Raw genomic sequence first — 56,544 nt, 5'->3', positions numbered from 1 at the left:
TGCGAGTGGTCATAGCTCGGGGCTGGAGGCCTGTGCCCAAAAGCGTTTCGGGATCCTGCCGGCACGGCGCGCCAGATGGCCGGCGGTGACGGCCGCGGCCATCGCGGCGGCCATCGCCGGGGGATCTGCGGCCCGGGTCACCGCGGTGGCCAACAACACCGCGTCACAACCCAATTCCATTGCCAGCGCCGCGTCGCTGGCGGTGCCGATGCCCGCGTCGAGGACCACCGGAACTCCGGCCTGCGCTACGATCATCTCGATATTGTGCGGGTTGGTGATGCCGAGGCCGGTGCCGATCGGTGAGCCCAGCGGCATCACCGCCGCGCAACCGGCGTCCTCGAGGCGGCGGGCCAGCACCGGGTCGTCATTGGTGTACGGCAGCACCACAAACCCGTCGTCGACCAATTGCTCCGCGGCCCTGACCAATTCGATAGCGTCCGGCAGCAGGGTGCGCTCGTCGGCGATCACCTCCAGCTTGACCCAGTTGGTGTCCAGCGCCTCGCGGGCCAGCTGCGCGGTCAGCACCGCCTCGGCGGCACTGCGGCACCCGGCGGTGTTGGGCAGCGGCGTGATACCCAGCCGGTTGAGCAGGTCGAGCAGACCGGTTCCGCCCTCGGCGTCGACCCGGCGGATCGCCACGGTGGTCAGCTCGGTACCCGAGGCGACCAACGCCTCTTCCAGCACCGCCAGATTCGACGCTCCCCCGGTACCCATGATCAGCCGCGACGCGAAACTGCGGTCGCCGATCGTCAGTTTGTCACCCACGTCAACCACCCTGCACCGCCGTCACCACCTCGAGCCGATCACCTTCGGAAAGCATTGTCGCCCAGTCAGATCGAGGAAGCACCGCGCAGTCTAGGGCCACCGCAACGCCGCGGTCCGGGAAACCCAGCGACTGCAGCAGCGCGGCAACGGTGGTCTGCTCGTCGACCTCCACCTGCTGCTCGTTGACGACGACGATCATGCGCTCGCTCCGACCGCAGCGAGTTCGGACATGATCTGCTCGGCCGTCCACGGCGCCAACAGGAATCCCGACCGGCCATGGCCCGCGGCGACCAGGGTCCGCGCGTCCAGGCGTTGCACGATCGGCAGGTTGTCGGGCGTCATCGGCCGCAGTCCCGCCGAGCACTCGGCCAATTCGTACTCACCCAGGGCCGGCAGCACCGCGCACGCGTCGTCCAGCAGGTCACGCACGCCCGACACCACCGGCGCGGTGTCGCGGCCGTGTTCATACTGGGTGGCGCCCACCACCACCCCGTCCGCGCGCGGCACCAGATACACCTGACGACCATGGACCCGTGCGCGAATCACTCTGTGCGGCAACGTCATACAGCCTTTACGCCAGCGCAGCCGTAACACCTCGCCCTTCACCGGGCGCACCGGCAGGCCGGGCCACAACGCGGGAGCGTCGATGCCGTTGGCGATCACCACCGCGTCACCCTCCGCGTCGGACAACCCGGTCACCGGAGCAGCCCAGGCGACGCCGAGTCGCTCACAGTCCACGGTCAGCGCGTCGAGCACTGCGCGGTTGTCCACCGCCAATTCGGTGGGCGCGCGAAAGCCGTGCCGGATGCCTTGTGCCAGCAGGGGTTCGACGTCGCGGACGGCCGACTCCCACACCACCGGGTGTCCTTGCCGCGACAACCAGTCGGCAACGGTATGCAGGTCGGCGACGTCGGCCCGGTCGACGGCCACCACCAGCGACTCGCGGGCGGTGACCACGTCTGACGGCAGCCCGTCCAGGAAACCGCCGTGGTGCCACAGCCGCAGCGACTCCAGCCCGAGCCGCAACAACCGTTCCTCACCGGGCCAGGCTTCGCTGTGCGGGGCGATCATGCCGCCGGCGACCCATGACGCGCCGGGATCGGCGCTGCGATGCACCCGCACCGACCATCCGGCCCGGGCCGCCCGGCGCGCCACCGACAACCCGATGACGCCGCCGCCGATGACGGCCAACGACCCCGCGGGTGTGGGTGCTGACATCCTTGCTCCCTTCGCCGGCATGACCCGGATCAGGTGTGACGGTCAGGACAGGTCCAAGGTGCCCACTCTCAGTCCCGCTCATTACCCGGGACTCCCGTGCCTAACAGGGGTTCTTCTGGGTTCCAAACTAGCGCGCTAGCGTCGCAGTGTGCAGTCCCGTCTGGCTCGTCTGGCTCGTCTGGCTCGTCTAGCCGAGGCGAGGCTCTATTTGTGTACCGACGCCCGTCGGGAGCGCGGCGATCTGGCCGAGTTCGCCGACGCCGCGCTGGCCGGCGGCGTGGACATCATCCAGCTGCGCGACAAGGGCTCGGCCGCCGAACAGCGGTTCGGCCCGTTAGAGGCGCTCGACGAGCTGGCCGCCTGCGAAATCCTCGCCGACGCGGCCCGCCGGCACGGCGCCCTGTTCGCGGTCAACGATCGGGCTGACATCGCCGTGGCCGCCGGCGCCGACGTGCTGCACCTGGGTCAGCGCGACCTGCCGTCGAGCATCGCGCGAGAGATCGTCGGGCCCGACGTGCTGATCGGCAGGTCCACCCACGACCGCGACCAGGTTGCCGCGGCCGCCGTCGGGGATGCCGACTACTTTTGCGTCGGACCGTGCTGGCCCACTCCGACCAAGCCGGGGCGCCCGGCGCCGGGGCTGGACCTGGTGCGGGCCGCCGCCGCAATCGGTGGCGACAAACCGTGGTTCGCGATCGGCGGTATCGACGCGCCGCGGCTGCCCGACGTCGTGGCCGCCGGTGGCCGCCGGATCGTGGTGGTGCGGGCCATCACGGCGGCCGACAACCCGAAGGCGGCCGCCGAACAGCTCAGGTCAGCGCTTCCAGCAACGAGCTGACCCGAGGGCTCAGCTGCGACGGCGCCAGGTCCGCGTCGCCCGGCAGGCACCACACGAACACCCCGTCCTCGATTTCCACCGTGCACGGCAGCCGTCGCCGGCGTTCGTCGCCCCGGCGCAGCGGCACGGTGACCGGGGCGGTGCGCAGCAGCTGCCAGCTGGCGGCGAATCCGGGATGCAGCGGCAGCTCGGTCACATCGTCCTCGGCAACCCAGCGCAGCTCGGCGCTTTCCCGGTTGGGCACGGTGGGCAGCAACTCGTCGGTGTCGGCGACGACCGTCGTATAGGTCCAGGCCGTGCCGCGTGGGTTGGCCGTCACCAGCACCGCCCGCACGGTAAGGCGCTCGGCGGCCAGGCCCGCCTCTTCCCGCGCTTCACGGACCGCGGTCTGCTCCGGAGTCTCATGGCTGTCCCGGGCGCCGCCCGGCAGGCCCCAGGTGCCGCCCTGATGGCTCCACACCGCCCGGTGCTGCAGCAGCACCGCGGGGCTGCCGTCAGGTAACGGGGCCCTAAGTAGCAGCCCGGCCGAGCCGAATCGGCCCCAGAAGTGGGCGCCGTTGTCGGATACCACCCATCCGTCCCCGTCGCCCTGCACCAACTCAGGATATGCACGCGATTAGGGTAATTAGGTCTGCCTCCCCACATCTGTCGGCGCATTCTCTTAGAATTCGCTTATCCGGGTTGGTGACTTCGCCGAACAAGCCGAATAGATATCGAAAGCCGAGGTCGGAGCAGACGTGACGGTTGAGCTGGCGCACCCGTCGACCGAGCCGCTGGGATCGCGGTCGCCCGCTGAACCGGCCCATCCGCGCTGGTGGTTCGTCTCGACGACACCCGGGCGGATCCTGACCATCGGCATCGTGCTGGCAGCTCTGGGCGTGTCCAGCGCGTTCGCCACGTCGACGACGATCAACCACCGTCAGCAGGTGCTGACCACCGTGCTGGAACATACCGAGCCGCTGTCGTTTGCGGCCGGACGGCTCTACACCACGCTGTCGGTGGCCGACGCCGCGGCAGCCACCGCATTCATCGCCCAGGCCGAACCCCGCGCTGTCCGGCTGCGCTACGAGCAGGCCATCACCGACGCGGCGGTGGCGGTAACCCGCGCGTCGAGCGGGCTCACCGATGAGTCGTTGGTGCAATTGCTGGGCCGGATCAACGCCGAACTGGCGGTCTACACCGGCCTCATCGAGATCGCACGCACCAACAACCGGGCGGGTAACCCGGTCGGGTCGTCGTACCTGTCGGAGGCATCGGGGCTGATGCAGTCGACGATCCTGCCCGACGCGCAACAGCTGTACCAGGCGACGTCGGAACGGGTCGACACGGAAACCACCGCATCCACCCAGATCCCGGCGCCGGTGATCCTGGTCGTCACCACCACGGTGGTCTTCGGCGCCTTCTCGCATCGCTGGCTGGCCCGGCGCACCCGCAGACGGATCAATCCCGGTCTTGTCGTCGGTGCGCTCGGTATCCTTGTGATGGTGGTGTGGGTCGGAACCGCATTGACAATCTCTACGGCCGCCAGCCGTAGCGCCAAAGACACGGCGGCGGAGTCGCTCAAGACCGTTACCAACCTGGCGATCACCGCCCAGCAGGCGCGAGCCGACGAGACGCTGTCGCTGATCCGGCGCGGCGACGAGGAGATCCGCAAGCAGTCGTTCTACCAGCGCATCGAGGCCATGCATCACCAGCTCGACGCCTACATGGCTCGCCGCGACGCCGTCGACAAACCGGATCTGCAGGGCGCCGATCAGCTGCTGGTCCGCTGGCAGCAGGCCAACGACCGGATCAACTCCTACATCTCGGTCGGCAACTATCGCGCCGCCATCCAGGTTGCGTTGGGCAAGGGCGAGGACGACGCCACGCCCGCGTTCGACAAGCTCGACGAAGCCTTGACCAAAGCAATGGAGCAAAGCCGTAACCGGCTGCGCAACGACGTCCTCAATGCGCGTCGCGGACTGGCCGGCGCCCAGGTGGGCGGGGTGGTGCTCAGTGTGGGCGCAGCCGTCGCCGTCGCACTCGGACTGTGGCCCAGGCTGAAAGAATATCGGTGATGAAGGGCCTGCCCAGTTTCTCGAGGGCAGCATCGCCTGTCGCGCTCCTGGCCGCCGCGGTCCTGCTCGCCGGTTGCGGCCACTCCGAATCGCTGAAAGTGGAGACGACGCCGACGCTCCCGTATCCCACGCCGGTCGGGATGGAGGTGATGCCGCCCGAGCCGCCGCTACCGCCGGACGCGGCGAGCCAGGACTGCAACCCGACCGCCAGCTTGCGCCCGTTTCGCACCAAAGCCGAGGCCGATGCCGCGGTGGCCAATATCCACGAGCGGGGCCGGTTGATCGTCGGGCTCGACATCGGCAGCAACCTGTTCAGCTTCCGCGACCCGATCACCGGGGACATCACCGGATTTGACGTCGACATCGCCGGGGAGGTGGCGCGTGACATCTTCGGCAGCCCGTCACACGTCGAGTACCGGATCTTGTCGGCCGCGGAGCGCATCACCGCGTTGCAGACTTCCCAGGTCGACGTCGTCGTCAAGACCATGACCATCACCTGTGAGCGACGCAAGCTGGTGAACTTTTCCACCGTCTACCTGGATGCCAACCAGCGCATCCTGGCCCCCCGTGACTCGTCCATCGCGAAGGTGTCGGACCTGTCCGGCAAGCGGGTCTGTGTGGCCAGGGGCACCACGTCGTTGCGCCGTATTCGCGAGATCGCGCCGCCGCCGGTCATCGTGTCGGTGGTGAACTGGGCCGACTGCCTGGTGGCGATGCAGCAGCGGCAGATCGATGCCGTCAGCACCGACGACTCGATTCTGGCCGGGCTGGTGGAAGAAGACCCTTATCTGCACATCGTCGGGCCCGACATGGCCAACCAGCCCTATGGCATCGGGATCAATCTGGACAACACCGGGCTGGTCCGGTTCGTCAACGGGACACTCGAACGGATCCGCACCGACGGCACTTGGAACACGTTGTACCGCAAGTGGTTATCGGTCCTCGGTCCGGCACCGGTGCCACCCCAGCCGAGGTATCTGGATTGATGTCGCCGAAGCCCGCGCACCACGACTCAGCCACCGGCGATCAGGAAGGCCGGCAAGATCTGGCTCCCGGTACGCAGTCGGTCGACGTGCAGACCGGCGCAGCCGCCGGCAGCCGGCCCCCGGCGACTCAGGCGATTTTCCGTCCCGATTTCGACGATGACGACGACGACGACTTGTCCATCTCGCTGCGCGCCATGGACACCCAGCCGCAGGAGCGAATGTCGGCTGCGACGCGGGCACTGCCGCCGGTCAGGAAGCTCGGCGGCGGCCTGGTGGAGATTCCGCGGGTACCGGATATCGATCCGCTCAAGGCCCTGATGACCGACCCGGTGGTTCCCGAGTCGAAGCGGTTCTGCTGGAACTGTGGACGCCCGGTCGGTCGCAGCGGCGCGGAGGGCACGGGCGCCTCGGAGGGCTGGTGCCCGTACTGCGGCAGTCCGTACTCGTTTTTGCCGCAACTGAGCCCAGGCGACATCATCGCTGGTCAGTACGAGGTCAAGGGCTGCATCGCGCACGGTGGAATGGGCTGGGTGTATCTGGCCCTCGACCACAATGTCAACGACCGTCCGGTGGTGCTCAAAGGCCTGGTGCACTCCGGGGACGCCGAGGCGCAGGCGATCGCGATGGCGGAACGGAAGTTCCTCGCCGAAGTGGTGCACCCGTCGATCGTGCAGATCTTCAACTTCGTCGAGCACACCGACCGGCAGGGGGATCCGGTCGGCTACATCGTCATGGAGTACATCGGCGGGCAGTCGCTGCGGCGCGGCCGCGGCGAAAAACTGCCGGTCGCCGAGGCGATCGCCTACATCCTGGAAATCCTGCCGGCACTGAGTTATCTGCATTCGATCGGCCTGGTCTACAACGACTTGAAGCCGGAAAACATCATGCTCACCGAGGAGCAGCTCAAGCTGATCGATCTGGGTGCGGTGTCGCGGATCAACTCGTTCGGATATCTCTACGGCACTCCCGGCTTCCAGGCGCCCGAGATCGTGCGGACCGGTCCGACCGTGGCCACCGACATCTACACCGTGGGGCGCACCCTGGCAGCGCTCACACTGAACCTGCCCACCCGCAACGGGCGATACGCCGACGGGCTGCCCGACGACGACCCGGTGCTGGACAGGTACGACTCCTTCGGCCGGTTGCTGCGCCGCGCCATCGACCCCGATCCGCGACGGCGGTTCGCCAACACAGACGAGATGTCGGCGCAGTTGACGGGCGTGTTGCGGGAGGTGGTCGCCGCCGACACCGGGGTGCCCCGGCCCGGGCTGTCGACCATCTTCAGTCCCAGCCGGTCCACCTTCGGCGTGGACCTGCTGGTCGCGCATACCGACGTGTACCTGGACGGCCAGGTCCATGCGGAGAAACTGACCGCCAAGGAGATCGTGACCGCGCTGCAGGTACCGCTGGTCGACCCGACCGACGTCGCGGCCCCGGTCCTGCAGGCCACAGTGCTCTCCCAGCCGGTGCAGACCCTGGACTCACTGCGTGCTGCCCGCCACGGCGCCCTGGACGCGGAAGGTGTCGACCTTTCCGAATCGGTCGAACTGCCGCTGATGGAGGTCCGGGCGCTGCTGGACCTCGGTGATGTCGCCAAGGCCACCCGCAAACTCGACGACCTCGCCGAGCGGGTGGGCTGGCGCTGGCGGCTGATCTGGTACAAGGCTGTCGCCGAGTTGCTCACCGGCGACTACGACTCTGCCATCAAACATTTCACCGAGGTGCTGGACACCTTCCCCGGCGAACTCGCACCCAAACTGGCGCTGGCCGCGACCGCGGAGCTGGCCGGTTACACCGACGAGCACAACTTCTACCAGACGGTGTGGCAGACCAACGACGGCGTGATATCGGCGGCGTTCGGTCTGGCCAGAGCCCTTTCGGCTAAGGGTGATCGAGCCGGCGCGGTGCGCACCCTCGACGAAGTGCCGCCCAGCTCAAGGCATTTCACCACCGCCCGGCTGACCAGCGCGGTGACGTTGCTGTCGGGACGGTCGCGCAGCGAAATCACCGAGGATCAGATCCGCGACGCGGCTCGACGAGTGGAGTCGCTGCCACCCACCGAACCGCGCGTGCTGCAGATCCGCGCTTTGGTGCTCGGCGGCGCGATGGACTGGCTGCAGGACAACCAGGCAAGTACTAACCACATACTGGGGTTTCCGTTCACCGATCACGGGCTGCGGCTCGGCGTCGAGGCGGCGTTGCGCAGCCTGGCGCGTATCGCGCCCACGCAGCGGCATCGCTACACCTTGGTGGACATGGCCAACAACGTGCGTCCCACCAGCACGTTCTAGGTTTGCTTGGGGTGCTTCGGCGGCTTGGGTGCTGGACCGGCGTCCGTGCTGGTGTTTCAGTGAGCGGCTACTGCCTCAACATCGGGCTGGGAACTCGAGCGTGCGTCTGTGGCGTCGAGCGTGCGTCTATGGCGTCGAGCGTGCGTCTGTGGCGCAAGAATCGCCCTGATACCGCCCAGGATGCACCGTCGACGCCATGGGCGCACACTGGAAACCCTTACCGCACAACCGAATCCGCTTCGCCATCACCGCGCCTCACCGCACAACCGAACTGCGCTCCGCCACCGCCGCCCGTACCCGGCGCAGGATGTCCGCGGGTCGATCCTCGGCCACCACCCGGATGATGATCCACCCCAACTGCTCGAGCAGCTCGACGCGTCGAATGTCCTTGACATACTGCTGGCGGTCTCGTTGATGATGGTCGCCGTCGTATTCGACGGCGACCATATAGTCCTCCCAGCCGAGGTCGAGGTAGGCAAACGGCATGCCATCGGCTCCCGCTACCGGTATCTGCGTGCGCGGTCGCGGGAATCCCGCATCGATCAGCAGTAGCCGCAGATAGCTTTCCCTCGGTGATTGTGCACCGGGGTCAACGAGCTCCAACGCCGTCTCCAGCTGCCGCAGTCCGCGCGCCCCGGGATGGCGGCCGGCGACGTGCAGCACATCGTCCACCGTGAAACCCGTCGCCCGAGCCAGTGCGTCCAGCCGGACGACGGCCGAGCGGACCGCTCCCCGCCGGCCGATGTCGAAGGCGGTGCGCTCGGGTGTGGTGACCGCGCGCCCGTCAACAGTCTGCATTTCGCCGTCGCCCAGCACGTCGCGGCGCGTGAGCACACCACGCGGCGGCCGGGACTTGACACAAATCAGCTCCACGGGGAAGTCGTCGGGAATCCACCTGGCCCCGTGCACCGCCGCGGCCGCCGCACCCGCAATCACCGCCGAACCGCGCGACCACAGCCAAGCAGCCGCAATCCGCTGCTCGAAAGACAACTGCACCCGTCGCGAAAGGTAGACATTCGGTAGCACTGCCCGGTACTGCGTGCGAAGTTGATGCCGCGTCAAGGCTCCTGACGCCAACAGCGCGCTGCCGAGGAATGGTGCCTGCGAATCCCACATGCCGCAGAGGATGGCACGTCGACCGCCAACAGTGATTCCGCACATCCACAGGTTTGAAAAGCATGAACCGCGCGATCTTGGAGCCAGCCGGCGGCCCACACGGCACACATAGCGAAAACACAGCTTCACCCGTCACAGTTGGAGCATGGCCGGGCAATCCGCGCGGTGGATCACCACGGCCCGAGTCCTGCGCCGGGCCGGGTTCGGGGCAAGCGGCCCCGAGGTGGACGCGGTGGCCGGTCAAGACTGGCCCGCCTACCTCGACGCTGCCCTGGCCGCCGACCCCGACGCGGACCCGGGCGCGCGAGAAACCCCGATGCCGGAACTGGCCACGCCGCGGCCGCCGGGCAAAAGGGCAACACCGGCGGCTCGCGAAGAGTTCACCCGCGAGCTTGCCGAGCAGCAGGCCGAGTTGTCCGGATGGTGGCTGCGCCGCATGGTCGCCGTCCGGCAGCCGCTACGCGAGAAGCTGACCCTGTTGTGGCACAACCACTTTGCAACCTCGGCGCGAAAAGTCCGGGCCCCGGCATATCTGGCAGCGCAAAACCAGAAGCTGCGCACGCTGGCACTGGGCGACTTCCGCACGCTGGCCTACGCCATGCTCACCGACGCCGCGATGCTGCGCTGGCTGGACGGGCAGAGCAATACCGCCAGGGCCGCCAACGAAAACCTGGCCCGGGAATTCATGGAACTGTTCGCGCTGGGCCACGGCAACGGCTACACCGAGGACGACGTGCGAGCCGGCGCCCGCGCGCTGACCGGGTGGGTGATCGGCGCCGACGGTCGGACGTCGATGCTGCCCCGGCGTCACGACTTCACCCCCACGACGCTGTTCGGGATCACCGGCCATTTCGATGCCGCCGGGTTCTGCGACGCGGTGCTGGCCCAGCCGAAGTCCGCGCGGTACGTCGGGGGGCGGCTGTGGCAACAGTTGGCCTCCGACGACCCGCCGTCCCCAGCGGTGCTCGACCGACTGGTCAGCGCCTACGGCACCACGCGCGACTTGCGCGCCCTGACCCGGGCCATACTCACCGACGACGAGTTCACCGGTAGTCGCGCGACGGTCGTCACCACCCCGGTCGAATGGCTGGTGGGCATGATCCGGTCGCTTCGAGTCCCCGTCGACAACCACCTCAAGCTGATCGAGGCGACACTCAAAGCACTGGGACAACGGCCGTTCTTCCCCCCGGACGTCGCCGGCTGGCCGCGGGGCCAGGTGTGGCTGTCCACCGCGTCCGCCGCGACTCGCCTGCGCGTCGCCCAGCACCTGGCGAACAGGGCCGACCTGTCGACCGTCGAAAACACCGCGGCGCAAGACCGCATCGAGGCCGTCGGCTATCTGATCGGCGTGGGCGCGTGGACCGACCGCAGCGCCCGCGCGCTCGGGCCGCTGGTGCGCCGCCCACCCCAGCTGGTCGCCGCCGCGGTCAACACACCGGAATACCTGACGTCATGATCACCCGCCGCAGGTTCTTGATCGCCAGCGCCGGCGCCGGCGCGGCCGGTCTGCTCTCCGGAGCGGTGGCGGTCAGCTGGCGCGATCTGCAGCACGCGGCCTACGACCGGCCGTTGCCCGACGACGCCGGCGTGCTGGTCATCGTCACGCTCTACGGCGGCAACGACGGGATCAACACCGTAATTCCCTACGCCGACAACGCATACCACGATGCCCGTCCCGAACTAGCTTACGCTGCAAGCGACGTCGTGCAGCTGGACGCGCAGCTGGGACTCAATCCGGGATTGCGGGGTCTGGCGCAACTATGGCAGCAGCGGCAGCTCGCGATCGTGCGCGGCGTCGGCTATCCAAAGCCCGACCACAGCCACTTCCGGTCCATGGACATTTGGCAGAGCGCATCGCCGGCCGAACCGGTCTCGTCGGGCTGGATCGGTCGCTGGCTCGACGCCACCGGAGATGATCCGCTGCGCGCGGTCAACATCGGTGCCGTCCTGCCCCCGCTGGCGGTGGGCGAAAAGCACACCGCCGCAGCGCTTTCGACCGCCGCGGCGGAGAAAGCCGCGGATAGGTTCGACGCGACGATGCAGGCGCTGAGCGCGACAGATCCGAACGACACCCCGGCGATGGCGGCGGTTTCCAGAGCCTATCGCGACGCGCGCACCACCGACGCGGCGTTCGCGTCCATCAAGCCGGAAAGCGCCCACAATTCGCTGGCCACCCAGCTGAACATGGTGGCCGCCGCGATCAAGGCCCGGGTGCCCACGCGCGTCTACACCGTGCAGCTCGGCGGATTCGACACTCACGCCGACGAACGCGACACCCAGCAGCGGCTCTTGCAGACGTTCGACGAGGCCGTCACCGCGTTCCTGCGCGACATGGCCGGTGATCGCTGCGGCCGCAACGTCGTCGTCCTGGCGTATTCGGAGTTCGGCCGCCGAGTCGCCGCCAACGCTTCCCAGGGCACCGATCACGGCACGGCCGGGCCGGTCTTCGTCGCGGGGGTACCGGTCAACGGCGGCTACTACGGCGACGAGCCCGGTCTCACCGACCTCGACCACGGAGACCTCAAGGCCACCACCGACTTTCGCGACATCTACTACGAGCTGCTGGTACACACCCTCGGCGCCGACCCGACACCGTCAGTCGGAACCGGGCGGACGAGCCTCGGCTTCCTGTAAGCAGTCCCGGGCGATCGCCAATTCCTCGTTGGTCGGGATCACCAGTACCGCGATCGGCGAGCCGTCCGTCGAGATCTGCCGGGCCCCGCCCGCCGAAGCGGCGTTGCGCCCCGCGTCGAGTTCGATGCCCAGCTCAGCCATTCCGGCGAGCGCGTCCCGGCGCACCGAGCTGTCGTGCTCGCCGATCCCCGCGGTGAACGTCAGCACGTCGGTGTGTCTCAGCACCGCCAGGTAAGCACCGATGTACTTGCGCAACCGGTGGATGAATACATCGTAGGCCAATCGCGCTGCACGGTCGCCTTTTTCGATCATCTGGCGCAGCCGGCGGAAATCGCGCTCACCGGCCAGTCCCAACATCCCCGACCGGTGGTTGAGCATCGACTCGATCTCGTCCACACCCATGTTCGCGTTGCGCCACAAGTACCACATGATGCTGGGATCCACATCACCGCTGCGGGTACCCATCACCAAACCCTCCAGCGGAGTCAGGCCCATGGAGGTGTCTACCGGTCGCCCGGCGGCGATCGCCGACGCCGACGCACCGTTACCCAGGTGCAGCACAATCTGATTCAGGGATTCCAGCGGCCGGCCCAGGAAGGCGGCCGCGCGCTCGCTGACGTAGCGGTGCGAGGTGCCGTGAAATCCGTAGCGGCGGATCTGCCACGTCTGGGCCAGGTCCCGGTCGATCGCATAGGTAGCCGCTTCGGCGGGCAGGTCATGGAAAAACGCCGTGTCGAACACCGCGACATGCGGGACGTCGGCCAGCATGGTGCGCGCCACCTTGATGCACAGCACCGCGGGCGGGTTGTGCAGCGGCGCCAACGCCGACAACTCCTCGAGCCGGGCTACCACCGCATCGTCGAGCACTGTCGGCCGGTGAAAGTCCCTGCCGCCGTGCACCACCCGGTGTCCGACCGCCACCAGGCCACAGGTCCGCACGTCAATGCCGTCCTCGGACAGCATGTCGAACGCCCGATGCAGCGCTGTGTCGTGGTCGGGCACCGAGGACGACGATTCGCCAATCCGCTCGATATTGCCGGCCGCCCGTGAAATGCCGGACACCGGATCGATCAACTGAAACTTCAGCGACGACGAGCCGGAATTGAGCACCAGCACCAACCGGTTAAGGGCCATCGTCGATCCCCTGCGCCTGAATTGCGGTAATGGCAACCGTGTTGACGATGTCCTCGATCAGCGCCCCGCGTGACAGGTCGTTCACCGGCTTGCGCAGGCCCTGAAGCACCGGGCCGATCGCGATGGCTCCCGCCGAACGCTGCACCGCCTTGTAGGTGTTGTTGCCGGTGTTGAGGTCGGGAAAGATCAACACCGTCGCCCGGCCGGCCACCGGCGAGTCATGCATCTTGGCGGCTGCGACCGCGGGGTCGACGGCGGCGTCGTATTGGATGGGCCCCTCGACCAACAGCTGCGGCTCCCGTGAGCGAACCAACTCCGTTGCCGTCCTGACCTTTTCAACGTCGGCCCCGGCCCCTGAGGCACCGGTGGAGTAGGACAGCATAGCCACCCGCGGTTCGATGCCGAACTGCGCGGCGGTGCGAGCCGAGCAGATGGCGATATCGGCCAGCTGCTCGGGCGTCGGGTTCGGCACGATCGCGCAGTCACCATAGGCCAGCACCCGATCGGGCAGGCACATCAGAAAGATGCTGGACACCGTGGAGATGCCCGGGGCCGTTCTGATGATCTCCAGCGCCGGGCGCACGGTGTGCGCCGTGGTGTGAGCGGCTCCGGACACCATGCCGTCGACATGGGAGTTGTAAACCAGCATGGTGCCGAAATACGATACGTCACAAATGATTTCACGGGCCAGCTCAGCGGTGATGCCGTGCGACTTCCGCAACTCGGCGTATTGCTCGGCGAAGTGGTCGCACAGCGGGCTGGTGCGCGGGTCGAGTACCTCGGCCTGACCCAGATCCACACCGAGTTCGGCGGCGCGCAGCCGGATCTGAGCCTCCTCGCCGAGGATCGTCAGGTCGGCGATGCCGCGCTGCAGCAGGCGGCCGGCGGATTTGAGGATGCGGTCGTCGTCACCTTCGGGAAGCACGATGTGTTTGCGATCCGACCGGGCCCGCTGCTGCAGACCATAGGTGAACATCTGCGGTGTGGTGATGGTCGGGATCGGGATGGCAAGGTGGGTCATCAAATCGGCGGCATCGACGTGGCGGTCCATCAGCTCCAGCGCGGTGTCGATCTTGCGCTGCGAGGTTGCGGTGAGCCGGCCGCGAGCCGCCGCGGCGGCGCTGGCCGTCTCGTAGGTACCCAGCGTGGTGGCGATGATCGGCAACCTCAGCCGCAGCCCCGACACCAGCGCCGCGATCGACGGATGCAGGTCGAACCCACCGTTGAGCACGATGCACGACAGCGACGGAAAGCCTTCGGCCGCATGGGCGCTGGCGACCGCGAGCACCACGTCCGAACGATCGCCCGGGGTGATCACCGCCATGCCGTCGCGCAGCCGCTCCAGCACGTGGTCGGCGGTCATCCCGGCCACCAGCACGTCCATCACCTCGCGACTGCGCAGCGGCGTCTCACCGCTGATCGCGGTCCCATTGACCGCCTTCTCCAACTCGGCCACCGTCGGCGCCGACAGCAGCGGCTCTTCGGGCAGCACATAGCTGGGCGGGCCGACACCCCGCAGCGCTTCGCCCACCGCCGCCAGCTCCGCCGGGTCGCAGCGGTTGGCCACCACCGCCGCGGTGTGCGCGTGGTGGGCCGACAACTCGGCCAGACACACCCCGACGACGCTGAGCACCTGGTCGGCGGTGCGCCCCCTGGCGCTGACCGCCAACAGCACCGGCACACCGAGATTGACCGCGATCCGGGCGTTGACCGACAGTTCGGTGGGGGTGGCGACGTCGGTGTAGTCGCTGCCGACGATCACCACCGCGTCGCAGTTGTGCGCCATCGCGTGATACGCCGCGACGATGTCGGTGATCGCGGTGTCGGTGTCGGCGTGCAGGTATTGGTAGGTCACGCCCACGCATTGCTCGTAGGGCAGGCCCGCGGTGGTGTGCTCCAGCAGCAGTTCCAGGAGGTAGTCGCGCGCACCGGCTGTTCGGGTAAGTGGCCGGAACACACCGACTCTGGCGACCGTCGCGGTCAACCGGTGCAGAATCCCCAGCGCGATCGTCGCCTTACCGGACGCAGGTTCGGGCGCAGCGATGTAAATCGCGGTGGTACCAAGGGAGCTGGAGGACACCTGCCGTTCAGCCCAGCCGTCGCAGCCGGGGCGCCAGGTCCGTTTCGAACAGCTGCAGGAACCGGCGCTGGTCGTGCCCGGGCGCGTGGAACACCAGGTGGTTGAGGCCCCACGTCACGTACTGGCCCACCTTCTCGACGGCCTCGTCCGGGTCGGAGGCCACGATCCAGCGCTTGGCGATCTGCTCGATCGGCAGGGCATCGGCGGCCTTCTCCATCTCGATCGGGTCGTCGATGCTGTGCTTCTGCTCGGCGGTCAGCGACAGCGGCGCCCAGAACCGGGTGTTCTGCAAGGCCAGCTCGGGGTCTGGGTCGTAGGAGATCTTGATTTCGATCATCTTGTCGATGTCGTCGGCGTCGCGGTTGGCCGCGGCCGCCCCGTCCAAGACGCCCGGAATCAGCTTTTCGGTGTAGAGCTCTTCGCCCTTGCCCGACGTGCAGATGAAACCGTCGCCGGCGCGTCCGGCGTATTTGGCCACCGCCGGACCGCCGGCGGCGATGTAGACCGGCACGCCGCCCTCGGGCACGTCGTAGATCGAAGCACCCTTGAGCCGGTAGTACTCGCCGTCGAAATCCACCCGGTCGCCGCGCCATAGTTCACGCATCAGCCGCACCGATTCGCGCAGCCGGGCGAACCGTTCCTTGACCTCCGGCCAGACCCCCTCGTATCCGGTGGCGATCTCGTTCAGCGCCTCGCCGGTGCCCACACCGAGGAAGACCCGCCCCGGGTACAGGCAGCCCATGGTGGCGAAGGCCTGCGCGATGACCGCGGGGTTGTAGCGGAAGGTCGGCGTGAGCACCGAAGTGCCCAGAAACAGCCGTTGAGTGCGTTCGCCGACCGCGGTCATCCAGGACAACGAGAACGGCGCGTGCCCGCCCTTGTGGCGCCACGGCTGGAAATGGTCACTGACCGTGGCGCTGTCCATGCCGTGTGCTTCTGCGGCGACGGCAAGCTCGACGAGCTCGCGGGGGGCGAATTGCTCAGCCGATGCCTTGTATCCGAGTTTGAGTTCAGCCACTCGTTCTTTCTACTCCTGCACCCGAGGAGCCGGTGTTGGCGCCGCACCGAAACCAGGTGTGAGCGCTGCGGCCGAATAGCGACCAGATTAGCCTCGATTGCGGCCCTGTAACGGCCCAGCGCCGGGTCTGGCCGTGGCGAAAATCGGTTGTTGACGCTCAAACGCGTTGCAGCCGTTAAGCTGACCGCGGTTATCGGGCTGGCAATGCCTTGATGTAGGAGAAGACATGGCCCACCAGCTGAAGACGGAGCTTGTTCAGGTTACCGACAAGGTTCACCTCGCCCATGGGCACGCGGTCAACTGGGTGCTGGTGACCGACGACACCGGGGTGATGTTGATCGACGCGGGTTATCCCGGCGATCGCGAGGAGGTGCTGGGGTCGCTGCGCCTGCTGGGCTATCAGCCCGGGGATGTGCGCGCAATTCTGCTGACCCACGCGCACATCGACCACTTGGGCACCGCGATCTGGTTCGCCCGCGAGCATCACACCCCGGTGTACTGCCATGCCGACGAGGTCGGGCACGCCAAGCGCGAGTACCTGGAGCAGGTGTCGATACTCGATATCGCACTGCGCATCTGGCGCCCCCGCTGGGCGGTGTGGACCGTTCATGTGGTGCGCAACGGCGGACTGGTCCGTGATGGCATTCCGACGACACGGCCATTGACCGCCGAGGTGGCCGCGGGGCTGCCGGGCCAACCGATGGCGATCTTCACTCCCGGACACACCAACGGGCATTGCTCGTATCTGGTCGACGGCGTACTGGCCAGCGGCGACGCCCTGATCACCGGCCATCCCCTGCTGCGTCGCGGCGGGCCGCAGCTGCTGCCGGCGGTGTTCAGCTACAGCCAGCAGAACTGCATCCGCAGCCTGTCGGCGCTGGCGCTGCTAGAAACCGAGATCCTGGCGCCCGGCCACGGTGAGCTGTGGCGCGGCCCGATCCGCGCGGCCACCGACGAGGCCCTGCAGCGAGCGGCAGCGTCCGCCCGCTGATCAGGGCTGAGCGGCTCACTCCGCCATGTCGCCCGCCGCGAACCAGACGCTCTCGCAGGACATTTCCACGTCGCAAAACAATTGCTCATAAGTCACTTCCCTCACCTCCTTCCCGATTCAAGGACGACGCGGTTTTCAGCGTCGCTTCGCCAGCAACCACCGGGTCGAATTCGGCGCGGCGGTCATCAGGGTGAGCCCGGCCGCCGTCAGCTCGTCCCGCACGGTTGCCGGGCTGACGCGCTGCAGCACCAGCGACTGGTGCCATCGCCGGCCATCGGCCGTCAAGGTGAACTCACCCGTGACGATGCCGCCGGCGTTGGAGTGGATCGTCAGGGTCGCTTCTGCTCCGTCGAAAGCCAAGGTCTTGGTCCAGCCCTGCTGCCGGGACGCCAACATCGAGGGCGGCACCCATTCGATGATGGCCTGGCCGGTCGGCGCGAGGTGGTGCGCAACCGTTGCCAGCATCGATCTGCGCGGCTGGGCGTCCGGGTAGTTGATCAGATTGGAGACCAGCAGCACGGCATCGAACTTCTCGGCCAGCCGGACGTCCTCGATGCGGGCCTGAATCACTCGGGCGCGGCGGATGTGCGCGAGCATCTCGGGCGAGTCGTCGACGGCCGTGACCCGGTGACCGAGCGCGGCCAGAGCGTCGGCGATACGCCCGGTGCCGGCGCCCAGCTCCAGCACCGAACTGCTGGGTGCCAGCAGCGACCGAATGCGCTCGATTTCGCCCAGTGACGGCATCCGCCGGTAGATTTCGACCGCGCTGCCGTCCTGTGTCACCACACTGACACCGGGTATCGTTGCGCTGCTTAACATTTAGGTAACTTTCCGTCAGGTCGTGCATATTGTCAACCCTGGTTGTCGATGTACTATAACGCCATGGCGGCGCCGGCAATCGCCGCGTTTGCGGAATCCTTACACCCGCGAACCCGGCCCCAGGCCCAGATGCGCACGCAGCGTCGCACCGGCGTACTCGGTGCGGAACACGCCGCGCTCCTGCAACAGCGGCACCACCCAATCGACGAATTCGTCCAGTCCGTGCGGTGTCAGATGCGGCACCAGGATGAACCCGTCACAGGCGTCGGCCTGGACGTAGCGGTCGATTTCGTCGGCAATGCGCGCGGGACTGCCGACAAACTGCTGGCGGCTGGTGACGGCGATGACCAGTTCCCGGATCGAGAGGTTCTCCGCGAAGGCCTTATCCCGGTACCGCCGTGCCAGCGCAACGGAATCCACGTGGCGAACGCGGCCCTGGCTGATGGCGCCGTCGGCGATCGGCTCCACATCGGGCAACGGGCCATCGGGGTCGTAGTCCGACAGGTCACGGCCCCACACCTGCTCGAGCATCGCGATCGCGGTGGCGCCGCTGACCTGTTGCCGGCGGATGTGTCGCGCCTTGTCCTGCGCCTCGGCATCGGTGTCCGCGATGACGACGGTCGCCGCCGGAAACACCTTGAGCTGGTTGGGGTCCCGGCCGTAGGAGCGGGCCCGGCCCTTCATGTCTGCGTAGTAGCGCTGACCGTCGTGCAGGGACGTGTGCAGGGTGAACACGGCGTCGGCATGGCGGGCTGCGAATGCCCGTCCCTGCGCGGAGTCGCCGGCTTGCAGCAGCACCGGATCCCCCTGCGGTCCCGCCGGAAGGGTGGCGAAACCGCCCACCTCGAAGTGGCTGCTCGAGTATTCGACGCGGCGGATTCGGTCCGGGTCGAGGTAGACGCCGCTCTCGACGTCAGCCGGCACCGCGCCGGGTGCCCAGCTGTCCCAGAACTTTCGGGCGACGGCGAGGAACTCCTCGGCCCGCGCGTATCGGTCGGCATGGTCGAGAAAGCCGCCGCGGCGAAAGTTGGCGCCGGTGAACGCGTCCGACGAGGTGACGATGTTCCAGCCGGCCCGGCCGTCGGACAGGTGGTCGAGCGTGGCGAATTGCCTTGCCACTTCGAATGGTTCGTTGAACGTGGTGTTGATGGTCCCGGTCAGGCCGATCCGGTCGGTGACGGCGGACAGCGCCGCCAGCACGGTGAAAGTGTCCGGCCGGCCTACCACGTCCAGGTCGTAGATCCGGCCCCGGTGCTCCCGTAACCGCAGCCCCTCGGCCAGGAAGAAGAAGTCGAACAGACCACGTTCGGCGGTGCGGGCCAGGTGCACGAAGGAGTCGAATTCGATCTGGCTGCCGGCACTCGGATCGGTCCACACCGTGGTGTTGTTCACCCCCGGGAAGTGGGCCGCGAGGTGAATGGACTTGCGGTTCATGAGGTTAGCCCCCAATGCCGCGCGATCAATTCATGCGAGCGCAGCCGATCCCGGTGCCGGTGCGTCACCGAGGTGATGACGAGTTCGTCGGCGCCGGTGATCCGTTGCAGTGCGCGCAACCGCTGCGCGACCTGGTCCGGGTTTCCGACGAATTGCGTTGCCAGCCGGTCGATGACCACGGCGCGCTGCTGGTCGGTCAGCGGAGCGCAATCGGCCGGGTCGGGATAGGGGATAGCCCCGCCGCCCGCCCGGATGGAGTACACCCAGTGGCCGTAACTGGATGCCAGCCGCTGGGCGGTGTCGGAGTCGTCGGCGACCACGACGTCCGCCGACACCACGACATAGGGCCGCGGCAGATACGCCGACGGCACGAAGGCGGCGCGGTAGGCGTCGACGGCGTCCAGCGCGGTGGCCGGGGTGAGGTGATAGCTGGCCACAAACGGCAATCCCAACGCACCCGCCAACGCGGCACTGCGCCCCTTGCTGCTGCCGAAGATCCATGGGGTCAGCGCGGCCCCTTCGCCGGGCACCGCGTGCACGTCGAAGCCGTCCACCCGATAGCCGCCGGCCAGCATGGCGATGATGTCGCCGACCTGCTCGGCGACGTCGGGTGCGACCGCCTCGGGCTGCTGCAGGATCGCCATGGTGGCTTGCACCCGGCCGCTTGCCAGCAGGGTGCGCAGGTCGAACGGCGGCGGAATCACCACACCGTCGACCTCGCGCCATTGCGCCGGCGGTCGCGGTACCCGAGGTTTGGCCGGGTCCCGCGGCGTGACGCCGCGTCGCTGCGCGGACCGGCCCAGGCCCAGATCGATGCGACCGGGATAGAAAGCGTCGAGCATGCCGAAGCTCTCGACCACCGCGGCAGCGGTGGTGTGGCTGAGCTGGACCGCGGCCGACCCTACCCGAATCCGGTTGGTGGCCGCGGCAATTTGACCGATCAGCACCGCCGGTGCGGCGCTGGCGACCGCGACGAAGTGATGCTCGGCGACCCAGAACCGGCGATAGCCCCAGCGCTCGGCGTGCTGAGCCAGCTCGACGGTGTTGCGCAGCGCCGTCGCCGCGTCGCTGCCGGCGCTGATCGGCGACAGGTCCAAGACCGACAGCGGGATCACCGGCTCACCGCCGCATATCGGTTGGGTGCGGCCGGCAGGCCGAGTCGCTGGCGCAGCGTCTCGGTGTCGCGATAACGCGTCCGGAACCGGCCGGCACGCTGCAGCAGCGGCACCACTTCGTCGACGATCACCGGAAGATCGAAAGCGTTCACCGCGGGCCGCAGCCGCGCACCGTCAACGCCGTGGCGCTGCCAATGCAGCAGCAGCTCAACCAAATCCGATGCGTCGCCCGTCCAGACGAGTGCGTCGGAGCGGAAGTCGCCGGCATCGTGGAAGCAAACCACCACGTCGGCAAACACTTTCAGCTGCCCGCCGGCGGCGCGCACGTCGTCGAGGATGCTCGGCAGCGATTGGTCGGTCGGCGTGATGAAGACGATATCTGCTGCGGCGGCCGCGAATTCATAGACGGGCACCGCGTGCGCCAGCGCGGCCACCACCGGCTGACCCTGCGGCGGCCGCGGGGTTATCGACGGCCCCTTGACCGCGAAGTACTTTCCGGCGAAGTCGACGTAATGCAATTTGTCCCGGTCGATGTAGCGCCCGGTGGCCGCGTCGCGGATCACCGCGTCGTCTTCCCAGCTGTCCCAGAGCCGGCGCACCACCTCGACGTAATCCCGGGCTTCGTCGAACAATTCGGCGGGGTTCACCGAGCGGCGGCCGAACAGGGCCGCCTCGTGGGTGGTGGCACTGACCCTGGGCTGCCAGCCGGCCCGGCCGTGCGACACAAAGTCAAGCGTGGCAATGGCTTTCGAAACGTGGAAGGGCTCGGTGTGGGTGATCGTGGCCACCGGGACCAGACCGATGTGCCGGGTCACGGGCGCGACGCGGGCCGCGACCAGCACGGCGTCGGCGCGGCCGGCCAGCCGCCGCGGATCGATTCGCTCGCGGCGGCCCGGCTGTGGCATCAACGTGTCGTCGATGGTCAGAAAGTCGAGCAGGCCGCGTTCGGCGGTGACCGCCACGTCGGCCCAGTAACCGCCGCTGAGCACCGACCGGGAGTCGACCGCCGCGGTTGTCCGCCAGGCTTGCGGGTGCCAGCCGTACCCGTCCAGCGCGACCGCCAGATGCAGCAGATCCGTCATGTCAGCCCTACACCCGTGTCGCGGTGACATACCTGGGGGTGATCGCCACGTCTCGGGGCCGCACACTCCAGTGGCCCGGCATTCCCATCGCGGCGAACAGCTCGACGACGTCGCGTTCCACCGTCTTCCAGCCATTGGATGCCAACCATTCCGGCAGATAACGGTATTCACCCGGATACGTCAGCGCGGCCAGGTCCACGTCCAGGCCGAACCTTCGCCAGCGGTCGACGAAAGCCCGTCCCGCCTTCTGCTGTAACGGTGTCCAGGTGGGCATGTGATCGGCGGCGAACCGGCTGCCGACCGCGCTCACCGCGGTGAGGTCGTTCAGCAACCGCTGCTGCCCGCCGGGCGGTAGGTAGCCCACGAGCAGGTTCTCGGCAATCCACACCGTGGGCTGGTCCGCGTCGAAACCGACCCGCCACAAGGCCGCGAGCCAATCCTGACGAAGGTCGATGCCGACCGCACGGCGGTGCGCGGTCGGCTTGACGCCCAGCCCGTGCAACAAGCCAGTCTTGAATTCGATCACCCGGGGCTGGTCTATCTCGTACACCGTCGTTCCCGGCGGCCACCACAGCCGATACGGCCGGGCGTCCAGGCCCGACCCCAGGATCACCGCCTGACGAATCCCCGCCCGGCCCGCCTCGGCAAGGAAACCGTCGAGGAACCGGGTGTGCGTCACCAGAATGTCGATGAGTCCGGCCGTTGTCCGGTTGTCGGCCGAGTCGGCTTGGTTGTCCTGGTCGGCCTCGCCCAGATCTCCGTCGATAATCCGGGTGAAGTACGGCACTCCCGCGGCGCGAACCAACGGTTCGGCGAATGGGTCGTTGAGCAACCCGGCGCCGGCGGCGACGGCCCTGGCGGTGGCGCCGAAGGTGGCGGTCACCCCGACGCCGGTGGCCGGATCCCAGTCGTCGTCATCGGTGCGTACCATCGCGCCTCACCTTGCTGCGCCTCGTCGCGCCTCGTCAAGCCTCGTCAAGCATCGTCACCGGCGGCGCAGCAGCAGCCCGGCGGCCGCACGCCAACCGAGCAACAACACCCCGGTGACCGACGAGGCGACCACGACGAAACTCACCGCCACACCGGCCGAACTGGCCTTGCGCAACACCATGCCGACCGCGACGGTGCCGATCCACACCGTCACCCCGGTGGGTATCACGCTGGTGGGCCGTCGCCAACCACGCGACACCAGCCATCCCGCAAGGGTCCCGCTGAGGAACGGCCATGCCGTCGTCGCGACGCCGCCGACACTGATGCCCTCGGCATGGCTGCGGCGCCCGAGAGCGCAGAAGATCAGGACGGCGACCACGTCGGTGGCCAACGAGCTCAGCCAGCAGAGCCTGTGCGGCGGTTGCATGCAGCGAGATTACCGGGCCGGGCAGGATGGGGTTCATGAGCACTGACACACCGCCCGCCTTCGACCGCTACGACCCGCTCGGGCTGGACGCGTCGCTGTCCCCCGACGAGCTCGCGGTGCGCGACACCGTCCGCCAATTCTGCGCCGAGCACGTGACACCGTTCGTCACCGAGTGGTTCGAGGACGGCGACCTGCCGGTGGCCCGCGAACTGGCCAAGCAGTTCGGCCAACTCGGCCTGCTGGGAATGCATTTGCACGGCTACGGATGTGGGGGCTCGTCGGCGGTCCACTACGGCCTGGCCTGCCTGGAGCTGGAAGCCGCCGATTCCGGCATCCGGTCGCTGGTGTCGGTACAGGGTTCGCTGGCGATGTTCGCGATCTGGCACCACGGCTCCGAGGAGCAGAAGCAGCAATGGCTGCCCGGCATGGCGGCCGGTGAGCTGGTCGGCTGCTTCGGGCTGACCGAACCCGACGCCGGGTCCGACCCGGCCGCCATGAAGACGCGGGCCCGACGTGATGGCTCGGATTGGCTGCTCGACGGGCGAAAGATGTGGATCACCAACGGTTCGGTCGCTGACGTGGCGATCGTATGGGCCGGCACCGACGAGGGGATCCGCGGCTTTGTCGTGCCCACCGACGCCCCGGGCTTTGCCGCCAACACCATTCACCACAAGCTCTCGCTGCGGGCGTCGATCACCAGCGAGTTGGTGCTCGACAGCGTCCGGTTGCCCGCAGAAGCGATGCTGCCCAACGCTATTGGACTCCGGGCGCCGCTGGCGTGCCTGTCCGAGGCGCGTTACGGAATCGCCTGGGGCGCAATGGGCGCGGCGCGCTCGGCGTGGCAGTCCGCGCTGGACTATTCGATGCAGCGCACCCAATTCGGTCGTCCCATCGCCGGATTCCAGTTGACTCAGGCGAAGCTCGTCGACATGGCCGTGGAACTGCACAAGGGCCAGCTGCTCGCGCTGCACCTCGGACGGGTCAAAGACCGTGTCGGCCTGCGTCCCGAACAGGTCAGTTTCGGCAAGCTCAATAACACCCGCGAAGCGATCGAGATCTGCCGGACCGCGCGGACGATCCTGGGCGGCAACGGAATATCGCTGGAGTACCCGGTGATCAGGCACATGGTCAACCTGGAATCGGTGCTGACCTACGAGGGCACCCCCGAGATGCACCAGCTGGTCCTCGGCCAGGCCTTCACCGGCCTGGCGGCATTCCGCTGACCCGGCGCCGGCGGGCCCTGTTGTCGAATCTAGCCCACCCGTGGCGCCGGGACAGGAGATGATGGGCTTATGTCACACCGGATCGTCATCGCCGTCGCTGTGTTCGGACTGTCCGTGAGCGCCCTGGCGGTATCCTCCACGGCCGCCGCCGATCCCACCGTCACCCTGCCGCCGATGACCTCGACCGGCAGCGGACCGAACATCGGTGGCGGCGGCGCAGCGCCGGGCGTTTCGCAGCAATTGACCGGTCTCACCAACCCGAACGTCCAAGAGGTCGACGGTTCGGACGCGGCGCAGTTCATCACCGCGGCCGCCGCGGTGACCGACCCGCAGCTGGCCGCCCCCTTCGTGCTGTTACGCCGCGTGCTGGCCTGCCAGAGCAACGGCGCGGGATCGGGCTCCCCGTTCGCGGCACGCGCCTACCGACGCGCCGACGGGCAATGGGGAGGCGCGATGTTGGTCACGGCCAAGAGCACCACTCCCAACGTCGACGCGTTGGTCAGCTGCGTCAAGACCAATTGGCGCCGGTCGACGGCGGGCGGCGAAAACGCCATGTGCAACAACGGCTGGACCACCCCAACCGACGGCGATCTGCGGCGCACCGAGGTCTACTACATCTTGCTCGCCGGCACGGCCGCGGATTTCTGCACCGCACTCAACGCCAGATACGCGGACAACGCAAGCGGCTGGCCGTGAGCTAGATTTCGTCGCCCGGTCCGTCGTGACACACCGGACCCGGCGGGCTCATCCGCCGAACAGCGGGCGCGGCATCACCGTGGGGGCCGCCCCGGCCCGCGACGTCGCGCTGTTCAGGCCGCTCCCGCCACCGCGGCCGGGCATTCCGGCAACAGGCAACCCACCCAACAGGTTTCCGCTCCCAGCTGACTGGGCCACCGGAACAGCGGCGGCGCCGCTGAACGGCGCGGCCGCGGGGCTGGCCGTCATCGCGGCCGAGGCCCAACTCGGCGGCACCGACAACGGTCCCAGCGACGCGGCCTTGCCCACTTCGGCCGCGATGGCCGAGGGTATGCCCGCCGTGAACAGCCCTGCCGCCGGCGCCGCCGCTCCGACACCGGACAGTGCCGAGCCCAGGGTCGCGGCTTCGCTCGCCACCACGGTGGTAGACGAGCCAAGAAGCTTTGCCACCGAGCTCACCGAGGACATTGCCGACATCGTCGAACTCATCGTCGAGGCGGCCGCACTGGCGGGCGACGTCAACGAGGACAGCAGGCTCAGGCATTCCGCGAAGGTCCACCCGGAGGTCGACGCCGCGACCGGCTGTGCAAGTTGCTGCAACGCCAGGGGCACCGTCGAGACAGCGCTGAGCGTCGCGGCGTTGACCGCCTTCCCGGCGGCCGCGGCCTGGTCGGCCAGCCCGGCCGGATTCGTCATCTCGGGGGGCGGCGCGAAACCCGTCAAGGTCGACGCCGCGGCCGCAGCACCGGCATAGCCATACATGGCGGCGGCATCTTGGGCCCACATCTCCCCGTATTCGGCTTCCACGGCCGCGATCGCGGGAGTGTTGACACCCAGCACGTTGGTCGCGCTCAGCAGCATCAGCAAGGCACGGTTGGCCGCGATCACCGGTAGCGGCACAACAGCCGCGCGCGCCGTTTCGAAGGCGCTCGCGGCCGCCCGCGCCTGAACAGCGCTCTGCCGGGCGAGGTCCGCGGTCGCTGTCAGCCACGCCAGGTAGGGCCCCATCGCCGTCGCCATCGCCACCGCTGCCTGGCCTATCCAGGTTTGGCCGGTGACGGCCGCGATGGTCGCGGCGCAGGAATTCGCCGCGCAGTAGAGCTCGTCGGCTACCGCTTCCCACGCCGCCGCAGCAAGCAGCAGCGACCCCGCTCCCGGACCGGCGTACATTCTTGCCGAAGTGACTTCGGGCGGCAAAGCACCGAAATCCATTTCTCTTGACCTCCAACTCAATTGGCCCTACGCGCATTGTGATGAACATCAGATGCGCTGCCGCTCAGCAGCTTTGACTCCTGAGGCGCCGGCGAAAACACCGATCGCAACGAGGACGCCCGCCGAAGACAGACCAATTGTCGGTTTTCAGCCGAGCCGTGAACGGGGTGCGGCGACTCGACTGGTCAGCGACGCGCTACGCAGAGCCGGGTCAAGAGCACCCGACCGGAGATGACGCAAGGCGGCGTGGCAGGTGGACTGCGCCCACCGAACACCATCGGGTCAACGAGCAGACCAACGAGACCGACCACCGTGAGCACGGCGACGACACCCAAGACCGGCGCGACTGACTGCGGCAGTACGGCCGTCGCCAGCTTGCCGGGACACGGCGATGCCGCAGCGTCGGAACGCTGCGCGTGCTGCCCGTCGACCACCAACTGAGCGGTCGGCGTCGCGAGCGTCGCGGGGCGCGACTGTGATAGGTGGGCCGGGGCAAAATCCCATCGCGGCAGCCCGCAATGACCGCCTGCCACCCCGAGCAGCAACGCGGCCAGAGCCGCGATGAGCGCAGCGCGGCCAAGCAGCCTCGAGGCAGCGCCCGCCTGCCGGATGTCCACGGCGGCAGCATATACCCCCCTCCCGTATATTGCAACCGTTGTGCCGTTCTCCAGAAAGGCACCGCCATTAGTCCCGACCGCACCCAACCGATAACGTCACTAGACGAACGAGACTGGCCGGCAATAAGTTTGATTCCTAACACGACCGGAAGCCAGACCGCAGCTAGTGCTCGACGCACCGTTGGGACCGGAAACAATCGACGTCAGCCCGGGCGAAGTCGTACGGTGTACATGCGCCGCAGTGACCCCGGGAACTGCCGCGGAATGACGAAAACCGAAGGAGGACCATGACGCCCCCACCCAGCGAAGGCCCGTCCGTCGGCAGGCGCCATCACGTCGTCATCATCGGCAGCGGTTTCGGCGGGCTGACCGCGGCCAAGGCACTCAAGCGGGCCGACGTCGACGTCACCCTCATCTCCAAGACGACCACCCACTTGTTCCAGCCGCTGCTGTACCAAGTGGCCACCGGAATCCTGTCCGAGGGTGACATCGCCCCGACCACCAGGCTGATCCTGCGCAACCAAAAGAACGTGCGGGTATTGCTGGGTGAGATCATCGACATGGACCTGAACGCGAAAACGGTCACGTCGAAATTGATGGACATGGAGACCGTCACGCCGTTCGACAGTCTCATCGTGGCCGCCGGTGCGCAGCAGTCCTATTTCGGCAACGACGATTTCGCCATCTTCGCGCCCGGCATGAAGACCATCGACGATGCCCTGGAGCTGCGTGGCCGCATCCTCGGCGCGTTCGAGGCCGCCGAAGTGGCCACCGACCATGCCGAGCGCGAACGCCGGCTGACCTTCGTCGTTGTCGGGGCCGGGCCCACCGGTGTGGAGCTCGCCGGGGAGATTGTCCAACTCGCCGAGCGCACCCTAGCCGGAGCGTTTCGCACCATTACGCCCAGCGAGTGCCGGGTAATCCTGATCGACGCCGCACCCGCGGTACTGCCGCCGATGGGCCCCAAGTTGGGTCTCAAGGCGCAACGAAAGCTCGAGAAGATGGACGTCGAAATCCAGCTGAACGCGATGGTGACCGCCGTGGATTACAAGGGCATCACGGTCCGGGACAAAGACGGCACCGAGCGCCGCATCGACTGCGCGTGCAAGGTGTGGGCGGCCGGCGTGCAGGCGAGCCCGCTGGGCAAGATGGTGGCCGAACAGTCCGAGGGAACCGAAATCGACCGCGCCGGAAGGGTGATCGTGGAGCCCGACCTCACCGTCAAGGGGCATCCGTACGTCTTCGTGGTCGGTGATTTGATGGCGGTGCCCGGAGTGCCGGGGATGGCCCAGGGCGCGATCCAGGGGGCGCGATATGCGACCACGATCATCAAGCACGCGGTGAAGGGCCACGACGACGCGGCCAACCGCAAGCCCTTCCACTATGTCAACAAGGGCAGCATGGCGCTCATCTCGCATTTCAGCGCCGTCACCAAGATCGGCAAGATCGAGTTCGCCGGCTTCTTCGCCTGGCTGGCGTGGCTGCTGCTGCATCTGCTGTACCTGGTGGGCCACCGCAACCGCATTGCCGCCGCGTACTCCTGGGGGCTTGCCTTCCTGGGCCGCACCCGCGGCCAGATGGCCATCACCAGCCAGATGGTCTACGCCAGGCTCGCGATGCGCTATGTCCAGGCGCACGCCGAACAAGGCGCGCTGGCCGCCGCCGAGCAGGCCGAAAAAGCCGAACAGCGAGCGGTCGGTTAGGTTGCGACTAAGCCGGCGAAGCCTAAACGGGGTCAGGTTTTCATTCTGCGCTGAGAGCGACGAAATCGCACTCAGCAGCGCTCTGGCCGCAGAGTGGACGCACTGGATGCAGGCTCGCTCGTCGAGCACACTCCATGACCCAACAACGTGACCGCCCCGATTAGCTCAACGCCCGATCCAGATCGGCGATCAGGTCGTCGGTGCCTTCCAGGCCGACCGAGATGCGGACCACGCCGTCACCCAGGCCGATCGCGGCGCGGCCCTCCGGGCCCATCGCCCGGTGCGTCGTGGTAGCCGGATGCGTGACAAGCGATTTCGCGTCCCCGAGGTTATTGGAGATATCGATCAGCGCGAGCTTGTCGAGCACCTCGAACGCCCGTTGCTTGGCCGCACTCTCCGGAGCGTCCAGCGCAAAGGTGACGACGGTCCCACCGCCGGACATTTGCCGCTTGGCCAGGTCGTACTGCGGATGTGACGGCAAAAACGGGTAGCGCACCCAACTCACCGCGGGATGGGCTTCCAGGAACGCTGCGATCCGCAGCGCCGAGGAATTGCTGTACTCCACCCGAACTGCAAGTGTCTCAAGGCCTTTCAGCAGCACCCAGGCATTGAAGGCGCTCATCGCCGGTCCGGTGTGGCGCATCAGCTTCTGCACCGGGCCGTCGATGTACTCCTTGTCACCGAGGATGGCGCCGCCGAGCACCCGGCCTTGGCCGTCGATGTGCTTGGTGCCCGAGTACACCACCACATCGACCCCGAGCGGAAAGCCCTGCTGCAGCAATGGCGTGGCAAAAACATTGTCCAGCACCACTTTTGCACCAGCGGCATGTGCCAGCTCGGTCACCGCGGCGATGTCCACCAGCGACTGCATGGGATTGGCCGGCGTCTCGAAGAACACCGCCTGGGTAGGCTTGGCGGCCAGCGCCTGCTCCCACTGCGACAGGTCGTCGCCGTCGACGAAAACCGTCTCCACTCCCCAGCGCGGCAGGATCTCGTTGCACACCACAAAACACGATCCGAACAAGCTGCGCGCGGCCACCAATCGATCACCGGCCGCCAACAGCGCGCCCAGCGAGGTGAACACCGCCGCCATGCCGCTGGCGGTGGCGAACGCCGCCGGCGCTCCCTCGATCAGCCGCAGCCGCTCCTCGAACATCGACACCGTCGGGTTGCCGTAGCGGGAGTACACGAAGTGGTCCAGCTCGCCGCTGAACGACTGCTCGGCCGTCGCCGCCGACTCGTAGACATAGCCGGACGTCAGATACATCGCCTCGGCGGTCTCGTCGAACCCCGAGCGCAGCAGCCCGCCGCGCACGCCGATGGTGGCCTGGCCGACACCGTCGGGCAGCGGCTTGGGCGTGCGGACCGAACCCTCGCCGGTCAACCCCGCCACCCCCGTCACCGGATCACCCCTGCCTCCAGGGCAATCCGATTGCCCGCCAACCGACTACACCACGATGACCCTCGGCGTCGAGGTGCCCTTCGAAGCCGTCCAGCACGTTGTAGGCCGGCGTGATCCCGGCGCGGGTTGCGGCTTCGGCGGCGCCAATGGAGCGATGACCGGAGCGGCATAGGAAAACGACCGGCCGTTCGCCCGAACCTTCCGCGGGCGCGATCACATCCTGTAATTCGGCGACGAAGTTCGGGTTGCGCGCTCCGTCGACGGTGTTCCACTCAATGTAGACGACGTCGCGGCCAAGGCTGGACAGGTCGGGTACACCGACGAAATGCCACTCGGCGGCGGTCCGCACGTCCACCAACACAGCCTCAGGGTGGTCGCTGAGCGTTTTCCATGCTTCGAGTGGCGTTAAATCTCCCGCGTAGCTCACTTGCCCGAGTCTCGCATACTGAGCCGATCGGCGACGTCTCGGGCGCGGCCGCGCGCGGTCCCCACGTCGGGCGCGGTAGCCAGCGCCACACCGAGCCTGCGTGGCACCCCGGCGTGCGCACTGGTAAACACCCGGACATCGCTTTCCGGGACGCTCAGCGCGGCCGTCAGCGTCTCGGCACTGGGTGCCACGCCGGCAGCGGCCCGGCCCGGCCCGATCACCCGGGCAGCGCCCGGCGACACCATCAAGGTGTCCACCCCAAGGCCCATGACCGCCCGGGCCTGCAGCTCGAAGGCGGAAAGCCGCTGGCTGCGCAGGGTCACCCAGGCGCTGTCGCCCGGCCACGCGGTGACGTCGGCGAAGTACACCTCGTCGCCGTTGACCATCAATTCGACGCCGAAGACACCCCGTCCGCCGAGCGCCTTCACGATGCGGGCGGCTATCGACCTGGCCGCGTCGTGTGCGGCGGTACTCAGCTGTTGCGGTTGCCAGGATTCCAGGTCCCGATCACCTCGGTCGTCTGCGCCGCGATAACCGACCGGCGCGCAGAAGGTGATTTCCGGTCCCGCCGGCCCGTCGGTGCACACCACGATCAGGGTGACCAGCACCTGGATATCGACCACCGTCTCGGCCCACACCCTGGGGTGTGCGCCCACGACCTCATCGCCGGCCGCGAGGCGCCAGGCGCGCTCGATCTCGTCGGACCCGCGGACCACCGATCGCTCCCGCCCGCTCACCTTGGCGACGGGTTTGACCATCAGCGGGTAGCCGGCGTGAGCGGCCACCGCCTGCAGTTCGGCAAGCGATCCGACGAACCAGAACGGCGCGGTAGGCAGGCCGAGTTCGTCGGCGGCCAGCTTGCGCAGGCCTTCCCGGTCACGGGTCAGCCGGACACTGCGGGCGCTGGGCACCAGCTCGGTGTGCCAACCGTCAGCCGGAGGCTGCCGGGCTTGGCCGGCTTGGAGAGCATCGAGCGCGTCGGCGCTGACCGCATCGGTGAGCGTCACCACGAAGTCCGGATGCAGCCGGGCGAAGAGGGCCCCCAGCTCGTCGGCATCGGTCATGGAGACGACCAGCGCCTGGTCGGCGACGCGGTGCGCGGGCGCATCGGGGCGTTCGTCGGCAGCGATCACCTCTGCGCCGAAGCCTTGTAACGCAACTGTCAGCTCCCGGCTCGGCTCGCCAGAGCCCAGCAACAACACCCGCGGCCTGCCATCGGGCTCGGCCGCAGCCGGCTGACCGGTTGCGGCGGGCGACACCTCCAGGGCCGTCGTCGCGTCGTCCCGAGCCGCGCCGTCGCTTGCGGCCGGCCGTTCGTCCTTACCGGTGAGCTCATCCCGTCCCTCGGTCAAGCCGTCAGTCACCAGCTCACCCTCTCCATCGGTAGTGGTCCTGCTGCCCAAGGCTCAAGGATAGGGGCGCTGGCGCGGGCACCGAACCCGGCGGCACCAGCGGGACCCGCGGCAACGCAATTACCCGCCGTAACCGTGGGCTCGATAAGAGAAAGGCGCTTCTGCGCTCATTTGTCGAGTTTTTGTGTAACCCTGCTCACAGCCCGGTGTTTGCCTGGCCCATGAGCACGTGGGTCCGGAGAGCGGCGGGCGGTCACTCGCGCCATCCGAAATAGAAGGCCCTTCGCGGACCGCGCAATTCCGTCAAGGAGAAAGTCCATGCCTTTCGTGATGACACAGCCGGCCGTGGATGCGGCCGGCGGGGCGACCAACGCCGGCGCCGCGGACCCTGGAGGAGCGCGCCGATGACCCCGGGAACCATCGGAATGGACTTTGCGGCGCTGCCGCCGGAAATCAATTCCGCCAGGATGTACGCCGGACCCGGTGCAGCTCCACTGCTGCACGCGGCGACGGCCTGGGGGCGGCTGGCCAACGAGCTCAATGCGACGGCCGCGTCCTACTCGGCGGTGATTTCCGGGCTCGCCGGTGAGGAGTGGCAAGGCCCCTCGGCGCTGTCCATGGCGGCCGCGGCTGCTCCCTACGTGGCGTGGATGAGGGCTACTGCCGCTCAGGCCGAGCAGGCCGCGGCTCAGGCCATCGCCGCGGCCAACGCCTACGAATCCGCGTATGCGGCGACGGTGCCCCCGGGGGAGATCGCGGCCAACCGCGGCACCATGATCTCGCTGGCGCGGACGAACATCTTCGGACAGAACACGCCGGCGATCGCCGCCAGTGAAGCCGATTACAGCGAAATGTGGGCTCAGGACATCGTCGCCATGGACGGTTACGCCGGCAGCTCGGCGGCCGCGTCGGAGTTGCCGCCGTTTACCGCCCCGCCGCAAACCACGACCGGGATCGAACCTGCGGCCGACGCCACCGGCGCCCAGACGGCGATCACGGCCGCCCCGGCCGCGGCATTGACGACCGCCGCGTTGCCAACGGCCCAGTCGGTCGGATTGCCGACGCCGCTGGGCGAGCTCGATCTGCTGGTGGCCGCAGCGGTGATCGTCGCGGCCGGCAGCTGGGGGCTGCAGGCGGCGCAGCTGATCGAAATCTATCGCCACGACGAGGTCGACGAATGGGAGAAGGATCCGGGCGCCAAGGGAGCCGACGACGGTGCCGACGGCGGCTCGCCTGATGTCCTTGGCCCCAGCCGCGGAAGGACCAACCCCGTCCCACTGCCGGGGCGGGTATTCACCCCGCCCCAGCCGCCGGTCACCGCGCTGTCCGGCTACTCGGCCAGTATCGGCGGGCTTTCGGTGCCACAGGGCTGGATGCTTCCCCCGGCAGTGCGCCAAGTCGCTGCGATGTTCCCCGGCACCACACCGATGTTCATGACAGGTAGTTCGGACGACGGGTATGCCGGCATGGCGGCGGCGGGTTTGGCCGGGACCAGCCTGGCGGGCCTGGCGGCCCGGGGCAGCGCCTCCTCGTCGACCCCGGCCGCGGCCGCACCGGCAGCGGGCGGCGGGGCCGCGGCGGCCAGCAGACCAGCGGCGAACGCGCCCTCGATCCCGGCGGCCGCCGGCACGAACATCCCGGGCTTGCCGTCCGGTTTACCGCCCGGCGTGGTAGCCAACCTGGCCGCGACGCTGGCGGCGATCCCGGGGGCGACCATCATCGTGGTGCCTCCCAACCCCAGCCAAAGCCAGTAGCTCCCTAGGGCTGGCCGGGAAGCAGCCGCACCATCAGGCCGGTGCCCTCGGCCAACGTCGCCTCGCCGGAATCGCGCGCGTCGACCAATTCCGCGGACACGAACGCCTTGCGGCCCTCGGTACGCGTCACTCGTCCCCGGATGACCAGCGGCGTATCGATCGGGGTGATCTTGCGGTAGTCGACGTGCAGGAAGGCCGTCCGGCTGATCGGCCGCCCGGCCGCATGCGACACCATGCCGAACATGTGGTCGAACAGCAACGGCAGCACGCCACCGTGCACCGCGTGGTTGCCGCCGACATGAAACCGGCTGAACGAACCCGTCATTTCCACACCGTCGGGCCGGTAGCGGGTCAACGTCCACGGCGGCAGCAACAGGCTGCCCATGCCGGGCAGATCGGGGGTTCGCCCGGCCGGCCCCTTTCCTTCCTCCGCCTGGAACGGGCCCAGCAGCTCGACTAGCGCGGCGGCGCGCGCGGCGGCCTCGTCCCACACGTCGTCACCCGGGTCTGCCGACACCGCCAGGTCCTGCAACCGGCGCATCGTCGTCACGAAACGGCGGAAGCCCGCGCCGGGGCTGGCCGGACCGTATTCCGGAAAGCCGCCGTGGTGCTGGTATTCGGGATCTTCTTCTTCGGGGCATCCGTCTGAACCCAGCGAGGAATAGTGCGTCACGGGCGGGCCGCCAGGACGTCGCGGCGTACGACGGTCTGATCCCGGCCGGGACCCACACCGATGCACGAAACCGGTGCTCCGGCAAGCTCTTCCAGGCGCAGCACGTAGTCACGGGCCTTGGCGGGCAGGTCGTCGAAGTCGCGCGCGGCGGAGATGTCTTCCCACCATCCCGGCAGCTCCTGGTAGACCGGCTCGGCACGGCACAGATCGCTCTGGGTCATCGGCATCTCGTCGGTGTGCTTTCCGTCGATCCGATAGCCGACACACACCGGCACCGTTTCCAGGCTGGACAGCACGTCGAGTTTGGTCAGGAAGAAGTCGGTGATGCCGTTGACCCGGGTGGCGTAGCGCGCGACGACGGCGTCGAACCAGCCACAGCGCCGGCGCCGGCCGGTGGTCACCCCGAATTCGCCGCCAGTCTTGGACAGGTATTCACCGTTCTCGTCGAATAGCTCGGTGGGGAACGGACCCGAACCCACCCGGGTGGTGTAGGCCTTGAGGATGCCCAGTACCGTCCGAATTCGGGTGGGGCCGATGCCCGAGCCCACGGCCGCCCCGCCCGCGGTCGGGTTCGACGAGGTCACATAGGGGTAGGTGCCGTGGTCGACGTCGAGCAGCGTGCCCTGGGAGCCTTCCAGCAACACCGTTTGGCCGGCATCGAGCGCATTGTTGAGCAGTAGCCGGGTGTCGGCGATGCGATGGCGGAAGCCGTCGGCCTGCTCCAGCAGCGACTCGACCACCTGCTCCGGCTCCAGGGCCTTGCGGTTGTAGATCTTGACCAGCACCTGGTTCTTGAACTCGAGTGCGGCCTGGACCTTGTGGGCCAGCTGCTCGGGGTTGAGCACATCGGCGACCCGGATCCCCATGCGGGCCACCTTGTCCTGGTAGCAGGGGCCGATGCCGCGGCCGGTGGTGCCGATCTTCTTGCTGCCCATGTAGCGCTCGGTCACCTTGTCGATGGCCACGTGGTAGGGCATGAGCAGATGCGCGTCGGCCGAGATCAGCAGCTTGGAGGTGTCGACCCCGCGCTCTTCCAGGCCGTGCAGCTCGTCAAGCAGGACCCCGGGGTCGATCACCACGCCGTTGCCGATGACGTTGGTGACGCCGGGGGTCAGCACGCCCGACGGGATGAGGTGCAACGCGAAGTTCTCGCCGGTCGGCAGCACGACCGTGTGCCCGGCATTGTTGCCGCCCTGGTAACGCACCACCCACTGCACCCGCCCCCCGAGCAGATCGGTGGCTTTACCCTTGCCCTCGTCGCCCCACTGGGCGCCGATCAAGACGATTGCCGGCATGACGCGCTCCCACCTGCTCTCGCGGGTTGTGCCCGCCTATTGTGGTCCAGCCGGTGACTTACCCTACCCAGCGGTTTGCGAGGAACCATGCATAACGGGGCGAAACCGCCCAGCACCGCGGTATTGGTGTTCGGTGATCGGCCGGTGCCTGCCACGTTGACCGGCCTGCCGACGCATCGACCCGACGACGTCGACACCGCAGTGCGCGCCTGCCGGCGGCTCGTCGTGGTCGGCGATGACGCCGACCTTGCCGGCGTGCTGACCCGGCTGCTGCGCGTCGACCGGCTCGACATCGAGGTCGGCTACGCGCCGCGGCGGCGCACCAGGGCCTGCCGGGTGTACCGGTTGCCGGCCGGGCGCCGTGCGGCGCGGCGGGCGCGGCGGGGAACGGCGCATCGGGTGCCGCTGATCCGGGACGAGACCGGGACGGTGATCGTCGGCCGCGCCCGTTGGCGACCTGTTGATCCGGCGCAGTTGATCCACGGCGAGGCGGTGGTCGACGACACCGTGTTGTTCGACGGCGATGTCGCCGGGGTGTTGATCGAGCCGTCCCCAGAGCTGCCGGGCCTGCGGGCCGCCCTGGACACCGGACCGTGGCGCCGCTGGGTCAGCGGACGCGCCGCTCAGCTGGGCACCACCGGTGCCCGCGTGGTGCGCGACGGTGTCGCGGCACCCCGATCGGTGCGAAGATCCGCGTTCTACCGCCACGTCGAAGGCTGGCTGCTCGTCCGGTAGTTTTCGACCGGTGAAAGAGACGGGCCTGCACGAGTCGGTGCGACCCAGCCCGATATTTCTGGGCCTGGTCGCACTGACGGCCATGGGCGGGGCGCTGGCGTGGCTGGCCGGGGCCAGTGTGCGGCCGTTGGCTTATGCCGGGGTGTTCATCTTCGTGATCGCCGGCTGGTTGGTCTCGCTGTGCCTGCACGAGTTCGGACATGCGTTCACCGCCTGGCGATTCGGCGACCACGACGCCGCGGTGCGCGGCTACCTGACGCTGGACCCGCGGCGCTACAGCCATCCGGCCATGTCGCTGCTGCTGCCGATGGTGTTCATCGCGTTGGGTGGCATCGGCCTGCCGGGCGCGGCGGTCTACCTGCGGACCTGGTTTATGACGCCGACCCGTCGCAGTCTGGTCAGCCTGGCCGGGCCGGCGGCCAATCTGGCGCTGGCGATCCTGCTGCTGACCGCAACCCGGTTGCTCTACGACGAGCACCACTGGGTGCTGTGGGCCGGGGTGGCGTTCCTGGGCTTCTTGCAGATCATGGCGCTGGTGCTGAACCTGCTGCCGATCCCGGGCCTGGACGGTTACGACGCTTTGGAGCCGCACCTGAGTCCGGAGACGCAGCGGGCGCTGGCGCCGGCCAAACAGTTCGGCATCTTCATCCTGCTGTTCGTGCTGCTGGCGCCGGTGTTGAACCAGTGGCTGTTCGGGCTGGTGGGCTGGCTCTTTGACTTCTCCGGTGTGCCGCACGTGCTCGCGGGGGCCGGCAATTCGCTGACCCGCTTCTGGGGCCGCTGGATCTGACCCCGTTGCAATATATGCATGAGTGTGCATATATTGATGGCTATGGGTGCCGGTCACAATCACAGTCACACGACTACAGCGGCGAGCGCCTCTCGGATGATCCCCCGGATGGTCATCGCCGCGGCCATCCTGGCGGCGTTCTTCGTGGTGGAACTGACCACGGCGCTGCTGATCAACTCGATCGCGCTGCTGGCCGACGCCGGACACATGCTCACCGACGTCGTCGCCGTGTTCATGGGGCTGGCCGCCGTCGTGCTCGCCAGGCGCGGCAGCTCGTCACCGGATCGCACCTACGGCTGGCATCGAGCCGAGGTGTTCACCGCGGTAGCCAACGCGGTGCTGCTGATTGGGGTCGCGCTGTTCATCCTCTACGAAGCGGTGGACCGGCTTCGCGAGGCTCCCGCGGTGCCCGGGATGCCGATGATCGTGGTGGCGCTGGCGGGCCTGGTCGCAAACTTCGTCGTGGCGATGCTGCTGCGGTCCCATTCCGAGGGCAGTCTTGCGGTCAAGGGCGCCTACATGGAAGTCGTGGCCGATACCGTCGGCAGCTTCGGCGTGTTGATCGCCGGCGTGGTCACCGTCACGACGCGCTGGCCCTATGCCGACGTGGTGGTCGCCGTGCTGGTCGCATCGTGGGTAGCGCCGAGGGCGCTGTCGCTGGCCCGCGCGGCATTGCGCATCCTTTCCGAGTCGTCACCCAGCCACATCGACGTGGCCGAGCTTCGGTCGGCGCTGGGCTCCGTGGACGGTGTGACGGACGTGCATGACCTGCACGTGTGGACACTTTCGCCGGGCAAGGACATGGTCACCGCACACCTGACCAGCGGCGGCGAATTGACCACCGTGCTGCGGGACGCGCGCGCGCTGCTCTACGCCCGGGGGCTGAAGCACGCCACTGTTCAGGTAGAGCTTCCCGAGGATGCCGGACACTGCGCTGCCAACCTGTAACCATGACCGATCGCCTGATCCGGCCGCTGCGTGAAGCCCAGACAGTTACGTCATCGACGACCTGCGTTGACCAACCCGGTCAGAGGCCCAGCGCCGGGCGCGCCGCGGGGTCGCAGTCGTCCAGCAGGTCCAGGCACCGGTCGTACTCGTCGGTTTCCCCAATGGCGTCGGCGGCTCGCGCCAGCGCCGCCACGCAGCGCAGAAAGCCTCGATTGGGCTGGTGTGCATATGGCACCGGACCGAAGCCCTTCCAGCCGTTGCGGCGCAACCGGTCCAGGCCCCGGTGGTAGCCGGTACGGGCGTAGGCGTAGGCGGTGATGGCCTTGTCGTCGCCGAGCGCCTCCTCGGCCAGCGCCGCCCAGGCCACCGACGCCGACGGATGTGCGGCGGCGACGATACCCGGGTTTTCTCCGGCAAGCAGCTCGGCCTCGGCGTCACCGTCGCCGGGAAGCAGGATCGGATCAGGTCCCAGAAGATCACCCATCGGCGTCATGACCCCTATTCTGCAACTTTGCGCATCCGCCCTCATCGCGCCGGTGGTCATTTTCCAAGCACCCCGCCCCACCTCGGCGATCAGGCGAATCGGGGGTCGAATCGCTAAGCTCCGAACTACCCACTCGACAGCGGGAGGACAACAGCGCTTATGCCCAACGCACCCGAACCCGACCGCGGCGACACCGAAACCGGGGGCCAGTCGGCCGGCAATGAAGGCGCCGCAGGCACCGAGGGCCAGCCGCTGATCCCCGACGACGCCGAAACCGAGACCGTGGTGATCTCCACATCCGACCCGGAGCACAACCCGGGATCGGCGGACGCGGACCTGCCGCGGGAACGCCGCTTTACCGCGCCGGGCTTCGACGCGAAGGAGACCCAGGTCATCGCCACTTCGCCCGAGCCGGCCACCGAGGTGTTCCACACCCCCCCGACACCGCCCGGTCCCCCGCCCCCGATTGGTGTACCACCGAAAGCCGCTATGCCACAGTCGATTCCGCCTCGCGGCGGCAAGCCGCCATTGAGACAACGCAATTGGGGTTGGGTGCTGGCGATTGTCGTGATCGTGTTAGCGGTGGCGGCCATCGCCATCCTGGGCACGGTGCTGTTCACCCGCGGCAAGCATTCGAAGGTGTCGCAGGAAGACCAGGTGCGGCAGACCATTCAGAGCTTCGACGTGGCAATCCAGACCGGCGACCTGACCACGCTGCGCAGTATCACCTGCGGCACCACCCGCGACGGCTACGTGGACTACGACGAACGCTCCTGGAGCGAAACCTATCGACGGGTCTCGGCCGCCAAGCAGTATCCGGTGATTGCCAGTATCGACCAGGTGGTCGTCAACGGTCAGCACGCGGAAGCCAATGTCACCACGTTCATGGCCTACGACCCGCAGGTCCGCTCGACGCGCAGCCTCGACCTGCAGTTCCGCGACGACCAGTGGAAAATCTGCCAGTCCCCGAGCAATTAGCGTGCGATCTCCCGCGCGAGCAGTCACAGAATCGCACGCCGCGTAGCGGATTTGTGCGAGTCTATGACTGCTCGCGGGGTCGAACTCACCCCGAGCCGAGCGACTTGCCGGCGCAGTGCAGGTCGTTGCAGGCCTCGATCACCCGCTCGGTCATCGAAGCCTCGGCCTTCTTGAGGTAGCTGCGCGGGTCGTAGACCTTCTTAACCCCCACTTCGCCATCGACCTTGAGCACGCCGTCGTAGTTGGTGAACATGTGACCGGCGATCGGGCGGGTGAACGCGTACTGGGTGTCGGTGTCGACGTTCATCTTCACGACGCCGTAGCGCAGCGCTTCCTCGATCTCGGACTTCAGCGAGCCGGACCCGCCGTGGAAGACGAAATCGAACGGCTTGGCGCCCTCAGACAACCCGAGCTTGGCCGCCGCCACCTTCTGTCCCTGGGCCAGGATGTCGGGACGTAGCTTCACATTGCCGGGCTTGTAGACGCCGTGCACGTTGCCGAACGTCGCGGCCAGCAGGTACTTGCCGTGTTCACCGGCGCCGAGCGCGTCGATGGTTTTCTCGAAGTCGTCCGGGGTGGTGTAGAGCTTGTCGTTGATCTCGTTGGCGACGCCGTCCTCTTCGCCGCCCACCACGCCGATCTCGATCTCGAGGATGATCTTGGCGGCCGCCGCCGCTTTGAGCAGCTCCTGGGCGATCACCAGGTTCTCGTCGATCGGCACCGCGGAGCCGTCCCACATGTGCGATCCGAACAGCGGATTGCCGCCCTTACTCACCCGCTCCGACGACAGAGCCAGCAGCGGCCGCACGTAGCTGTCGAGTTTGTCCTTGGGGCAATGATCGGTGTGCAGCGCGACATTGATCGGGTATTTTGCCGCGACGACGTGGGCGAACTCGGCCAGCGCAACCGCGCCGGTCACCATGTCCTTGACGCCGAGGCCGGAGCCGAACTCCGCTCCCCCGGTGGAGAACTGGATGATGCCGTCGCTGCCGGCGTCGGCGAAGCCTTTGAGCGCGGCGTTGACGGTCTCCGACGACGTGCAGTTGATGGCCGGGAAGGCGTACGCGTTCTCCTTGGCACGTCCCAGCATCTCGGCGTAGACCTCGGGCGTGGCTATGGGCATGAACTTCCTCCTCGAAGAATGCTGGGTCTCATCAGTATTGCAACTCACCGGTTTGTGTCCAGGCCGGTGGGTCCGGCCCGGTATGTTGGGACATCGTGAGCACCGCCGTGACGGCCCTGCCGGACATCCTCGACCCGATGTACTGGTTGGGTGCCGACGGCGTTTTCGGATCTGCCGTGCTGCCCGGGATCTTGATCATCGTCTTCATCGAGACCGGCCTGCTGTTTCCGCTGCTTCCGGGGGAATCGCTGCTGTTCCCCGGCGGACTGTTGGCCGCCAGTGCCAACCCGCCGGTCACCATCGGAGTGCTCGCCCCGGCGGTAGCCCTGGTGGCGGTGCTCGGCGATCAGAACGCGTACTTCATCGGCCGCCGGATCGGGCCGGCACTGTTCAAGAAGGAAGATTCGCGGTTCTTCAAGAAGCACTATGTGACCGAGTCGCATGCATTCTTCGAAAAATACGGGCCCTGGACGATCATCCTGGCCCGCTTCGCGCCGTTCGTGCGCACCTTCGTCCCGGTGGTCGCCGGCGTGTCTTACATGCGCTATCCGGTATTTCTCGCGTTCGACATCGTTGGCGGCATCGCCTGGGGTGCGGGTGCGACGCTGGCCGGCTATTTCCTGGGCAATGTGCCGTTCGTGCACCACAACTTGGAAAAGATCATCCTGGGCATTCTGTTCATCTCGCTGCTGCCGGTGATGACGGCGGCATGGCGTACCTACCGGTCACGGCGACGGGACAAAAACGAGGCCGCGCTACCCGAGTGAGCCGACGACGGCGACGCTGTGGGCGGCCTCCATCAGCATCCAGCCCGACAGCTGTACCGACAGGTCGCGCTCGGGAATCTCGGAGCTGTTCACCGCTCCCGCGACGAACTGCGCCTGCTGTCCGCCCGCGGTGGGCAATTCGGCGTCACGGTCCCAGAACGCCCCGAATACCGGCAACCCGTCCACCGTCTGCCGGTAGTCCCACGCTGATTTTGCCGAGGACAGCACTATCTTGGCCGCGGTGCGGCGAGCCGCGACGTCGTCGGCGGAGTCGGCCGGCAACGTGGTGGCCACCAGCGCCAGGTAGCGAGCGGTGATACCGGCGAACAGGCCGCCGTCGCCGCCGCCGGCGCCGCGGAGCACGCCCGCCGGCGCCATGTGCTCGTCCACGGCCGCGACCAGCCGCTGCACCCGGGCGAAGTGACGCTGGTCGCCGGTGCGGGCCGCCAATTCGGTCTCCAGGCCGAGTACCACGCCCTGGCAGTAGGTGTACTGGGCACGGACCAACGATCCCGCTTTGATGCCGTCGAACACCAGCTGCGTCTTCGGGTCGATCAGCGTGCGGTCGATCCAGTCGGCCATCTGCTGGGCCCGCTGCAGCCAGTCGTCATAGCGGGCCAGGAAGATCCCGGCCGGGCCGTTTGCGGGGGCGTTGAAGAACTGGTCCTGCTTGCGCCACGGGATGCCGCCGCCGTCCTCGGGTGCCCATGCCTTGACGAACTGGTCGGCCAGCTTCGGCAGCGCACGTTTGCGTTCGACACCGGCGATCCGGGCGGCACGTTCCAGGGCCAGCGCCAGCCACGCCATGTCGTCGTAATAGCTGTTGGTCCAGGAGAAGTTGTTGCGCAGCCGATGCGAGCGGACCTGCCGGTTGATGCTGGTGTGCCGCTGCGGCTGTGGGTCCCGCAGCTGCGCATCGAGCAGGCAATCCAGCAGATGCGCCTGCCACCAGTAGTGCCAGGTGCCGAACAGTCGGTCTTTGCGGGCCGCCGGCCAGGCCACCACGCCCAGCTGCGTCCCCGGCATCGCCCAAAGCCGTCTGAGGTGCCGCTGGGTGACGGCGGCTTCGGAGGTGGCGGCCCGGTTGGCCCAGAGCTGGTCCATGCCTGCCGACCCTATCGAGTGCCGGCGAGCCCGAACAGCTGACGCAGCCCGGCCAGTGAGTGCGCGGACAGAAAAAGATCGCAATAGGGCAGCGCCACCGCCATCGAACCGGTCAGCGGCCGAAACTCCGCCGCCGCGGCGCGCGGGTTGAGCCAGATCAGCAGCTCGGCGCGGCGACGCACCCGGGCCAGCGCGTGGTCCAGCACGTCGGGAGGATCGCTGTCCCAGCCGTCGGAGGCGATGATGACCACCGCGCCGCGCAGCGCATTGCCGTAGGGCGGGGCCAACAGGGCGCCGACGCTGCGGCCGATGAACGTGCCGCCGTAGCGGTCGGTCACCTTGGCGTTGGCCCGTTGCAGCGCGACCTCGGCCGAGCGGTGCGACAACACCGCGGTGAGCCGGGTCAGGGACGTGGAGAAGGCGAACACCTCGGGCCGGATTCCCGCCTGGCGCAACGCCGCGGCTCGCATCAAATGCAGATAGATCGCGGCGTAGGGCTGCATCGACCGGCTCACGTCGCAGACCAGCACAATCCGCCGGGGTCGGCGGCGCGGCCTGCTTCGCGCCAGCAGCATCGCCTCCCAGCCGGTCGACCGCGACGCGTTGATGGTCGCGCGCAGATCGATGCGCTTGCCGTGCCGGCTGGACTCCAACCGCAGGCTGCGCCGACGCGGCCAGCGTCGCACCGCGGTCTCCAGCCACTCCCCGAGGAGCCTGAGGTCGTCGGGATCGAACCGGTCGAAGGGTTCGTCGGTCAGGGCAGCGATGCGGCTGGGCAGGTACTCGGGCAGGTGGACACTGGGGCCGGGGGCGCCGGTCCCGTCGGGGCTGGTCCGGGTGGCCCACGGCAGCGTGTCGGCGCCACCGCCGGCGCGGTGCACGGTCCCGGCCGCGGGGGCACGGGGGGCGGCAAGCGGCAGCGACGGCGCGCGCGGTCCGACGACAGCGGCGTCGATGGCGCCGAAAACCGCGGTAAACACCGCATCGAAAGCGACCAGATCTTCCATCCGGTTCACCAGGGTCACCCGGGCGGCCCAGTACAGCGTCGCCGCGGTGTGCGGCACCAGCTGTCGCAGCGCCTGCACGAAACTTGCCGGGCCGCTTGCGGATACGTGCACCCCGGCGCTGCGCAGCCGCGCCACCATCGCGGCCGCGAACGCCGCCAGATCGACGCCCCGCAACAACGGCGTGCCGATGGGCGTGTTCATCAGATCAGTGTCGCCGGCGCAGCACCCACAGCAGCACCAGCACAGCCGTCACCGCCAGCGCCGCCGCAGCGTATTTCTTCAGCCGGTCGGCGCCGGCGAGCTCCAGCAGGTCGATCGGGGCGGTTTCGGCGGCGGCGCTGGCTGCCGAGCGCGCGGGCGCGGCCGGCAGCTCAGCACCGGTCGCGGTTGCCGGACCCGCCGCCGCGAGTTCGGCTTCTAGCGAATCGACGAACTGGCTCAGCAACTTCTCCGAAACCTGCTGCAGCATTCCGCTGCCGAACTGCGCCAGCTTGCCGACGATCTTCAGGTCGGTGTCGACGATCACCTGGGTACGCTCGCCGGCCTCGTGCAGCCGGGCGGTGACGGTGGCGGCGGCGTTGCCGGTGCCCCGGGCTTCCTTGCCTCTGGCGTCGATCACCGCGCGGTGCTGGTCGCGGTCCTGCTCGACGAAATGCACTCGGCCGCTGAATTCGCTGGTGACCGGACCCACCTTGACCTTGACCTTGCCGAGGTAGTCGTCGCCGTCGTGGCCGGTCAGTTGCGCCCCGGGCATCAGCGGGATCACCTTCTCGAGGTCGCACAGCACGTCCCAGGCCTGTTCGATCGGAGCGCTGACGCTGAACTCGTTGGCGATCTTCATGCTGCGGGTCCTCTCATGTCCGGCTGCACTCGGTGAAAGCGGTGTACGCGTCGCGAATCAGCGTACGGTCGTCGGGTGTCTTGGCCAGCGCCCCCAGGCTGGCGAGCGCCACCGCAACCGATTCGTCCTGCAGGTCGGCGACGCCGAGCGACACCAGGGCGGCGACCCAGTCGATGGTCTCGGCCACGCCCGGCGGCTTGTCCAGGTCGAGATCGCGTGTGCGGCAGACGAATTGGGTGGCGTGCTGGATCAGCGGCGCGGTGGCCCCGGGCACCGTCCGGCGGACGATCGCGGCGGCGCGGGCTGGCTCCGGGTAGTCGATCCAGTGGTACAGGCAGCGTCGTCGCAGGGCGTCGTGCAGGTCGCGGCTGCGGTTGGAGGTGAGCACCGCGACCGGCGGCCGCTCGGCGACGAAGGTGCCCAACTCCGGGACGGTGACGGCGGATTCGCCGAGGAATTCCAGCAGCAGCGCCTCGAATTCGTCGTCGGCACGGTCGATTTCGTCGATCAGCAGCACCGGCGGGGTCGGGCCGCGATGGCGGACGCAGCGCAGGATGGGCCGGTCCACCAGGTAGGCCTCGGTGTAGAGGTCCGCCTCCTGAATACCGGCGCCCTGCGCTTCGGCGAGCCGGATGGCGAGCAGCTGACGTTGGTAGTTCCAGTCGTACAGCGCCTCGCTCGCGGTCAGCCCCTCATAACACTGCAGCCGGACCAGGGTGGTATCCAACACGACGGCAAGGGTTTTGGCGGCTGTCGTCTTGCCAACGCCCGGCTCGCCCTCCAGCAGCAGCGGTCTGCCGAGGGTGACCGCCAGATAGATCGCCGAGGCGGTCCCGGTGTCGAGCAGGTAGTCGTGCGCGTCGAACCGGTGGACGACGTCGTCGGGGTCGGTGAACATCACGATGTCACCAGCCGCTGGTAGTCGTCCCAGGTGTCCACGTCGAGCGGCACCGGACCGTCGACCGTGAGCTCGCGCACCTGGTGCCGGCCCGACTCCATCAGCTTCCACACCCCCTTGTCGCCGTGCAATTGCGCCAGCTCACCGAAGAGGGTGCGGCTCAGCCAGAATGGATGTCCGATACCGTCGGCATAGCGGCACACCATGATTTCGGCCGCCGGTCCTCGTGTCGCCAGCTGCCGCAGCGTCGCGGGGTCCACGCCCGGCTGGTCGCCCAGCATCAGCACGATGCCGGCGGCCTGCGGATCCACCCGTTGCAACGCCACCCGCAGCGACGCCGAACACCCGGCCCCGTGGTCGTCGACGACCACCACGTCGACCCCGGCCAGCGGCACCGTGTCACGCACCTTCTCGGCGGCACCGCCCAAGGTGACGATCAGCTGATCGAATCCGGCACGGCGAGCGACCTCCATGGTCGCCCCCAGCAGCGTCGTATCCCGGTACGGCAGTAGCTGTTTGGGGGTGCCCAGCCGTTGGGAACTGCCGGCGGCCAGCACGACACCAGTGACCGTCATCCGACCGGCCGGTTTGCGAAGGCGGTGCGGCATCCCGAACCGCAGAACCAGTAGTCGGTGCCCTCTCGCTGCAGGTGCTCGGTCGTGGGTCCGACGGTCACCGTCATGCCGCATACCGGGTCGACCGCCTCCGGCGCGGTTGCGCTGGTTGCGGGCACACGCACATTGCCCGTGCGCAGGGCGGCGATAAGCTCGGCGGCGATCGACACCGCGATCTCCGCCGGGGTCTTGGCGCCGATCGGCAATCCGACCGGGGTGTGGATGCGGGCCCGCTCGCCCTCGGACAGGTCCAGCGAGCTCAGGATCGAGGCGCCACGGACCTTGCTGGCCACCAGGCCGATATACCCGACACCGTTATCCAGTGCGGCACGGATGATTTCGGCCTCCGGACCGCCGTGGCTGGCGATCACTAGGCCAGTCGGCACTGCGGTGGCGGCAACCGGCTCGGTGTCGCGTCGCGCGTCGTAGCCAAGCACGCCACACAGCTGGATCAGCGCGTCGGCGATCGGCGTGGCACCGTAGACCCGGATCAGCGGCGCCGGCAACTGCGGGGTCAAGAATACTTCCAGCGCCCCACCGGACAGGCACGGGTTGACCACCACGCAGGCGCCGGGCGCTTCCGGGAAATGCACGTCGCCGTCGGGAAGCACCCGCAGCAGCACGCTTTCTCCGGCCTGCAGTGCGCCCAGCGCCGCCTTACGGACCGAGTTCTGCGCGCACTGGCCGCCGACGAAGCCTTCAATTGTGCCGTCCGCCAACAGTATTGCCTCATCACCCGGATAGGCGGAGGCGGGCGGCTGGGCCCGCACCACGGTCGCGTGCACGAACGGTGTTCGTGCCGCCAGTAGTTGCTGAGCCCGTTCGCTGATGGTGATCATGGTCTAGATCGGTGGCCTCGCCCGGCCCTGCATGGCCTCCCACACCCGCGACGGTGTCAACGGCATGTCGGCGTGCCGAACCCCGTACGGCGCCAACGCATCCACCACCGCGTTCACCACCGCCGGCGGGGATCCGACGGTAGCCGACTCGCCGATGCCCTTGGCGCCGATCGGGTGATGCGGTGACGGCGTGACCGTGTGGCCGGTCTCCAGGTGCGGCACCTCGAGCGCGGTCGGGATCAGGTAGTCCATCAGCGAGCCGCCCAGGCAGTTGCCGTCCTCGTCGAAGGCGATCATCTCCATCAGCGCCATCCCGATTCCGTCGACGACACCGCCGTGCACCTGGCCCTCGATGATCATCGGGTTGATCCGGGTGCCGCAGTCATCCACGGCCAGGAAGCGGCGCACCTTGACCACGCCGGTGCCCGGATCGACGTCCACCACACAGAAATACGCGCCGTAGGGGTAGGTCAGATTCGACGGGTTGTAGCACACCTCGGCGTCCAGCCCGCCCTCGATGCCGTCGGGCAGATCACCGGCGCCGTGGGCACGCATCGCGATATCTTGGATGGTCACCGACGCCGACGGGTCACCTTTGACGTGGAACTTGCCCTTCTCCCATTCCAGGTCTGCCACCGAGACTTCCAGCATGCCGGCGGCGATGATCTTGGCCTTGTCGCGCACCTTACGCGCCACCAGAGCAGCAGCCCCGCCGGATACCGGGGTCGAGCGGCTGCCGTAGGTGCCCAGCCCGAATGGGGTCTGGTCGGTGTCGCCGTGCACCACCTCGATATCGTCGGGCGGGATGCCCAGCTCTTCGGCGACGATCTGCGCGAACGTCGTCTCGTGACCCTGGCCCTGCGACTGAACGGAAAGCCGCACAACGGCTTTGCCGGTTGGATGCACCCGCAGCTCGCAGCCGTCGGCCATACCGAGGCCGAGGATGTCCATGTCTTTGCGAGGCCCGGCGCCCACCGCCTCGGTGAAGAACGACATGCCGATGCCCATCAGCTCGCCTTGCTGCCTTCGGCGCCGTTGTTCCTCGCGTAACGCGTCGTAGCCGATCATGTCCATGCCCTTGCGCATGGTGGCCTCGTAGTCACCCGAGTCGTACACCCAGCCCGTCTTGGTGGTGTACGGGAATTGCTCGGGCTTCAACAGGTTTCGCAGCCGCAGCTGCGCCGGGTCCAGCTTCAGCTCGAAGGCCAGACAGTCCACTAGCCGCTCGACGAAGTACACCGCCTCGGTGATCCGGAAGGAGCACGCATAGGCCACCCCGCCGGGCGCCTTGTTGGTGTAGACCGCCGTCATGTGGCAGTAGGCGGCGTCCAGGTCGTAGCTGCCGGTGAACACCCCGAAGAAGCCGGCCGGGTACTTCGTCGGCGCCGCCTGACCGTTGAACGCACCGTGGTCGGCCAGCACGTTGCTGCGCAGGGCCAGGATTTTGCCGTCCTTGGTGGCCGCGATCTCGCCGACCATGATGTAGTCGCGCGCGAAGCTGGTGGAGGTCAGGTTCTCGCTGCGGTCCTCCATCCACTTGACCGGCTTGCCCAGCACCAGCGAGCCGACGATCGCGCACACATAGCCGGGGTAGATCGGCACCTTGTTGCCGAAGCCGCCGCCGATGTCGGGCGAGATGACCCGGATCTTGTGTTCGGGCAGGCCGGCAACCAATGCGTACAGCGTGCGGTGGGCGTGCGGGGCCTGCGAGGTGGTCCACAGTGTCAGCTTTCCGCTGACCGGATCCAAATCAGCTACCGCACCACAGGTTTCCATCGGCGCGGGGTGTACCCGCGGATAGACCATCTCCTGCTTGACCACCACATCCGCCTTGGCGAACACCGCATCGGTGGCGGCCGCGTCGCCGGTCTCCCAGTCGAAGATGTGGTTGTCTTTCTTGCCTTCCAGGTCGGTGCGGATCACCGGCGCGGCCGGGTCGAGCGCCTTGCGGACGTCCACGACAGGATCGAGCGGGTCGTACTCGACGTCGATGAGCTCCAGCGCATCGCGGGCCGAATACCGGTCTTCGGCAACGACGAACGCCACCTCTTGGCCCTGGAAGCGCACCTTGTCGGTGGCCAGTACGGCCTGCACGTCGTTGGCCAGTGTCGGCATCCAGGCCAGGCCCTTCTCCGCCAGGTCGGCGCCGGTCACCACCGCCTTGACCTTCGGATGGGCCAGGGCCGCAGTGGTGTCGATGCGCACGATGCGGGCATGCGCGTACGGTGAGCGCAGGATCGCCAGGTGCAGCATGCCGGGCAGCGTGACGTCGTCGACGTAGGTGCCGCGGCCCCGGATGAAACGGGGATCTTCCTTGCGCAGCATCCGGCCGTGGCCGCACGGCTTTTGGTCGTTGTCGGCGGTGTCTTCCGGTGAGGGCGGCCTTGATTCGATGGTGGTCATGACGTGGCCTCCGCGGAACTGTGCTGAGCGGCCCATTGGATGGACCGCACGATTGTCGTGTATCCGGTGCACCGGCAGATCTGCCCGGAGATGGCCTCCCGGATGGTCTGCTCGTCGGGATTGGGGTCGCGGTCCAACAGCGCCCGGGCGGTGATCATCATGCCTGGTGTGCAGAAGCCGCATTGCAATCCGTGGCAGCGCATGAATCCTTCTTGCACCGGGTCGAGCTGGCCATCGACGGCCAGTCCTTCTACGGTCCTGACACTGTGGCCGGATGCCATGACGGCCAGCATCGTGCACGACTTCACCGGCACGCCGTCGACGTCGACCACACAGGTTCCGCAGTTGCTGGTGTCGCAGCCCCAGTGAGTTCCGGTGAGCCCCAACTGATCCCGCAGGAAGTGCACCAGCAGCATCCGGGGTTCGAACTCGGCGGTGACCTGTTCGCCGTTGACGGTCATGGTTACCTGCATGGCTAGTTCCCTTCCGGCTCGGGGATGTTACGCACCCGTTCGGTCGCGGTGCGCAGCGTGCGGATGGTTAATTCGGAAGCCAGGTGCCGCTTGTACTCGGCGGTGCCGCGAATATCGGTCACCGGTTCGCAGGCCTGGCTTGCTCGCCGGCCCGCCTCGGCGAAGGTTTCTTCGGTGGCCGGTCGGCCCACCAGTGCCTGGGCAAGCTCGGCGAGCGCTGTCCTATTCGGATTCACCGCGGTGAGACCCACCCGGACGGCGGCGATGGTGTCGCCGTCGAGCGTGATCGACGCACCGGCCGCGGTAACGGCCCAATCACCAACCCGCCGTTCGACTTTCGCATAGGCGCTGGAAGTGTTGTGCCGCACCGGGATACGTACCTCGACCAGGATCTCGTTGTGCGCCACCGAGGTCTCGTACGGCCCGACCGTGAAGTCGTCGATTGCTATCTCACGCTCGCCCGACGGCCCCCGCGCCAGGCACACGGCGTCCAGCACCATGCACACCGTCGACAGGTCCTCGGCCGGATCGGCCTGACACAGCGAACCGCCCAGGGTACCGCGGTTGCGGACCACCGGGTCGGCGATCACGCGTTCGGCATCGCGAAAGATCGGGCACACCGCCGCCAGCGTGTCCGACTCCAGGATCTCGCGGTGCCGGGTCATGGCGCCGATGCGCACCAGGGTCGGATCGGTGATCACGTATCCGAGTTCGGGCACCAGGTCGTTGATGTCGACCAGATATTCCGGGTTGGCGATACGCAGCTTCATCATCGGCAGCAGGCTGTGGCCGCCGGCGACCACTCGCGCCCCCTCCCCCAACCGATCCAGTAATCCGATGGCGTGGTCGACGCTGGTCGCACGCTCGTATTCGAAGGGCCCAGGTACTTGCATGCGCCCAGTGTCAGCCGTTGCTCAACGAGCGTCAATATCGACTTAAGTGATCGCTGAACTCGCCTTCTACCTGCGCGTCATGGTGGATCCGCCCGTCGGTCTCGGCCAACGGGCGCCCGCGGCCGCCCCACCGCCGGGCGATGATGTCGGCGGCGATCGACACCGCCGTCTCCTCGGGCGTACGGGCGCCGAGATCCAGTCCGATCGGGCTGGACAACCGGCCCAGTTCGGCGTCGGTCAGCCCGACCGCCCGCAGCCGCCGCAACCGGTCGTCGTGCGTCCGGCGCGACCCCATCGCCCCGACGTACCCGACGCGGGGCAGCCGCAGTGCCACCTCGAGCACCGGCACGTCGAACTTCGGATCGTGGGTGAGCACGCAGATCACCGTGCGCTCGTCGACGGCGCCCGCCTCGGCCTGAGCGGCCAGGTAGCGGTGCGGCCACTCGACGACGACCTCGTCGGCCGTCGGAAAGCGCACCGACGTGGCAAAGACGGCGCGAGCGTCGCAGACGGTGACCCGGTAGCCCAGGAACGATCCCTGGCGCGCCAGGGCAGCGGCGAAGTCGATCGCTCCGAAGACCAGCATCCGCGGACGCGGCGCGAAGCTGGACACGAAGACCTCCATGCCTTCGCCCCGGCGTTGCCCGTCGGGGCCGTACTCGAGAATTTCGTTGCGCCCCAGCGCAAGCAGGCCGCGCGCGTCGTCGGTGACCGCAGCGTCAGCACGCCCGGAACCGAGCGATCCGGCGATCGCGTCGGGGTGCACGACGAGGCGCCGGCCCACCCAGCGGGTGTCCGGGTGGGTGATCACGGTCGCGATCGCGACCGGCCGATGGGCGGCGATGTCCCCGGCCACCGCGCCGAGTTCGGGAAACGTTGACTGCGAGACGGATTCGACGAAGACGTCGATGATGCCGCCACAGGTCAGACCCACCGCGAAGGCGTCATCGTCGCTGACACCGTACCGTTCTAGCCGGGGTGCGCCGCCGTGTACCACCTCGGTGGCGAGTTCGTAGACGGCACCTTCGACGCAACCACCCGACACCGACCCGCTCACCGAACCGTCGGGCGCCACCACCATCGCCGCACCCGGGGGCCGGGGCGCGGACCGCAACGTCCGCACCACCGTCGCCAACCCCGCGGTATCACCGGCGCGCCAGATCGACAGCAGCTCGGCAAGCACGTCACGCACCCCCTTAAACTAAGCCAGAAGTAGGCTCTTTCCATGACTCCGGCTCAACTTCGGGCCTATTCGGCGGTGGTGCGGCTGGGCTCGGTGCGGGCGGCCGCCGCAGAGCTCGGCCTCTCCGATGCCGGGGTCTCCATGCACATCGCGGCGTTGCGCAAGGAGCTCGACGACCAACTGTTCACCAGGACCGGTGCCGGGTTGGCGTTCACCCCCGGCGGGCTGCGGCTGGCCAGCCGGGCCGTGGAAATTCTGGGGCTGCAGCAACAAACGGCGATCGAGGTCACCGAGGCCGCCCACGGCCGCCGGCTGCTGCGCATCGCCGCGTCCAGCACCTTCGCCGAGCACGCGGCACCGGGCCTGATCGAGCTGTTCTCGTCTCGAGCCGACGACCTGTCCGTTGAGTTGAGCGTGCATCCGACGAGCCGATTCCGCGACCTGATTCTGTCGCGCGCGGTTGACATCGCCATCGGCCCGGCCAGCGAAAGTTCGTTTGGTGCCGACGGCTCGCTGTTTGTGCGACCCTTTCTGAAGTATCAGATCATCACCGTCGTGGCACCTAACAGCCCACTGGCCGTTGGTATTCCGACGCCAGCGTGGTTGCGCCAGCAGCAGTGGATGCTCGGCCCCTCGGCGGGCGGCGTGGACGGAGAGATCGCAACCATGTTGCGGGACTTGGCGATTCCAGAATCACACCAGCGAATCTTTCAAAGCGACGCCGCCGCCCTCGAGGAGATCCGGCGAGTCGGTGGTGTCACGCTGACCATCGGCTTCGCGGTCGCCAAGGACCTGGCCGCCGGACGGCTGGTACACGTGACCGGTCCGGGCCTGGATAGATCCGGCGAGTGGTGCGCCTCGACGTTGGCACCCTCGGCCCGGCAGCCCGCGGTGTCCGAACTGGTCCGGTTCATCACCACCCCGCGGTGCACCCAGGCGATGATCCGCGGCAGCGGGGTCGGTGTGGCGCGGTTCCGCCCGAAGGTCCACGTCACCTTGTGGAGTTAGCTATACGCTTTACCCCCATGAGCGTGTACAAGGTGATCGACATCATCGGGACCAGCCCTACCTCCTGGGAGCAGGCCGCGGCGGAGGCGGTGCAGCGGGCGCGGGAAAGCGTCGACGACATCCGGGTGGCCCGAGTCATCGAGCAGGACATGTCGGTGGACTCGAGCGGCAAGATCACCTTCCGGATCAAGCTCGAGATCTCGTTCAAGCTGAGGCCGGCCAAACCGCGCGATTAAACAGCATCCGAGCCGTTGCGCCGTCGGGCCGTTGCGCGTCTGGCTTCGACTGTGCGCGTGTGGCTTTGAGTGTGCATCCACGGCTTTGACTGTGTACTCAAGGCTGAGGATTCGCTGCGGCGCCGCCCCAGCCGCACGCTCGACGCCACCACCGCACACTCGACGCCACCACCGCACACTCGATTCACCAAGCCCGCGACAGGTCGGCGTGCTGCCTGATCCACGCGTGCATCGCGATCCCCGCGGCCACGCCGGCGTTGATGCTGCGGGTCGAGCCGAACTGAGCAATCGACACCGTGATCGACGCGCCGGCGCGGGCGGCGTCGGTGATGCCGGGTCCTTCCTGACCGAACACCAGCAAGCACTCCCGCGGCAGCGTCGTCTCCTCCAGCCGCGCCGCCCCGGGGACGTTGTCGACGGCGACTACCGTCAGCCCAGCGCCAGTCGCGAACTCCATCAACTCGGCGGTGCTGTCGTGGTGGCGCAACCGCTGATAGCGGTCGGTCACCATGGCGCCACGGCGGTTCCAGCGCCGACGACCGACGATGTGCACCGTGTCCACCGCGAACGCGTTGGCGGTGCGTACCACCGAACCGATGTTGGCGTCGTGACCGAAGTTCTCGATCGCCACATGCAGCGGATGACGGCGAGTATCGATGTCGGCGACGATCGCCTCCCGGGTCCAATACCGATAGGCGTCGACGACATTGCGGCTATCACCGTCGCGCAACAACTCTGGGTCATACCGCAGGTCGTCGGGCAAATCACCCACCCAGGGACCGACGCCGCCGGCCGGCACCGCCCATTCGGTGGGCCCCGCTTCGTTCATCGCGACGTCCACACCGCGGCGTGAGTGCCCACGATCGCCACCGTCGCATACAGCAGCGCCTGGTTGATTTCACCCTGGGTGCACAGCGACGCGTCGACGTGTACGGCGTCGCGGGACGCGTCCGGCAGGATCAGCACCGATGCCCCATAGGCCGCGCACGCCGGGCTCAATCCGCGCCCGGGCAGCGTCGGCGCGGCAAGCAGCATCATCGGCCCGCCGCGGGCTGCGGAGTCGTCGCGATAGCGGGTCGCCAGCGCGTCGGCGGCCAACCCCAGCAGCATGTAGCCGTTGCCGGTGAATGCCGCTGGGTCCCCGAGCTGGGTCTTGGTCACCGGCGTACCGTCGGCGCGCCAGGCCGACAGGCTGGTGGTCTTGACCACCAGGCCGGTGTCGTTCTGATTGGTCGGCAACATGCCCACCGGGAATGCGGCCGGGTAAGCGGCCGCGGTATTGGCGATCCGATCATGGGGCGAATAGATATACACACCGCGCACCGCGCTGCGGTCGGTCAGCGGGCCCAGACAGACCGTGCCGGTGAGCCGGTCCGGCGGCGCCGACAACGGCTTGGCGATGTCACGCACCTTGGTCATCGCGTCGTCGCAGCTGCCGAGGCCGGTCGACTCCAGCGGATGGGCCAGGGCGCCGTAGAGGCCGTAGCGAATGTCCTCGGGTTTGGCGTGCGGCGCACGGGGGTCGCTCGGCGAAGCATCGACGTCGACCAGCACGTAGTCACCGGACCAGCGCAGATTCGACACCGCCATGTTCCACCCCAGCACCGGCAGCGATTCGCCCAGCCGGGCGCTCTGAGCGCCATAGATGCGATCGGGTCTCGAATCGGAGCACGCCATCAAGGCCGCCACGCAGGACAACGCCACGATCAGCGCAACCAGAACACGCACCGCCGCCGGCCTAGCCCAGCCCCAGATCGGCAAGCCCCAGCACGCTGCGGTACGGCAGACCTGCGGCCTCGATGGCCTCGGCGGCACCGGTGTCGCGGTCGACGACAACGGCCACGCCGACCACCTCGCCTCCGGCGTCTTGGACGGCGTGCACCGCGGTCAGCGCCGAGTTGCCGGTGGTGCTGGTGTCCTCGACCACCAGGACCCGCTGGCCGGACACCTCGGAACCCTCGATAAGTCGTTGCAGGCCATGGGTTTTCGCCGACTTGCGGACGACGAACGCGTCGATCGGGCGGCCGGGCGCGTGCATGATGGCGGTCGCCACCGGGTCGGCGCCGAGCGTCAGGCCGCCGACGAGCGCATAGTCCCAGTCGGCGGTGAGTTCGCGCATCAGCCTGCCGATCAATGCCGACGCCCGGTGATGCAGGGTGGCGCGGCGCAGGTCGACGTAGTAGTCGGCCTGTTTGCCCGACGACAGCGTGACGCGCCCGTGCACCACCGACAACCCGCGCACCAGCTCGGCGAGCTCGCCGCGGTCAGCTTCGGCCACTGCCGCCGCCGACACGCTTTACTGCCGCCCTGACCAGGCCCCGCGGCATCAGCCGCCCGGCCGAGACAATCGCCTTGTAGTGCAGGCCCGGGACGCTGATCACCTTGCCGCGGGTGACATCGGCCAGACTCTGACTGACCACGTCGTCGACCTCGAGCCACATGAACGACGGGAGGTTGGCCATGTCGATGCCGGCCCGGGCGTGGAATTCGGTGTGCACGTAGCCCGGGCATACGGCGTGCACACTGACGCCGGTGCCCTGCAGCCCGTTGGCCAACCCCTCGCTGAACGAGATCACCCAGGCTTTGGACGCCGAGTAGGTCGATCCGCGACCGGATAGCAGACCGGCGACGCTGGCGATGTTGATGACGGCGCCGGCGCCGGCTTCGAGCATGGCCGGTAACGCGGCCCGGGTCAGTTGCATCACCGCCGTCACGTTGACGTCGAGTTGCGCCTGCAGCAGGGCGGGATCGGTCGTCCAGAATTCCCCGGAGGTGCCCAGACCGGCATTGTTGACCAACACCCGGACGCCCCGGGAGAGCCGTTCGGCGACCTTGGCTCTGTCGGCCGCGTCGGCCAGGTCCGCGGGCAGGATCTCGACACCGCCGGCCTGCGCTTCCAACTCGCCGGCCAATTGCTGCAACCGGTCGACATCACGGGCGACGAGAACCAGGTCGTAGCCGTCACGCGCGTAGCGTCGCGCATAGCCGGAGCCAATCCCGGAAGTCGGACCTGTGATCAGCGCGACGGGCCGTGGCATGAGCGACAGTGTACTGACCGGCCGCCGGCCCTCGGGGCCCTGCTATCAGTGCTGGAAGTTGCTGGCTTGCCGGCCGTTACGACCGGCCGGCGGCGGACGCCGAACGCCTTCGGGACGACCTTCTTCACGACGTACCGGCTCGGCCACCCGCCGCGCCGGATCGGGTATCAGCCCGGCGGCCGGGTCGACCTGAGCGCGCCGGGGTGGCAGTTCTGCCTGACGCGCGGATGCCAGCGGACGCCCCGGTGCTGCGTTGCGCGCTGGTTCTGCGCTCTCTGCAGAGGTCTCGTCCTGCGGCAGCGGCGGCAACACCCGCAACAGGTCGTTGAACTGGCGCACGGTGCGCAGTCCCTCGTCCCACTGGGTGCGGGTGCTGGAGATCGGCATGCTGACCAACGTCCAGTTCTGCTCGTTCCACATGATCTCGGCGCAGTCGGGTGCGGTGTGCGCGAAGGTGACCATGCGCCGATCGCAGGCCCGCCGGGCCGCGTCGAGATTGGTGGAATAGACCATCCGCGGCCCGATGGCGCCGAGCAACCAGATGTCGCTTTCCCGTGGTTCCTTGAGTCCCTTGAGCCGCAGGTCCACCACGACGTTGGTGCCCACCTTGCGGTGCAGGGCGATCACCGTGGCGACTTCCTCGAGATCGAAAATGTAGACGGCCTCGCCGCGGATCTGACCCAGCACGACGTTCTTGGCCGGGACATCACCGACCGTCGACATCACACCGCGCTTCCAGCGATGCAGGATTTCGGTCGACTCGCGCTCGTAGTCGAAGCCGTGCGATCGCGCCCACGACCTACGACGTCGGCTGCGCCCGCGTTGTCGATCGACGTCGACGTACAGCAACACCACCGCACCGACGAAACACAGCGCGGACAGCGTGAACCAAA

57 protein-coding genes (2 of these 57 cut by a window edge) are annotated in these 56,544 nt (G+C 68.0%); 18 read left to right on the top strand and 39 right to left on the bottom strand.

Annotation, left to right across the window (positions count from 1 at the left end; genetic code table 11):
• The 4 genes in view from B4U45_RS17315 to thiO are tightly spaced (at most 1 nt apart) and all read right to left on the bottom strand, a layout consistent with a single transcriptional unit that may run on beyond the window.
• Positions 1-13 carry the 5' portion of an SGNH/GDSL hydrolase family protein gene (locus B4U45_RS17315; protein ID WP_075546285.1) on the bottom strand. Its footprint begins 767 nt before the window's first position, so only the first 13 of its 780 coding nucleotides appear in the window; it begins with the start codon at positions 11-13; its stop codon lies off the left edge, out of view.
• On the bottom strand, positions 10-765 hold the full coding sequence (thiG, locus tag B4U45_RS17310; RefSeq protein ID WP_075546286.1) for a thiazole synthase: 756 nt from the start codon (positions 763-765) through the stop codon (positions 10-12). Before thiG ends, B4U45_RS17315 begins: the two co-directional genes overlap by 4 nt.
• A 1-nt stretch (position 766) precedes the next feature.
• The gene (thiS, locus tag B4U45_RS17305; protein WP_075546287.1) at positions 767-964 is read right to left on the bottom strand and encodes a sulfur carrier protein ThiS; all 198 of its coding nucleotides are present in this window, start codon (positions 962-964) and stop codon (positions 767-769) included.
• A complete protein-coding gene (gene thiO, locus B4U45_RS17300; protein WP_075546288.1) occupies positions 961-1,983 on the bottom strand; it encodes a glycine oxidase ThiO in 1,023 nt (340 codons plus the stop codon). The genes thiS and thiO overlap by 4 nt, the downstream gene beginning before the upstream one ends.
• Positions 1,984-2,161: 178 nt before the next feature.
• On the opposite strand from thiO, the gene thiE reads away from it, so the two are divergent.
• On the top strand, positions 2,162-2,821 hold the full coding sequence (gene thiE, locus B4U45_RS17295) for a thiamine phosphate synthase (protein ID WP_089025117.1): 660 nt from the start codon (positions 2,162-2,164) through the stop codon (positions 2,819-2,821).
• On the opposite strand, the gene B4U45_RS17290 is transcribed toward thiE, so the two are convergent.
• Positions 2,793-3,416: an NUDIX hydrolase gene (locus tag B4U45_RS17290; protein WP_075546289.1), complete on the bottom strand. Its 624-nt coding sequence runs from the start codon at positions 3,414-3,416 to the stop codon at positions 2,793-2,795. The two genes, thiE and B4U45_RS17290, sit on opposite strands and share 29 nt — an antisense overlap.
• Positions 3,417-3,558: 142 nt before the next feature.
• Between B4U45_RS17290 and glnX the strand changes: the two genes are divergently transcribed.
• Genes glnX through B4U45_RS17275 form a run of 3 tightly spaced genes read left to right on the top strand, consistent with a single transcriptional unit; the run spans position 3,559 to position 8,155 of the window.
• Positions 3,559-4,878, top strand: a complete 1,320-nt coding sequence (glnX, locus tag B4U45_RS17285) for a protein kinase G-activating protein GlnX (RefSeq protein ID WP_075546290.1) — start codon at positions 3,559-3,561, stop codon at positions 4,876-4,878.
• Entirely contained in the window at positions 4,878-5,864 is a 987-nt protein-coding gene (locus tag B4U45_RS17280) for a glutamate ABC transporter substrate-binding protein (protein ID WP_075546291.1), read from the top strand. The genes glnX and B4U45_RS17280 overlap by 1 nt, the downstream gene beginning before the upstream one ends.
• Positions 5,864-8,155 carry a serine/threonine-protein kinase PknG gene (locus B4U45_RS17275; protein ID WP_099184535.1) on the top strand — a complete coding sequence of 764 codons (2,292 nt, stop codon included), beginning with the start codon at positions 5,864-5,866 and terminating at the stop codon, positions 8,153-8,155. The genes B4U45_RS17280 and B4U45_RS17275 overlap by 1 nt, the downstream gene beginning before the upstream one ends.
• 255 nt (positions 8,156-8,410) lie before the next feature.
• Here B4U45_RS17275 and B4U45_RS17270 read toward each other — a convergent pair whose 3' ends face one another.
• A complete protein-coding gene (locus tag B4U45_RS17270) occupies positions 8,411-9,271 on the bottom strand; it encodes an endonuclease domain-containing protein (protein WP_075546293.1) in 861 nt (286 codons plus the stop codon).
• A gap of 145 nt (positions 9,272-9,416) precedes the next feature.
• Here B4U45_RS17270 and B4U45_RS17265 point away from each other — a divergent pair, with 145 nt between their 5' ends.
• A complete protein-coding gene (locus B4U45_RS17265; RefSeq protein ID WP_075546294.1) occupies positions 9,417-10,727 on the top strand; it encodes a DUF1800 domain-containing protein in 1,311 nt (436 codons plus the stop codon).
• Positions 10,724-11,905, top strand: a complete 1,182-nt coding sequence (locus tag B4U45_RS17260; RefSeq protein ID WP_075546295.1) for a DUF1501 domain-containing protein — start codon at positions 10,724-10,726, stop codon at positions 11,903-11,905. The genes B4U45_RS17265 and B4U45_RS17260 overlap by 4 nt, the downstream gene beginning before the upstream one ends.
• Here the strand turns inward: B4U45_RS17260 and B4U45_RS17255 are convergent.
• From B4U45_RS17255 to fgd, 3 genes are read right to left on the bottom strand one after another with little or no spacing between them, the layout of a single operon-like run.
• Entirely contained in the window at positions 11,867-13,039 is a 1,173-nt protein-coding gene (locus B4U45_RS17255) for an acetate kinase (RefSeq protein WP_075546296.1), read from the bottom strand. The genes B4U45_RS17260 and B4U45_RS17255 overlap by 39 nt on opposite strands.
• Positions 13,029-15,119 (bottom strand): phosphate acetyltransferase, encoded by a 2,091-nt coding sequence (gene pta, locus B4U45_RS17250; RefSeq protein ID WP_075546297.1) that lies wholly within the window; start codon positions 15,117-15,119, stop codon positions 13,029-13,031. The genes B4U45_RS17255 and pta overlap by 11 nt, the downstream gene beginning before the upstream one ends.
• A 7-nt stretch (positions 15,120-15,126) precedes the next feature.
• Positions 15,127-16,137 (bottom strand): glucose-6-phosphate dehydrogenase (coenzyme-F420), encoded by a 1,011-nt coding sequence (gene fgd, locus B4U45_RS17245; RefSeq protein WP_219859468.1) that lies wholly within the window; start codon positions 16,135-16,137, stop codon positions 15,127-15,129.
• A 226-nt stretch (positions 16,138-16,363) separates the two neighbouring features.
• Between fgd and B4U45_RS17240 the strand changes: the two genes are divergently transcribed.
• Positions 16,364-17,128, top strand: a complete 765-nt coding sequence (locus tag B4U45_RS17240; protein WP_075546299.1) for an MBL fold metallo-hydrolase — start codon at positions 16,364-16,366, stop codon at positions 17,126-17,128.
• A gap of 135 nt (positions 17,129-17,263) precedes the next feature.
• Here the strand turns inward: B4U45_RS17240 and B4U45_RS17235 are convergent, their stop codons facing one another.
• The 6 genes from B4U45_RS17235 to B4U45_RS17210 form a co-directional block, all read right to left on the bottom strand.
• Positions 17,264-17,947 carry a class I SAM-dependent methyltransferase gene (locus B4U45_RS17235; RefSeq protein WP_075546300.1) on the bottom strand — a complete coding sequence of 228 codons (684 nt, stop codon included), beginning with the start codon at positions 17,945-17,947 and terminating at the stop codon, positions 17,264-17,266.
• A 99-nt stretch (positions 17,948-18,046) separates the two neighbouring features.
• Entirely contained in the window at positions 18,047-19,381 is a 1,335-nt protein-coding gene (locus B4U45_RS17230; protein WP_075546301.1) for an NtaA/DmoA family FMN-dependent monooxygenase, read from the bottom strand.
• Positions 19,378-20,496, bottom strand: coding sequence for an LLM class flavin-dependent oxidoreductase (locus tag B4U45_RS17225; RefSeq protein WP_075546302.1), 1,119 nt, complete (start codon positions 20,494-20,496; stop codon positions 19,378-19,380). Before B4U45_RS17225 ends, B4U45_RS17230 begins: the two co-directional genes overlap by 4 nt.
• Positions 20,493-21,578, bottom strand: coding sequence for an LLM class flavin-dependent oxidoreductase (locus B4U45_RS17220; protein WP_075546303.1), 1,086 nt, complete (start codon positions 21,576-21,578; stop codon positions 20,493-20,495). The genes B4U45_RS17225 and B4U45_RS17220 overlap by 4 nt, the downstream gene beginning before the upstream one ends.
• A gap of 7 nt (positions 21,579-21,585) precedes the next feature.
• Positions 21,586-22,509, bottom strand: coding sequence for an SAM-dependent methyltransferase (locus B4U45_RS17215; protein WP_075546304.1), 924 nt, complete (start codon positions 22,507-22,509; stop codon positions 21,586-21,588).
• Between the two features lie 54 nt (positions 22,510-22,563).
• Complete coding sequence (locus B4U45_RS17210; protein WP_075546305.1) at positions 22,564-22,935, bottom strand: DUF3054 domain-containing protein; 372 nt, start codon at positions 22,933-22,935, stop codon at positions 22,564-22,566.
• A gap of 35 nt (positions 22,936-22,970) precedes the next feature.
• On the opposite strand from B4U45_RS17210, the gene B4U45_RS17205 reads away from it, so the two are divergent.
• Entirely contained in the window at positions 22,971-24,158 is a 1,188-nt protein-coding gene (locus B4U45_RS17205; RefSeq protein ID WP_075546328.1) for an acyl-CoA dehydrogenase, read from the top strand.
• Positions 24,159-24,227: 69 nt separating this feature from the next.
• Positions 24,228-24,854, top strand: a complete 627-nt coding sequence (locus tag B4U45_RS17200; RefSeq protein WP_075546306.1) for a hypothetical protein — start codon at positions 24,228-24,230, stop codon at positions 24,852-24,854.
• Between the two features lie 48 nt (positions 24,855-24,902).
• Here the strand turns inward: B4U45_RS17200 and B4U45_RS17195 are convergent, their stop codons facing one another.
• Together B4U45_RS17195 and lpqS are read right to left on the bottom strand one after the other, a co-directional pair.
• Positions 24,903-26,066: a PPE family protein gene (locus B4U45_RS17195; protein ID WP_075546307.1), complete on the bottom strand. Its 1,164-nt coding sequence runs from the start codon at positions 26,064-26,066 to the stop codon at positions 24,903-24,905.
• A 185-nt stretch (positions 26,067-26,251) separates the two neighbouring features.
• Entirely contained in the window at positions 26,252-26,683 is a 432-nt protein-coding gene (lpqS, locus tag B4U45_RS17190) for a putative copper homeostasis (lipo)protein LpqS (RefSeq protein WP_075546308.1), read from the bottom strand.
• A gap of 287 nt (positions 26,684-26,970) precedes the next feature.
• Here lpqS and B4U45_RS17185 point away from each other — a divergent pair, with 287 nt between their 5' ends.
• Positions 26,971-28,386: an NAD(P)/FAD-dependent oxidoreductase gene (locus B4U45_RS17185; protein ID WP_099223589.1), complete on the top strand. Its 1,416-nt coding sequence runs from the start codon at positions 26,971-26,973 to the stop codon at positions 28,384-28,386.
• Between the two features lie 160 nt (positions 28,387-28,546).
• Here the strand turns inward: B4U45_RS17185 and B4U45_RS17180 are convergent, their stop codons facing one another.
• The 3 genes from B4U45_RS17180 to purT are packed head-to-tail and all read right to left on the bottom strand — an operon-like array spanning position 28,547 to position 31,579.
• Positions 28,547-29,770, bottom strand: coding sequence for an O-succinylhomoserine sulfhydrylase (locus tag B4U45_RS17180; RefSeq protein ID WP_075546329.1), 1,224 nt, complete (start codon positions 29,768-29,770; stop codon positions 28,547-28,549).
• A 22-nt stretch (positions 29,771-29,792) separates the two neighbouring features.
• Positions 29,793-30,215, bottom strand: coding sequence for a rhodanese-like domain-containing protein (locus B4U45_RS17175; protein ID WP_099184529.1), 423 nt, complete (start codon positions 30,213-30,215; stop codon positions 29,793-29,795).
• Positions 30,212-31,579: a formate-dependent phosphoribosylglycinamide formyltransferase gene (gene purT / locus B4U45_RS17170; protein WP_075546311.1), complete on the bottom strand. Its 1,368-nt coding sequence runs from the start codon at positions 31,577-31,579 to the stop codon at positions 30,212-30,214. The genes B4U45_RS17175 and purT overlap by 4 nt, the downstream gene beginning before the upstream one ends.
• Before the next feature lie 413 nt (positions 31,580-31,992).
• On the opposite strand from purT, the gene B4U45_RS17165 reads away from it, so the two are divergent.
• A complete protein-coding gene (locus B4U45_RS17165; RefSeq protein ID WP_075546330.1) occupies positions 31,993-33,321 on the top strand; it encodes a PPE family protein in 1,329 nt (442 codons plus the stop codon).
• Positions 33,322-33,325: 4 nt separating this feature from the next.
• Here the strand turns inward: B4U45_RS17165 and B4U45_RS17160 are convergent, their stop codons facing one another.
• Positions 33,326-33,976, bottom strand: coding sequence for a PaaI family thioesterase (locus tag B4U45_RS17160; protein ID WP_089025230.1), 651 nt, complete (start codon positions 33,974-33,976; stop codon positions 33,326-33,328).
• Positions 33,977-33,990: 14 nt separating this feature from the next.
• Positions 33,991-35,289 carry an adenylosuccinate synthase gene (locus B4U45_RS17155; RefSeq protein WP_075546313.1) on the bottom strand — a complete coding sequence of 433 codons (1,299 nt, stop codon included), beginning with the start codon at positions 35,287-35,289 and terminating at the stop codon, positions 33,991-33,993.
• Positions 35,290-35,376: 87 nt separating this feature from the next.
• On the opposite strand from B4U45_RS17155, the gene B4U45_RS17150 reads away from it, so the two are divergent.
• From B4U45_RS17150 to B4U45_RS17140, 3 genes are read left to right on the top strand one after another with little or no spacing between them, the layout of a single operon-like run.
• On the top strand, positions 35,377-36,024 hold the full coding sequence (locus tag B4U45_RS17150) for a peptidase M50 (protein ID WP_083155205.1): 648 nt from the start codon (positions 35,377-35,379) through the stop codon (positions 36,022-36,024).
• A gap of 10 nt (positions 36,025-36,034) precedes the next feature.
• A complete protein-coding gene (locus B4U45_RS17145) occupies positions 36,035-36,814 on the top strand; it encodes a site-2 protease family protein (protein WP_075546315.1) in 780 nt (259 codons plus the stop codon).
• 42 nt (positions 36,815-36,856) lie between these two features.
• Complete coding sequence (locus tag B4U45_RS17140) at positions 36,857-37,762, top strand: cation diffusion facilitator family transporter (protein WP_075546316.1); 906 nt, start codon at positions 36,857-36,859, stop codon at positions 37,760-37,762.
• Positions 37,763-37,841: 79 nt separating this feature from the next.
• On the opposite strand, the gene B4U45_RS17135 is transcribed toward B4U45_RS17140, so the two are convergent.
• Positions 37,842-38,255 (bottom strand): DUF3151 domain-containing protein, encoded by a 414-nt coding sequence (locus tag B4U45_RS17135; protein WP_075546317.1) that lies wholly within the window; start codon positions 38,253-38,255, stop codon positions 37,842-37,844.
• A 150-nt stretch (positions 38,256-38,405) separates the two neighbouring features.
• Here B4U45_RS17135 and B4U45_RS17130 point away from each other — a divergent pair, with 150 nt between their 5' ends.
• Positions 38,406-39,224 carry an Rv0361 family membrane protein gene (locus B4U45_RS17130; protein ID WP_099223599.1) on the top strand — a complete coding sequence of 273 codons (819 nt, stop codon included), beginning with the start codon at positions 38,406-38,408 and terminating at the stop codon, positions 39,222-39,224.
• Between the two features lie 85 nt (positions 39,225-39,309).
• On the opposite strand, the gene fbaA is transcribed toward B4U45_RS17130, so the two are convergent.
• Entirely contained in the window at positions 39,310-40,347 is a 1,038-nt protein-coding gene (fbaA, locus tag B4U45_RS17125) for a class II fructose-bisphosphate aldolase (RefSeq protein WP_075546401.1), read from the bottom strand.
• 95 nt (positions 40,348-40,442) lie between these two features.
• Between fbaA and B4U45_RS17120 the strand changes: the two genes are divergently transcribed.
• A complete protein-coding gene (locus B4U45_RS17120; RefSeq protein WP_219859467.1) occupies positions 40,443-41,114 on the top strand; it encodes a VTT domain-containing protein in 672 nt (223 codons plus the stop codon).
• On the opposite strand, the gene B4U45_RS17115 is transcribed toward B4U45_RS17120, so the two are convergent.
• The 10 genes from B4U45_RS17115 to B4U45_RS17070 are packed head-to-tail and all read right to left on the bottom strand — an operon-like array spanning position 41,103 to position 51,378.
• Positions 41,103-42,218 carry a glycoside hydrolase family 76 protein gene (locus tag B4U45_RS17115; protein ID WP_075546399.1) on the bottom strand — a complete coding sequence of 372 codons (1,116 nt, stop codon included), beginning with the start codon at positions 42,216-42,218 and terminating at the stop codon, positions 41,103-41,105. The two genes, B4U45_RS17120 and B4U45_RS17115, sit on opposite strands and share 12 nt — an antisense overlap.
• Before the next feature lie 11 nt (positions 42,219-42,229).
• Positions 42,230-43,426 (bottom strand): vWA domain-containing protein, encoded by a 1,197-nt coding sequence (locus B4U45_RS17110; protein WP_075546398.1) that lies wholly within the window; start codon positions 43,424-43,426, stop codon positions 42,230-42,232.
• 4 nt (positions 43,427-43,430) lie between these two features.
• Positions 43,431-44,066, bottom strand: a complete 636-nt coding sequence (locus B4U45_RS17105) for an SRPBCC family protein (protein WP_075546397.1) — start codon at positions 44,064-44,066, stop codon at positions 43,431-43,433.
• A gap of 13 nt (positions 44,067-44,079) precedes the next feature.
• Positions 44,080-44,967 carry an AAA family ATPase gene (locus tag B4U45_RS17100; protein ID WP_089025251.1) on the bottom strand — a complete coding sequence of 296 codons (888 nt, stop codon included), beginning with the start codon at positions 44,965-44,967 and terminating at the stop codon, positions 44,080-44,082.
• Positions 44,964-45,539 (bottom strand): nucleotidyltransferase family protein, encoded by a 576-nt coding sequence (locus tag B4U45_RS17095; protein ID WP_083155435.1) that lies wholly within the window; start codon positions 45,537-45,539, stop codon positions 44,964-44,966. Before B4U45_RS17095 ends, B4U45_RS17100 begins: the two co-directional genes overlap by 4 nt.
• On the bottom strand, positions 45,536-46,414 hold the full coding sequence (locus tag B4U45_RS17090) for an XdhC family protein (protein ID WP_075546412.1): 879 nt from the start codon (positions 46,412-46,414) through the stop codon (positions 45,536-45,538). The genes B4U45_RS17095 and B4U45_RS17090 overlap by 4 nt, the downstream gene beginning before the upstream one ends.
• Positions 46,415-46,420: 6 nt before the next feature.
• Entirely contained in the window at positions 46,421-48,820 is a 2,400-nt protein-coding gene (locus B4U45_RS17085) for an aerobic carbon-monoxide dehydrogenase large subunit (RefSeq protein ID WP_075546395.1), read from the bottom strand.
• The gene (locus B4U45_RS17080) at positions 48,817-49,293 is read right to left on the bottom strand and encodes a (2Fe-2S)-binding protein (RefSeq protein WP_075546394.1); all 477 of its coding nucleotides are present in this window, start codon (positions 49,291-49,293) and stop codon (positions 48,817-48,819) included. Before B4U45_RS17080 ends, B4U45_RS17085 begins: the two co-directional genes overlap by 4 nt.
• A 2-nt stretch (positions 49,294-49,295) precedes the next feature.
• Positions 49,296-50,186: an FAD binding domain-containing protein gene (locus tag B4U45_RS17075; RefSeq protein ID WP_083155410.1), complete on the bottom strand. Its 891-nt coding sequence runs from the start codon at positions 50,184-50,186 to the stop codon at positions 49,296-49,298.
• A 31-nt stretch (positions 50,187-50,217) separates the two neighbouring features.
• Entirely contained in the window at positions 50,218-51,378 is a 1,161-nt protein-coding gene (locus B4U45_RS17070) for an XdhC family protein (protein ID WP_176358350.1), read from the bottom strand.
• A 33-nt stretch (positions 51,379-51,411) separates the two neighbouring features.
• Between B4U45_RS17070 and B4U45_RS17065 the strand changes: the two genes are divergently transcribed.
• A complete protein-coding gene (locus B4U45_RS17065; protein ID WP_075546391.1) occupies positions 51,412-52,377 on the top strand; it encodes a LysR family transcriptional regulator in 966 nt (321 codons plus the stop codon).
• A gap of 17 nt (positions 52,378-52,394) precedes the next feature.
• On the top strand, positions 52,395-52,613 hold the full coding sequence (locus B4U45_RS17060) for a dodecin family protein (protein ID WP_075546390.1): 219 nt from the start codon (positions 52,395-52,397) through the stop codon (positions 52,611-52,613).
• Between the two features lie 184 nt (positions 52,614-52,797).
• Here the strand turns inward: B4U45_RS17060 and B4U45_RS17055 are convergent, their stop codons facing one another.
• The 5 genes in view from B4U45_RS17055 to ttfA are tightly spaced (at most 45 nt apart) and all read right to left on the bottom strand, a layout consistent with a single transcriptional unit that may run on beyond the window.
• Positions 52,798-53,442: a TrmH family RNA methyltransferase gene (locus B4U45_RS17055; RefSeq protein WP_075546411.1), complete on the bottom strand. Its 645-nt coding sequence runs from the start codon at positions 53,440-53,442 to the stop codon at positions 52,798-52,800.
• Positions 53,439-54,341, bottom strand: coding sequence for a hypothetical protein (locus B4U45_RS17050; RefSeq protein WP_075546389.1), 903 nt, complete (start codon positions 54,339-54,341; stop codon positions 53,439-53,441). Before B4U45_RS17050 ends, B4U45_RS17055 begins: the two co-directional genes overlap by 4 nt.
• A 10-nt stretch (positions 54,342-54,351) precedes the next feature.
• On the bottom strand, positions 54,352-54,891 hold the full coding sequence (pyrE, locus tag B4U45_RS17045) for an orotate phosphoribosyltransferase (RefSeq protein WP_075546410.1): 540 nt from the start codon (positions 54,889-54,891) through the stop codon (positions 54,352-54,354).
• Positions 54,878-55,651: an SDR family NAD(P)-dependent oxidoreductase gene (locus B4U45_RS17040; RefSeq protein WP_075546388.1), complete on the bottom strand. Its 774-nt coding sequence runs from the start codon at positions 55,649-55,651 to the stop codon at positions 54,878-54,880. Before B4U45_RS17040 ends, pyrE begins: the two co-directional genes overlap by 14 nt.
• Before the next feature lie 45 nt (positions 55,652-55,696).
• Positions 55,697-56,544, bottom strand: partial view of a trehalose monomycolate transport factor TtfA gene (ttfA, locus tag B4U45_RS17035; protein ID WP_075546387.1) — the 3' portion only. Its footprint extends 10 nt past the window's final position; 848 of the gene's 858 nt are visible here — the last part of the coding sequence; its start codon lies off the right edge, out of view — the gene reads right to left on this strand; its stop codon occupies positions 55,697-55,699.

The sequence above is a fragment of the Mycobacterium persicum genome (genome assembly GCF_002086915.1).
Taxonomy (GTDB): Bacteria; Actinomycetota; Actinomycetes; order Mycobacteriales; family Mycobacteriaceae; genus Mycobacterium; species Mycobacterium persicum.
Note: the sequence above shows the minus strand (reverse complement) of the source record. Positions and strands in the feature narration are given on the sequence as shown.

Excerpts from the sequence above, each read along its gene's own strand:
- thiS (WP_075546287.1), bottom strand. The coding sequence starts at position 964 with ATGATCGTCGTCGTCAACGAGCAGCAGGTGGAGGTCGACGAGCAGACC.
- thiO (WP_075546288.1), bottom strand. The coding sequence starts at position 1,983 with ATGTCAGCACCCACACCCGCGGGGTCGTTGGCCGTCATCGGCGGCGGC.
- B4U45_RS17280 (WP_075546291.1), top strand. The coding sequence starts at position 4,878 with ATGAAGGGCCTGCCCAGTTTCTCGAGGGCAGCATCGCCTGTCGCGCTC.
- B4U45_RS17275 (WP_099184535.1), top strand. The coding sequence starts at position 5,864 with ATGTCGCCGAAGCCCGCGCACCACGACTCAGCCACCGGCGATCAGGAA.
- B4U45_RS17270 (WP_075546293.1), bottom strand. The coding sequence starts at position 9,271 with ATGTGGGATTCGCAGGCACCATTCCTCGGCAGCGCGCTGTTGGCGTCA.
- B4U45_RS17265 (WP_075546294.1), top strand. The coding sequence starts at position 9,417 with ATGGCCGGGCAATCCGCGCGGTGGATCACCACGGCCCGAGTCCTGCGC.
- B4U45_RS17260 (WP_075546295.1), top strand. The coding sequence starts at position 10,724 with ATGATCACCCGCCGCAGGTTCTTGATCGCCAGCGCCGGCGCCGGCGCG.
- B4U45_RS17255 (WP_075546296.1), bottom strand. The coding sequence starts at position 13,039 with ATGGCCCTTAACCGGTTGGTGCTGGTGCTCAATTCCGGCTCGTCGTCG.
- B4U45_RS17240 (WP_075546299.1), top strand. The coding sequence starts at position 16,364 with ATGGCCCACCAGCTGAAGACGGAGCTTGTTCAGGTTACCGACAAGGTT.
- B4U45_RS17235 (WP_075546300.1), bottom strand. The coding sequence starts at position 17,947 with ATGTTAAGCAGCGCAACGATACCCGGTGTCAGTGTGGTGACACAGGAC.
- B4U45_RS17230 (WP_075546301.1), bottom strand. The coding sequence starts at position 19,381 with ATGAACCGCAAGTCCATTCACCTCGCGGCCCACTTCCCGGGGGTGAAC.
- B4U45_RS17220 (WP_075546303.1), bottom strand. The coding sequence starts at position 21,578 with ATGACGGATCTGCTGCATCTGGCGGTCGCGCTGGACGGGTACGGCTGG.
- B4U45_RS17215 (WP_075546304.1), bottom strand. The coding sequence starts at position 22,509 with ATGGTACGCACCGATGACGACGACTGGGATCCGGCCACCGGCGTCGGG.
- B4U45_RS17210 (WP_075546305.1), bottom strand. The coding sequence starts at position 22,935 with ATGCAACCGCCGCACAGGCTCTGCTGGCTGAGCTCGTTGGCCACCGAC.
- B4U45_RS17205 (WP_075546328.1), top strand. The coding sequence starts at position 22,971 with ATGAGCACTGACACACCGCCCGCCTTCGACCGCTACGACCCGCTCGGG.
- B4U45_RS17200 (WP_075546306.1), top strand. The coding sequence starts at position 24,228 with ATGTCACACCGGATCGTCATCGCCGTCGCTGTGTTCGGACTGTCCGTG.
- B4U45_RS17195 (WP_075546307.1), bottom strand. The coding sequence starts at position 26,066 with ATGGATTTCGGTGCTTTGCCGCCCGAAGTCACTTCGGCAAGAATGTAC.
- B4U45_RS17185 (WP_099223589.1), top strand. The coding sequence starts at position 26,971 with ATGACGCCCCCACCCAGCGAAGGCCCGTCCGTCGGCAGGCGCCATCAC.
- B4U45_RS17165 (WP_075546330.1), top strand. The coding sequence starts at position 31,993 with ATGGACTTTGCGGCGCTGCCGCCGGAAATCAATTCCGCCAGGATGTAC.
- B4U45_RS17155 (WP_075546313.1), bottom strand. The coding sequence starts at position 35,289 with ATGCCGGCAATCGTCTTGATCGGCGCCCAGTGGGGCGACGAGGGCAAG.
- B4U45_RS17150 (WP_083155205.1), top strand. The coding sequence starts at position 35,377 with ATGCATAACGGGGCGAAACCGCCCAGCACCGCGGTATTGGTGTTCGGT.
- B4U45_RS17140 (WP_075546316.1), top strand. The coding sequence starts at position 36,857 with ATGGGTGCCGGTCACAATCACAGTCACACGACTACAGCGGCGAGCGCC.
- B4U45_RS17135 (WP_075546317.1), bottom strand. The coding sequence starts at position 38,255 with ATGACGCCGATGGGTGATCTTCTGGGACCTGATCCGATCCTGCTTCCC.
- B4U45_RS17130 (WP_099223599.1), top strand. The coding sequence starts at position 38,406 with ATGCCCAACGCACCCGAACCCGACCGCGGCGACACCGAAACCGGGGGC.
- fbaA (WP_075546401.1), bottom strand. The coding sequence starts at position 40,347 with ATGCCCATAGCCACGCCCGAGGTCTACGCCGAGATGCTGGGACGTGCC.
- B4U45_RS17115 (WP_075546399.1), bottom strand. The coding sequence starts at position 42,218 with ATGGACCAGCTCTGGGCCAACCGGGCCGCCACCTCCGAAGCCGCCGTC.
- B4U45_RS17110 (WP_075546398.1), bottom strand. The coding sequence starts at position 43,426 with ATGAACACGCCCATCGGCACGCCGTTGTTGCGGGGCGTCGATCTGGCG.
- B4U45_RS17105 (WP_075546397.1), bottom strand. The coding sequence starts at position 44,066 with ATGAAGATCGCCAACGAGTTCAGCGTCAGCGCTCCGATCGAACAGGCC.
- B4U45_RS17095 (WP_083155435.1), bottom strand. The coding sequence starts at position 45,539 with ATGACGGTCACTGGTGTCGTGCTGGCCGCCGGCAGTTCCCAACGGCTG.
- B4U45_RS17085 (WP_075546395.1), bottom strand. The coding sequence starts at position 48,820 with ATGACCACCATCGAATCAAGGCCGCCCTCACCGGAAGACACCGCCGAC.
- B4U45_RS17080 (WP_075546394.1), bottom strand. The coding sequence starts at position 49,293 with ATGCAGGTAACCATGACCGTCAACGGCGAACAGGTCACCGCCGAGTTC.
- B4U45_RS17075 (WP_083155410.1), bottom strand. The coding sequence starts at position 50,186 with ATGCAAGTACCTGGGCCCTTCGAATACGAGCGTGCGACCAGCGTCGAC.
- B4U45_RS17065 (WP_075546391.1), top strand. The coding sequence starts at position 51,412 with ATGACTCCGGCTCAACTTCGGGCCTATTCGGCGGTGGTGCGGCTGGGC.
- B4U45_RS17060 (WP_075546390.1), top strand. The coding sequence starts at position 52,395 with ATGAGCGTGTACAAGGTGATCGACATCATCGGGACCAGCCCTACCTCC.
- B4U45_RS17055 (WP_075546411.1), bottom strand. The coding sequence starts at position 53,442 with ATGAACGAAGCGGGGCCCACCGAATGGGCGGTGCCGGCCGGCGGCGTC.
- B4U45_RS17040 (WP_075546388.1), bottom strand. The coding sequence starts at position 55,651 with ATGCCACGGCCCGTCGCGCTGATCACAGGTCCGACTTCCGGGATTGGC.